Genomic DNA, 57,091 nt, shown 5'->3' on the forward strand with positions numbered 1-57,091 from the left:
CGGCCCTGGCACAGGATCCCCTCGCGGCGGCAGAATTCCGTGATCTCGTGAACGATCAGGAAGTAGCCGGGAAAGTTCAGCTGTTCGATGACGTCGAGCTCGTGCGCGATCTGGGCGTAGGCGCGTTGGGTCGACGGGCCGGGCGGGCCGTAGCGGGCGGCGGCGCCGGCGGCGACCTGGTGGCGCAGCCAGCTGGCGTCGGTGTGCCCGTCCGGGACCTCGCGGTCGGGCAGCTCGGGGCGGATCAGGCTCAGGTCGAACGCGCACGCCTGCCCGAGTTCGACGGTGGTCTCCAGCACGCCGGGGTAGCGGGCCAGCCGGGCCCGCATCTCCTCACCGGAGCGGAGGAACGCCCCGCCGGCGGCGGGGAGCCACCCGTCGAGCTCGGCCAGGCTGGTCGTGGCCCGGGCCGCGGCCAGCACCTGCGCCAGCCGCCGGCCGGCCGGGGTGGCGTAGTGGACGTTGTTCGACGCCACCACCCCCACCCCGACCTCACCCGCGAGCGTGTACAGGGTGTCGTTGCGGTCGTCGTCGAGGGGCTGGTCGTGGTCGATCAGCTCGACCACCACGTTCTCGGCGCCGAACAGCTCGACCAGGCGACGCAGCTCGGCCGCGGCCGCCGGCGGGCCGCCGGCGGCGAGTGCGGCCGGGACGAGGCCCTTGCGGCAGCCGGTCAGGATCACCCACCGGCCGTCGTGCGCGGCCGCGAGCTCGTCGAGATCGTAGACGGGTCGGCCCTTGCTCCCGCGCAGCTGCGCCGCCGAGATCGCCGCGGACAGCCGCCGGTACCCGTCGGGGTCGCGGGCCAGCACCAGCAGGTGCCGGCCCTCGGGATCCGGGATGCCGTTCTGCCGCCGGGTCAGCTCCAGGCTCAGCTCGGCGCCGAACACCGTCGCGATGCCGGCCTCGCGGGCGGCCTCGGCGAACTTCACCACCCCGTACATGCCGTCGTGGTCGGTGATCGCCACCGTCTCCACACCCTGGAAGGCCGCCTCGGCGACCAGCTCTTCGGGCTCCGACGCGCCGTCCAGGAACGAGTAGGCCGAGTGGCAGTGCAGCTCCGCCCACGGCACCGCCGGCGGCGTGCGCGGGGTCTCCGGCGCCGGCGGCTCGGGTCGCGGGCGGGGCGGCAGCTTCGCGCCGTCGCTGCGCCATCCGCTGCCCCACGTCAGCGCCCGCTCGAACTCGCTCCACGGGATGTCAGGCCGAGGGTCCCAGCCCACCACGGACCACCCCACCACGCATGACCAGACACCACAAGCGATCATCGAACATGTGTTCTATCGTATCGCTCATGGTCGACCGTGAGCAGCCGCCGCACGTGCGGCAATGGCGTGACGTGCTGAACCGACACGTGCCGGACGACCCCGCGAGCTACCCCGACCGGCCCTGTCCGCGTCGCGTCCGGGTCCGCGTCGTCTGGGCCGACCAGGACGGCGTCGTCGGCGAGGCCTGGCTCACCGGCACCCTGACCCGCTGGGGCGGCACCCACCGCTACGTCCAACTCGACGACACCGCCGGCCGCCTCCCCGGACGAGGCGTCTGGGTCAAACCCGACGACGTCTACCAGTCCGAACCGGTCGATTCGACGGATGTCTAGCTCGTCGCGACCTATCGCTGAGACCCACGAATTCGATTCCGACGCCGTCGCCCGGCCCTACATCGATCACACAGACTGTCTCGACGAACCGACGCTCAGATCGGCGACGATGCGGTGAGCCTGTGTGCCCATCCGATGACCTGACGGCTGGTAGTGGCCTTGGGCGGCCCCGTGTGAACGTCCCGGTGATCGTTGGTGTCCCACCGCCAGGTGGCCCACACCGCGGCACCGTGGCAGATGGCTCCGAACAGGACGGGGGACGGCTCTTCGGTTCACGCTTGCTGTTGGGTGCGAACGGTGTCACGGTCCGGGCTGGTCGCCATGGTCGCCGACGGTGCGGTGCGGGGCCAGGCCCGCCGGCTGCTGGCGACCTTCGCCGACCAGGCGCCGGTGGTACCGGTCCAGCCCATCGACCCGCTCACCGAGCGCGAGGAGGAGGTGCTCGCGCTGGTGGCACGGGGCCGGACCAACGCCGAGATCGCGATGTGGTCATACGACACCAGACGCGTGAGAGCCGATGAGTGGGTACAGGTCGCAGCCTGTGCTCGCGGGGTTCGGCAGCCCAGCGATGAGTGTGAGCCGCCGCGTTCGATGCCGACGTCGGCGCCATGGTGGTGACGACGAACGCCGCGGCACGGCCGTAATGGCCGGTCGGCTCGTCGGCGACGTCACCGTGACGACCTGCCCCGGACCTTTCGGCGTGTTCATCCAGGATCGACCACAGCATCAGGTGGTCGATCCTGGATGATCATCGAGACAGCACGGACGAGCCACCGCGGATGTCCCGATCGGCGCTCTCGTCCGCACGCCCGATGTCGCCCACGCCGTCATTCTCGATGGCGGCTGACAGATGAGTGCGCCCGGTCGTGGTCGTACTCCTCCTTCCAGTCGCCAATGGTGACCTTGGTGTGGGTCCGAGACCAGAACAGGTGGATGTTGAGGCATTCGTCGCGCAGGCGACCGTTGAAGGAGTTGGCCGGGCCGCTGCTGGCCTGTGCCGCGGCGATCCCGCGGACCTCGAGTCGGCCACTCTGCGCTGACGTGGACGTCGCATCGGGCGTGGGCACACGGTGCGTGCTACTTCTGGCGGGCGGCCACGGCGCGCAGGTGGTGTGGTCTGGGCCTGACGATGTGGTCGTTGTACTCGGGGTGCTTCGGGAGCCACGCGGCGACGTAGGGGCAGACCGGGACGATGGCGTAGTGGTGGGCGATGACGTCCTCGACCACGGTGCGGACCAGCAGGGAGGCGAGGCCCTGGCCGCTGTAGTCCTCAGAGACGCCGGTGTGATAGAGCACGCGCTGGATGCCGCCGGGGGTGTCGACGTCGACGTAGTCCTCCTCGCCGATGATCTGATCGGCAGGGCTGGTGGCGTCATGATCGATGAGGACGTACCGTGACTCCTCGGCCCGGTTCTGCACCTCGAAGCGCTGATCGGTCATGGTCGTCCTCCGTGGGGCTGCTCGCGCGGTCGAAGCCGGATGGTCGGCAGGTCCGGGGCGGGCAGTGCCGGTGGTTGGCCGGGCGGGAACTCCCCGAACAATGACGGTTTGCCGGCGTCGGCCGGGTCGGCCGGTTCGAATCCGAGCTCAGCTTGGTAGCGTCGCCGGAACTCGACGATCTCTTCGTGGCTGCGGCCGACAAAGTTCCACCACATGACGATCTGCTCGTCGAGTGGCAGGCCGCCGAGCAGGATGATCCGCGCGCCGTCGGGACCGGCGGCCAGGGTGAGGGTGTCGGCTCCCGGTGGTACGTACGCCAATGATCGGTGATCGGCCGCGGTGCTGTTGACGGTGATCGTCGCGGTCTCGGCGAGGGCTGCGTGTTCGAAGTCCGTCCGGACCTCGAGGGTCACCGTGGCGTCGGGCTCCAGCAGCAATTCGGCACCGAGAAGGTCGGGCGTGCGGGTCTGCACGGGGGAGGCCGAACCGAGGAGCTCACCGAGGAACACGCGCGCCGTCACGCCGGGGACGGTGACGGGCTCGGGCACGTAGTGGTCGAAGTGATGGGGACTGAAGCGTGTCGCGTCCGGGAGGGCGTACCAGAGTTGGACACCGTTGAGGGTGCCGGTGCCGGGAGTGCTGATCTCGGAGTGCGTGATGCCCTGCCCGGCGATCATGAGGTTCAGCTCACCCGGGCGTACGGCCGCCGCGTTGCCGGCGGAATCGAGGTGGTCGATCGTGCCGGTGAACAGGCAGGAAACGGTGGCCAGCCCGGTGTGGGGATGTCTCGGGACCTCCATGCCGCCGGTGGCCGCTATGTCGTCGGGGCCGTAGTGGTCCAGGAAGCACCACGCCCCGACCATGGACCGGTGGCGTTGCGGCAGAGTTCGGTACACGGTCATGGCTCGGGGCCCGCCCAGGGGCACAAGGCGCGGCTGGAGGACCTCGACCGCGGCGCAGGGCCGTCCGTGGGCCAGGACGGTCAGGTCGGGACGTAGCTCGAGGTCGCTCACCGGGTCACCTTCCCGTCGGCGCCTCGTGGGCGCACCGGATGCTGGCTGAGGATGGAGATCCGGTTGAACGCGTTGACCGTCGCCGCGACCCATTCGGCCGCGACGAATCCCTCGTCACCCAGGATGCCGTGTGCGGCCACCAGATCGGCCTGCGCTTCGTCGGTGACCGGCAGCCGGGTGGCGGCTTCTGCGACAGCGAGCACGGCGATTTCGCGATCGGTGTAGAGGCCGGCGTCGCGCCATGTCGGCAGCAGGTCCAGCTTCTGCTGGACGATGCCGGCCTGGCGGGCCTGCCGGGAGTGCAGGTCCAGGCAGAACGCGCAGCCGTTGAGCTGGGAGGAGCGCACCTTGATGAGCTCGATCTCTTGCGCCTTCAGTCCGCGCTCCAATGCGGCCACGCGGATTGCCGTTGCGTAGGTCTGCGCGGCCTGCCATGCCTCGGGCATGACCTTGTCCATGAACGGACGCATCTGTCTCCTCGCCAGTAGCAGCCACCGTACATGGGCCTCGGGATACCTTCGCCGATCCCGCTCCTTCGTCGGCAGCGGCAGGGTCCCGATCAGTCGCCGACGTAGTAGCGGCTCGTGATCGCGACCCGGTTCATGGCGTTCATCACCGTGGTCAACCACGCGACAGCCGAGACCTGATCCGGGGTCAGTACGTCGGCGGCAGCCGCGTAGTCCTCGTCGCTGACGTGCTCGGCCGCCACCAGGGTGATGGCCTCGGTCAGGCGGAGCGCGGCGCGCTCGCCCGCGGAGAAGTAGGCGGATTCCGCCCATGCGGGCAGCACAGCGATGCGATCGGGGTTCTCGCCCTTCTTGAGCGCGTCGCGGGTATGCATACGAAGACAGAACGCACATCCGTTGATCTGTGAGGTGCGGATCCGGACCAGCTCAACCAGGAGCGGGTCGAGTCCGGCCGCTGCCGCGTTCGTGCCGGCCTCGGTGGACAAGGCGATGAGGGCCTTGTAAGCGGTTGGATGCTGGTCACCCAGGTTGGTACGGGGAGGATTCGCCATGTTTTCTCCAATGCGGTCATCGTGCGGAGGCGTCGTCGCGGGTTCGTTGATGGTGTTCGGCCTTGTGGATTCCGCGGGCATCACCTGAGGGGCAGCTGCGATCGGTCAGTCACCCCGGCCATCCGGCGGTGACGTGGCGCTCACCTCGTCCGTTCCGGATGGCCCCGCCTCCGGCTGTGCTGACGCGGGTACCGTCGCGGCCGCTGGGCTGCCGGTCTCGCGCTGCTGGCGGGCGCCGAGGGTGGCGGCGATGAAGGCGGCCCGCGGGTGCTGCACGGAGAGAAGCGACACGATGTCGCGGCCGTAGAACAGCGCCGCCGCCCAGACCAGCGCCACCCGGACCTTGCGCTCCCAGGTGGGGATGGCCAGCACGTGGTAGCCGCGGTGGATGAGCCAGGCGAGCAGGCCCTTGATGACGATGCGGCGGTACTGGAAGATCCCCTTGCCCAGGCCGAGGGTGGCGACGGTGCCGAGGCTGTGGTGCTTGTACGGCTTCACCTTCTTGCCGCGCAGGTCGGCGACGACGTTCTTGGCCAGGCGCTTGCCCTGCCGAACCGCGTGCTGAGCGTTGGGGACGGTGAACGAGCCGCCGGGGATGTCCGAGGCGAGGTCGGGGACGGCGGCGTTGTCGCCGGCCGCCCAGGCGTCGGGGATGGCGGCGTAGGGGGTGCCGAGGCGCAGGTCGGCGCGGACCCGGAACAGGCCGGCCCGGTCGACGGGCAGGTCGGTGTGCCGGGCGACGACGGGGTTGCTCTGGTTGCCGGCGGACCAGACGAGGAGGTGGTTGTCGTACTCGGTGCCGTCGGAGAGCACGATGTGGTTGTCGACGGCGGAGACCAGGCTGGTGCCGAGGTGGATGCGGGCGCCGCGCTTCTCCAGGTGCCGGATGGCCCAGCGTGCGGGCTCGTCGGTGAGTTCGGGCAGGATCCGGTCGCGGATCTCGACCAAGTGGAAGGCGAGGTCGTCGAAGCTGAGTTCGGGGTAGTGCTTGAGCAGGGCGGTGGCCAGGGAGAGCAGCTCGGCGAAGCCCTCGACGCCGGTGTAGCCGCCGCCGACGAACGTCACCGTCAGCAGCGCGCGCCGCTCCGGGCCGGGCGGCAGCGTGGCGGCTCGCTCGAACGCCGTCAGCAGCGAGTCCCGGATGGCGACGGCCTCCTCCACGTGCTTGAGGCCGATGGCCTCGTCGGCGACGCCCGGGATCGGGAAGGTCCGGGTCACCGCTCCGGCGGTGATGACGATGGTGTCGTAGGGCACCTCATCCTCGGGGCCGTCGGCGGAGCGGATGGTGGCGGTGCGGTGCGCGTGGTCGATGTGGACGACGCTGCCCACGATCAGGTGGGTGTGCGGCAGGTGCCGCCGCAGCGAGACCGCGACGTGCCGGGCCTCGATGGAGCCGGCCGTCACCTCGGGCAGGAACGGCTGGTAGGTCATGTACGGGCGCGGGTCGACGAGCGTCACCGACGCCTCGTCGGTCCGCAGCCTCTTCTCCAGCTTCCACGCGGTGTAGAAGCCGGCATACCCGCCGCTCACGATCAGGATCCTGCGCATCGCTTGCCTCCTCGATTCCCACCCGACGACGGCTTGGCGCCCCCGGAACGTGACGGATTCCGACCGGACGTGACCCACGTGACAGCACACGCGGGGTCTGGAGCACGCCTTCCGTCACCACGTTCGTGACGTGACGCCCGGCCGGTAGGCCTCGTCGGCCAGGGTGGAAACCCGGCTCGCCCAGGATCGGCCAGGCAGCGGCCATCCGCGGATGAGGCCGATGGGTTGCCCCGGAACGGAAGTCGTCGAAGCAGGCGCGTGAGCACGCGCGCTACACCCTGGCGATCATCGTGATCTCGATCAGCTGCTCGGGAGAGGCGAGGCCGGTCGTACCCAGCATCGTGCTCGCCACCTGGGGATCGCCACGAGCTGCCCGGAGACGTCGATGGTGTCGGCGTGCTGGAGAGCCTGGACATCACCGTAGGCCACCTCCCACGGCACTCCGGAACTCTCCGTCTTCGACATGATCACTCCCTTGCGCCCGTTGCTGCTCAGGTCGCGATCAGCTGACCCTACGCGGGCCGGCAGGACGCCCGATAGCGGCGACCGGGCCGTTCCGCGCAAGGATCGTGCCACAATGGGCGGGTGGTGGTGTCTCGGACGATCGCGATCGTCACAATGCCGGGGACGATCGCCCTCGACTACAGCATCGCCGCCAACGTTCTCGGCGACCAGGCCGGATATCGCGTCCTGGTGTGCGGTGAGCCCGCAGCGTCCGCCGGAGTCCAGATCGTCCCTTCACACGACCTGGCGGCTATCGCCGAGGCCGACACCGTGGTCGTCCCCGGTTTCGAGGACCCGCACATCCCGCCGCCCGATCACTACCTCGACGCCATCGCCCGCAGCTTCGACCGGGGCGCGACGACGATCGGCATCTGCACCGGCACGTTCGCGTTGGCCGCAAGCGGGATCACGAACCGGCGCCAGGTCACGGCGCACTGGCAGTACACCGCACAGCTCCAGGAGCTCTACCCCGATACCAAGGTCCTCGAGAACGTCCTCTTCGTCGAGGACGGACACCTGCTCACCTCGGCGGGTGCCGGCGCGGGCATCGACCTGTGCCTCCACCTGATCCGCTCGGACTTCGGGGTCGACGCGGAACTCGCGGCAGGCAAGAGCTTCGTGGCCGCGCCGGCCCGGCCTGGCGCCCACCCCCAGTACGTCGACGCGTTGACGCCGCCCAGGTCGGACCTGGCCGAAACCCGCTACTGGGCGATGGAGAACCTGAGCCTGCCGATCACCGTCGACCAGCTGGCCCGGCGCAGCGCCATGGCGCGCCGTACCTTCATTCGGCGCTTCCGTGAAGAGACCGGTATGGCGCCGATGCGCTGGCTCACCCTGCAGCGGGTGCTGCTGGCGCGCCGGCTGCTGGAGAAGTCGGACTGGTCGATCGATCGGATCGCGGACCAGTCCGGCATGGGCACCGGTGCCAACTTCCGAGCCCTGTTCCGCAAGGAGACCGGGTCGTCCCCCAGCGAGTACCGCCGCCTGCACCGGAGCTAGCGCCGGGCTTCCGCTCATGCGGCGTCGGCCCGAGGTCGATAGCCTGCTGTTCGTCGATGGGGACGGCAGTGAACGAGACGACGGACATTCTCGGCCGGGGGCGGCAGGCTCACGGGGCACAGGACTGGACCACCGCCGCGGCGCACTTCGACGCCGTCGCGGTCGAGCGACTCAGCGCGGACGACCTCGCGGCCTACGCCGATGCCGTGTGGTGGCTCGGCCGCGCCGACGACGCCCTGCGGCTCGAGGCCGCCGCGTGCGAGGCCTTCGTCGCCGGCTCCCGGCCCGCCGAGGCCGCGTGGGCCGCCATGCGGGTGGGCATCTTCCGTCTGGGACGGGGCGACGAGCCGCAGGGCATGGGCTGGATCAGCCGGGCCGGGCGTCTGCTGAAGGGTGTCCCGGAGTGCCGCGCCCATGCGTTCCTGCTGCAGCTGACCGCACTGGAGCCGAGCCTTCAGGCAGGGCGTCCGGGCGAGGCGGTGGACGCCGCACGCCGCATCCAGGACGTCGGCCGCCGGCTCGGCCAGCCCGACGTGGTGGCCATGGGCCTCAACGGCGAAGGCCGGGCCCTGATCAGATCCGGCCAGGTGGTCGACGGGCTGAGGTTGCTCGACGAGGCGATGGTCACCGTGCTGGACGGCCGGATCGCGCCGTTCGCGGCGGGCAGCCTCTACTGCCACACCATCGCTTCGTGTCACGAGATCGCCGACATCGACCGGATGAGCCGGTGGGTCGACCTGACCGAGCGGTGGCTGGCCACCCTTCCGGCGGCGGTGCTGTTCGGTGGCCTGTGCGCGGTGCACCGGGCTCAGCTCGACCTGATCCGCGGCGCATGGCGGGAGGCCGAGCAGAAGGCGCTGCAGGTGGCCGCTGCACTCGACGTCAACCGCATCGACTATGCCGCGGAGGCCTGGTACGTCGTCGCCGAAGCGCGCCGGTTGCGCGGCGAACCGACCGCCGCGGATGCCTACGACGAGGCGCGCGCCCGTGGACGCGATCCGCAGCCGGGACGCGCGCTGCTGCAGCTCCGGACGGGTGACGCCGAGGGTGCCGCGGCGTCGGTGCGCGCCGCCGCGGCGGCGGCCGGCGCCGACCCGCTGCGCCGTGCTCAGCTGTGTGCCGCCGCGGTGGAGATCGCCATCGCCGCGGGGCGCCTCGGTGACGCCGCTGCCGGCGCAGCTGAGCTCGAGGCGACGGCGTCGAGGTACACCACCTCGGGACTCGTCGCGATGGCGGCCACGGCACGTGGCGCGGTGCTGCTGGCCGAGGGCCGCGCAGGGGAGGCCCTTCGCGCGCTCCGCGACGGCTCTCGGCGCTGGCACGAACTCGGCGCGGTGTACGACGCCGCCGGTACCTGCGCCCTGCTCGCCAAGGCCTACCGGGCACTCGGCGACGAGGTGTCGGCGGCAGCGGAGGCCACGCACGCGGAGGCGCTGTACGAACAGCTCGGCGCGCACCGGCCGGCGCCGAGGCCTCCCGCCGGACTGAGCCGGCGCGAGTGCGAGGTGCTGGCGCTGGTGGCCGACGGCCGCTCCAACCGGCAGATCGGCGAGACGCTGTTCATCAGCGACCGCACGGTCGCCCGGCATCTGACGAACATCTTCCACAAGATCGATGTCACCTCCCGGACCCAGGCCGCCCGCTACGCCGTCGACCACGGGCTGACGGTCACCCGGTGAGGCGGCTACGCACTACCGCGTAGGTCCGGCCGCGGGTTGGTCAATCATGCCGATGCCGGTCGCCCGCCGCGCGATCGAGCATCGCGGTAGACGCGCCGAACGGCGGCGCCCCGATCGGGAGCGATCACCATGGCCGGTACGAGAATCCATCGAGCGGTGTCCGCCGACGGCACCGAGATCGCCGGACGAGTACAGGGAGACGGGCCGGCGCTGGTGCTGGTCCACGGTGGTATCGGCGACGGCGAGGTCGCCTGGGAGGCCATGCTGCCCCACCTCACCGACCGGTTCTCGTGCTATCTGCCGAGCACCCGCGGCCGCGGACTGTCCGGCGACGACCCCGACCACTCGCCGCCGCGCCTGGAGGACGACGTGACGGCGTTCGTCGACAGCATCGGCGAGCCGGTCCACCTGGCGGGCTGGTCCGGCAGCGGCGCGTGGGTGCTCGGTGCGGCCGCGCGCAGCGACGCCGTCGCCGCCGTGGCCGTGTACGAGCCGACGCTGATCCCCGTCATGGGACGGGACGACCTCGCCCGGACGCTCGGCACGATGGAGCAGATCGGCGCGGCGGCCGCCGCTGGCCGGCTCGTCGATGCGTTGCGCGCCTTCGCGCCGTGGATCTGTACCGACGATGAGATCGCCGCTCTGGAGCGGACGGACTTCTTCCAGCGGTGGGCGGGCCGCGTACCGGCGATGCTCCGGTTCGTCCAGCACGACGCGTCGTACCACGGGCCGCGGTCGACGGACGCCGAGGCGCTCGGGCGGATCACCGCGCCGGTGCTGCTCCTGCGGGGTCGGCAGACCCGGCTCGGCACCTTCTTCACCGACTCCGCGCGGTTCATCGCCCAGCACGTCGCCGACCCGCAGGTCTGGGAGCTGCCGGGCGTCGGGCACTTCGCGCCGGTGCTCGCACCGGAGTCCGTCGCCGACGAGCTGATCACGTTCTTCGGCAGTCCGGCGGCCGTCACGCGCCCGCCGGGGACTGCACCCGTAAGTGCACCTTCTGGCCGTGCAGAGTGCACGACGGACTCGTGACAAGCGCGCCTATCGATCGATCGGCGGATCGCTCAGCCTTGAACCATGAGCATCGTCGACGGAACATCCCCCAGCCTGGCCGCTGCTGATGCCGTCCCGCGAGCGACCAACCCGTGGCGCCGGTTCGTGCCGTGGCAGGGTCGCGCCGGCCGCGTCGACCTGGCCCTGATGGGCGCGATCCTCGCCGTGGTGGCGCTCGGCGTGGCGTTGCGGCCGCTGAAGCCGTTCCTGCTCGCCTCGCATCCGGTCATGCTGGAGTTCCTCACCGGCGACCTCACGGCGATCGGTGCGGCGGCCGCGTTCGCCCGTATCGGCGAGGCACCGTTGTGGCTGGTCGTCGTCGCCGGAGCCGCGGGCATGGTCAAGCTCGACTGGCTCACCTGGTGGACCGGACGGCAGTGGGGCCTGGGCATCGTCAGGATGTTCACGGCCAGCGAGCGCGCCGTGCGGTTCGCCGGTCGCGCGACCGAGCTGCGGCCGTGGACCCTGCGCGCCGCGGTCGTCCTCGCCGTGCTGCCCGGTGTCCCCACCGCGGTGGTGTACGCGGTGGCGGGCATGGCGGGGATGCGCCTGGCGACCTTCCTGATCCTCGACTTCGCCGGCGCGCTGACGATGACCGGGGTGGTCGCCGGCCTGGGCTACGGGCTCGGTCAGCGGGCGGTCGACGTCGTCCTCCTCGTCGACCGGTACGCGTCGGTCGTGAGCCTCACGGCGATCGCCGTAGCGGTGCTGATCCCGGTGGTCAAGCGGCTGATCCGACGCCGGTGAGCCCGGGGTCAGCTCGTCCGGCCGGACAGGGCGTCGCTCTCCTCCTCGCCGATGTGGTGCCGGATCTCGGCGATCAACTGCTCCAGTTTCGGCCGGAAGTCCGAGGACGCGGGCGAAAACCGCCTGGTCCGCGGCGCGGTACCCGGCGCATCCACGCACCGGGTGGGATCCGGTCCCGCTGCGTGCGGCGTGTTCATAAGCTTCGGTCATGAGCGATGCCCAGATCGTCACGCCGAGCACCGCCTTCGACCTCCTGCTCGCCGGCAACCGGCGGTTCGTGGCCGGTAGCCCACAGCATCCGAACCAGGACGCGGCCCGGCGCACGGAGATCGCGCCGGCACAGCATCCCTTCGCGGTCGTGTTCGGCTGCTCCGACTCGCGGCTGGCCGCCGAGGTCATCTTCGACCGCGGCCTGGGGGACGTCTTCGTGGTCCGGACGGCGGGGCACGTGGCCGGTCCGGAGGTGCTGGGCAGCATCGAATACGGGATCGGCGTGCTGGAGTGCCCCCTGCTGGTGGTCCTGGGCCACGACGCCTGCGGTGCGGTCGCGGCGGCCCGCGCCACTGTGGACGAGGGCCTGGCGGCCACCGGCTACGTGCGGGATGTGGTCGAGCGGGTCACCCCGAGCGTGCTGGCCGCCCACGCCGCCGGACACCGTGACCCGGAGGAGATCCTCGACGAGCACGTCCGGCGCACGGTCGACCTGCTGCTGGACCGCTCACGCGTGCTGGCGGAGCGGGTGGCGGAGGGCCGGGCCGCCGTCGTCGGGCTGTGCTACCGGCTCGCCGACGGCGACGCCCGGCTCGTCGCCGCCCACGGGCTCGACCTGAGCGACGCCGCCTGAGTGAGAGGATGACGAGGGTGTCGGTGATGAGCAGTCGCATCGAGGAAGCGGCCGGTGTGCTGCGCGCGGGAGGCTTGGTGGCCTTCCCGACCGAGACCGTCTACGGCCTGGGCGCCAACGCCGAGGACGCGGCCGCGGTCGCTCGGATCTTCCAGGCCAAGGGGCGTCCCGCGTCCCACCCGCTGATCGTCCACCTCGCCGACGCGGCGCGGCTGGGCGACTGGGTCGCGGACGTGCCGACCACCGCGCGCCGGCTGGCCGAGAGCTTCTGGCCGGGCCCGTTGACGCTGGTCCTGCGGCGTGGTCGCCGGGTAGCGCTGGAAGCGACCGGTGGACTGGACACGGTCGCCGTGCGTGTGCCCGCCCATCCCGTCGCGCTCGAGCTGCTCTCGGTCTTCGGCGGCGGGGTGGCGGCACCGTCGGCCAACCGCTTCGGCTCGGTCAGCCCGACGACGGCGGAGGACGTGCGGGCCGAGCTCGGCGATGCCGTCGACGTCGTACTGGACGGCGGCCGATGCGACGTCGGCGTCGAATCGACCATCGTCGATGCCACTGGCGATGCCCCGAGCATCCTCCGGCCCGGCGGGGTGACGCGTGAGGATCTCGACCGGGTACTGGGACGCCCGGTCGCGGTCCACGCGACGAGCCGCATCCGGGTGCCGGGCCAGCATCCGTCGCACTACGCACCACGGGCGCGAGTCGTGCTCGTCGACGCCGAGGACGTCGTCGCCGAAGCGGAGCTCGCGCAGGAACGCGGGCGTCGGGTCGGTGTGCTCCTGCCGCCGCAGTTGGCCGGCACCCAGGTGAAGACGCAGGTCCAGGTGGCGGTTCCGGGCTCGATGGCCGCCTACGCGCGCGGGCTGTACGGGTTCCTGCGTGAGTTCGACCAGCACGGGTGCGACCTGATCGTCGCGTCCCTGCCGAGGGAGGAAGGACTGGGCCTGGCCATCGCCAACCGGCTGCGCCGCGCCGCGGGACCCCGATCCACCGAGTGACCTGTGCGGCAGCTGCCGGCGTTCAGCGATGCTGCTCGATCAGGCACCGTGCCACGTTCTGGCGAAGCCCTCGGGGTCGCGCATTTCCAGCAGGACGTTGATGAACGAGCATCCGTCGAAGTCATCGCTGCGGAACCAGGCGTCGAACACGTCGAAGATCGCCAGCAGCCGCTCCTCGGGGGTGGTGCCGAGGCGTTCGGACTCCGACTTGACCAGAACGTCGCCTTGGCCACGCCCGACTGCGCGATGACCTCGTCGACGCCGACATCGCGAACACCGCGGCGCGAGAACAACCCGTAGCTGGTGGTCAACAGCCGGTGACGGCGACGATCCGCCCTCAGGTGGGCTCGCGTCGGCTCATTCCCTGGTGCGCGCCTTGACGCAGCACCGGCCGGGCTCGGGCTCGAGGCACGCCGAGACGGTGTCGCAGCCGAGTCCCTCGGTGACTCCCTGGACGAAGTCGCGGTTCAGCCCGCAGACCAGGTCGGTGTGCTTCTGGGCGAGGGAGTCGAACGGGCAGTTGTTCAGCACGACCGCGTCCGCCTCGACGTGCGGCTCGTACCCCTGGCTGCCGAGTACCCGGGCCACCGCGACCAGCGGGTCGTCGACGGTGACACCGTGCGCGGCGCCTCCGACGCCGCGTCCCTCCTCGCGTGCGACGTCGTGCAGGGCCTCGCTCAGCGGCACGCCCTCGGCGGCGCGGGTGACGGCCGCGGCCAGGATGTCGCCGACCAGGTCGTAGCGCCTGGGCGGGAGCGAGACCGAGAACTCCCGTGTCGCGCGCCGGTACAGCTTGCTCGGGCGACCGGCGCCCGGCCCGGACCTGCCGCTCAGACGGCGGTACTCGACCTCCAGCAGCCCCTCAGAGGCCAGCCGGTCGAGGTGGAAGTTCACGTTGTGCTGGGCCATGCCGAGGGCTGCGGCGGCCTGCTCGCGCCCGACCGGCTCCGGCTGAGCCGCCACGTACTCGTAGAGGGCGCGCCGCGTCTCGTCGGCCAGCGCGCCGATGCCGGATGCCAGCGACCCCAGATCCATATCCGAAGTCTAAAACGGAACTCTCTTGACACAAGAGGTGGCGCCGCGATTCTATTTTTGAGATAACTCAATTTTAGAGACCGGAGGGACCAGCCATGGCCACGACGAGCCGGACCACCAGTACGGGTGCTGGCACACAGCTCGGCGCGGATCGCGCATTCTGGCTGCTGCGCGCCGCGTTCACGATCGCCCCGATCGCCTTCGGGCTGGACAAGTTCGCCGAGCTGCTCACCGGCTGGGAGCAGTACCTCGCGCCCTGGGTCGACGACCTGGTGCCCGGCACCGCCCACCAGGCGATGCTGGCGGTCGGCGTCATCGAGATCGTCGCCGGCGTCGTCGTGGCTCTCGCGCCGCGCTTCGGCGGTCCGCTGGTCGCCGCGTGGCTGGCCGGCATCATCGTCAACCTGCTCACCATGGGCGAGTTCTACGACGTTGCCCTGCGCGACGTCGGCCTGCTCGCCGGAGCGCTCGCCCTGACCCTGCTCGCCTGGGGCCGCCAGAAGGACAAGGCGTGAGCTCGCCCGCGGCGGCTCACCGATGAGAACCTGGCCGACGCCTCGGCCCGCGCGCCGGGGACGCGCACCGTCACCTCGGCCCTCTTCGGTCAGCTGCGGGACGACCCACGCAGCCGGGCCGAGTTCCTCGCACTCACCAGGAGCAAGGCATGAACTGCAGTGACAGGCTCAGAAATCCTCGGCGGGTCGTGGCGGCGGCGCGGCCTCGTGGTGACGCAGCCGGCCTTCGCTCGCCGTTCCCGGTTCGGCTCCGCGGGGGTGCGTGTCAGGCCGCTGGAGCTCTGCTGTCTGAATGGACAGCAGAGCTCCACTGGGGTGACGGACCCGGAAGTCCCGGGCGGCGGGGCGGCATCGTGGTGAGGCGGCAGGCTCGGCTCGGGGTGTGTGCCAGGCCGCTGGAGCTCTGTTGTCCATTCAGACAGCAGACCTCCCTGTCGGGCGTGACGGGAGCCGGCGGCGACTGCCTGGTCAGCGCGGCGCGGTGACGAGGATGCCGTTGCTCTGCGCGGCCTCGGCCAGGCGCTCGTCGTAGGTGACGATCGATTCCAGGTCGTCGCCGAGTTCCAGAGCGGCGGCGAGGTGGACGGCGTCGAGCGTGTGCGGGATTGTCGGGTCGGGGCGACCGGCTTCCTCGAACGCGGCCGTCGCGAGCTGAACCAGCGTGATCGAGTCGGGTACGGCGCGGGCTTGGACGACGCGATCGGGCGCGGCTCACCGGACCGCGCGGATGAGCTCGGTGCGGGCGAGATCGCACGACACCGGTGTGTGGCCGGTCTCCTGGAGCCAGATGCGCAGCCCGCGGTCTCGGCCTCGGCGACGACGAGTCTCACCAGCGCGGAGGTGTCGAGGTCGTGGGCCATGTCAGAGGCGCTCGGCGCGCATGGCGGGGAGCTCGTCGGACAGGCTCGGCCCGCTGAGCGGTGATCTGGATCGTCTCGCCGGCAGCGGCGCTGGCGACCACGGCGGAAGCGTTCTGCTTCAGCTCTCGGATACCGACCGCAGTCATGTTCTTCATTGTCACTCATGCGGGAACGGGGTTTTCGCCGCCGCGGTGGCGCGGAGCCGGCCCCGGTACGGTGTGGCGGATGAGCGTGCGAGGCAACGCGTCGGGCCGGCGGTGAGCAGCGACCTGGTGGTGGTCGGCGCCGGCATCGTCGGCGCCTCGGTGGCCTATCACGCCGCCCGCGCCGGTGCCGCCGTGACGCTCGTCGACGCCGGGCGGCCGGGCGCCGGGGTGACGGCGGCCTCGTTCGCCTGGATCGGGGCGTCCGGAGTACGCACCGGTCCGGCCGCCGCGCTGCGGGCGAGCGCGACGGACGAGTACCGCCGGCTCGAGGCCGAGCTGCCGGGACTCCCGGTGACCTGGTCCGGCTCGCTGTCCTGGGGCGCGATGGCCGGCCGCGCGGCGGACGGCGCGCCCCAGGCGGGGCCCGGGCAGGAGATCGTCGACGCGGCGACCGTGGCGACGCTCGAGCCCGCGCTGCGGCAGCCCCGGAATGGGCCGTCTGGGCACCCGGTGACGGCGCCGTCGACCCGGTGGGCGTGACCGAGCGACTGGTCGCGGGTGCCCGCGCGCACGGCGCCCGGGTCCGTCCGGACACCCCGGTCACCGCGATCCGCCGGGACGCCGCGGGCCGGGCCGTCGGCGTCGAGACGGCCGCGGGACCCCTGACCGGCGCGACCGTGGTGCTCGCGGCAGGGGTGGCGACGGCCGCACTGGGCGCGCCGCTCGGCGTACGCGTCCCGGGGCGGTGCTGCACTCCGCGGTCACGCTCGCCCCGGCCGTGGGTCGCCTGGTCGCGCGGGAGCTGGTCGACGGCGCCGACGAGCCGGTGCTGGCCGGCTGCCGCCTCGACCGCTTCTAGGAGACATCGGCGAGCCGTGCCGCGGCCAGTGCAGACCCCGTCACAGGCGCCGTCGTCTGCCTTCACCACGCCGCGATCGCCCCCGGCGAACGCCTAGCCGGCAACGGGGCCGAGAGGGGGACCGGCGAACCGCGGATCGGCACGCCCTGAATCGGCTCGCGGCGAGCCTCCAGCATGGAGACACGACCCGCAGCGCGAAGGAGACCACGTGGCTCGCAGCATCGACATCGACATCCCCGATCAGTCCGGGCGGCTCGCCGTCGTCACCGGTGCCAGCGACGGCATCGGGTTCGTCATCGCGACCCGCCTCGCCGGGGCGGGCGCGGACGTGGTCATGCCGGTCCGGAGCACGGCCAAGGGCGAGAAGGCCGCCGACCGCATCCGCGGGCAGGTCCCGGGTGCGAAGGTCACCACCCGGCCGCTCGACCTGTCCTCGCTCGACTCCGTCGCCGCCTTCGTGGACCAGCTCGTGGGCGAGGGACGGCCGATCGACATCCTCGTCAACAACGCCGGCGTGATGACACCGCCCAGCCGGCAGCTCACCGAGGACGGCTTCGAGCTGCAGTTCGGCACCAACCACCTCGGCCACTTCGCGCTCACGCTGGGACTGCTGCCGCTGCTGCGCGAGGGCCGGGCCCGGGTCACGCACCAGACGAGCGTCGCCGCCAGGCGCGGGGCGATCAACTGGGGCGACCTGAACTGGGAGCGCAGCTACGACGCGCGCAAGGCGTACAGCCAGTCGAAGATCGCCGTCGGACTGTTCGCCCGCGAGCTGGACCAGCGCAGCGCCCTGGCCGGCTGGGGCATCACGAGCAATCTGTCCCACCCGGGGGTGTCGCCGACGAACCTGCTCGCCGCGCAGCCCGGCATGGGGCGGCAGCGCGACACCGGCTCGGTCCGCCTGATCCGGGTGCTCTCGCGCCTGGGCCTCGCCGGAACCGTCGAGTCCGCCGCGCTGCCGGCGCTGCTGGCCGCGACCGGTGCCGGCTCGAGGGGGAGCGAGTTCTACGGACCCCGGCGCCGCGGCGACATCAGCGGCCCGCCCGGCCGGCGGGACCTGTGGCCGCCGCTGCGCGGCATGGACGACGCCCGCAGGCTCTGGGACGTGTCAGAGGGGCTGGTCGGCGCGCGATTCACCGCCTGACCGCCCGATCAGCAGACCTCGAGCCACGACGAACGTGACCGGTATCGCCACGGCGGCGGCGACGAGCGGGGCGGCCCGTTCGTCCATGCCGGCGTAGCCGATCAGCAGGACGACACCGGCCGTCGTCACGACGAAGTTGGCCACGGTGGACAGCGGGAAGAGGAGGAACCGCCGCAGCGTCGGCCTGACCCGGTAGGTGAAGAGCGTGTTGAGGAAGAACGACCCGATCGTCGAGAGCACGAAGGCGACGACGTGCGCCGGCAGGTACCCGATCCACTCCCGCATCAGCAGGTAGAGGCCGTAGTAGGTCGCCGTGTTGATACCGCCGACGACGCCGAACCGCAGCGCCTGGCCGATCATCGCGGCAGCCGTGAGCGGTCGACGTTGGATTCCATGACGATGAAGTGCGGCCGGCGCTTGGTCTCCAGGAAGATCCGGCCGACGTACTCCCCGATGATGCCGAGCAGGATCATCTGGGCTCCGCCCAGGCCGATGATCGCCGCGATGGAGGTCAGGTATCCGGGAGTGTCCACACCGACGGTGACGGCGTTGACGATCTGCCAGACGAGATAGGCGATCGACGCGACCACCAGCAGGACACCGGCATGGATCGCCGAGCGCAGCGGCTTGCTGTTGAACGAGAGGATGCCGTCGACGCCGTAGTTCACCAGGCTCTCCAGCGACCACGACGACCTGCCGTGCTCGCGTTCTCCGCTCCGGAACGGCACGACGGCGACCGGGAAGCCGATCCACGCGAACAGGCCCTTGGAGAACCGGTTGTATTCGGTCAGGCTGAGCAGGGCATCGAGCGCACGCCGGCTGAGCAGCCTGAAGTCCCCTTCGCCGTCGACCAGACGAACGTCGACGACGGAGTTGACCGCTCGGAAGTAGAGGCGGCTGAGCGTCCGCCGGAGCGGCGAGTCGTTGGACCGGTCGCGCCGCGCCACCACCTGGTCGGCGCCGGCCAGGTGCTCGTCCAGAAGCCTGGGCACCAGTTCGGGCGGGTGCTGCAGGTCGGCGTCCATGATGACGACGGCGTCGCCACGAGCCGCTCGCAGGCCGGCCAGCATGGCGGCCTCCTTGCCGAAGTTCCGGCTCAGGGCGAGGTACTTCACGCGGGGGTCGGACTCGGCGAGCTTGCGCAGGACCGTGGGCGTGTCGTCGGTGCTGCCGTCGTCGACGAAGACGAACTCCATGTCCGTGTCGACGGTCTCCGACATCGCGGCGAGCCGGGCGTAGAGGGCCGGCAGTCCGTCCGCCTCCCGGTAGCACGGCACGACGATCGAGGTGATCATGTGGGTCCCCCCAGGTGGTGCGGTCGCCGGGAACGCAGGTACGCGATCACTCCGATGCCGGCCAGGATCGACGACAGCGCGAGGGCCGCGGCGGCGAGGCCGAGGCGGAGCCCCGGCGGGCGGAAGGCACAGGTCACCGTCGTGTCGCCCGGAGCGACGGTGACCGCGATCAGGCCGGCGAGAGTCCGCGGTGTGCGAGGCGACCCGTCGCCGGACGCGCACCGCCATCCGGGCACCCGCACGACGCCGAGGACGACCGTCCGCGCCTCGCTGGACGCCTCGAACCCGACGTCGACGCTGTGCCCACCGACGTCGACCGACACCGGGGCGGCAGCGGCGAGACCGGCGACCGCGGCCGTCAGGGCGTCGAGGTCGAGGCACCCGAGCGCGGAGCCCGGAATTCGCGCCGCCCCGGCGATCCGCACCGGCACGTCGACGGTGCCGTCGGGCCCGGCGACGCCCACCCTCCGCATCGGGGCGGCCATGTAGAGGCCCGGGCGCCGCGCTTCCGGAGCGAGCACCGGCGCCCATCCGCCGTCGACCTCGACCTCGCCCACGAGCGACGGCGCATGGAGGTAGACCTCACTCCCTGGCTCGCAGGTGCCGCGGAGGTGCACCGTGAACGGCCCTTCGGCGGCCGCCGGCGGCACCAGCGCGATGTCGCCGTTCGGCCGGGCCGACCGGCTCACCTCGGGCGCTCCGGCGATGACGACCTCGGGCACCTCGTACACATCGGCGCCCAGGGCGGTCTCCTGCGGCCCGAAGGGCGCCGGATCGGCGGACTGCCACGGATCGGCCGCACGGACGGTGGCCAGCGGCGCCGCCGGCCGGCTCTCGACCACCAGACCGGCGCCGCCGTCCACCACCCGGCCGGCCACCGAGAACGCCGCGTCGACGGCCGGATTCTGCGGGTCGACCAGCGCACGGCCGTAGCCGCTGTAGCCGAAGCCGAAGCCGGCCAGCACGCTGGACACCGCGCTCGGCATCGTGCTCGAGTAGTACAGGCCGCTCTGCCCGCCCAGGAGCAGCGGATCGTTCACGGTGAGGAACCTGCCCGGGCTGGTCCGCGCGTCGGGCCACACGTCGGCCGATCGCACCAGGTCACGCACGTTCTGATGTCGCTCGTTCCAGGCCGGGTAGGCGTAGAGGTGCTCCGACCGGCGCGCGTCGACGGCGGCCGCGGCCGCCACCAGCTCGGCGACGACCACCGCGACGACGCCCGCGACCGCGACGCGCCGGCGAACCGGCCGCGGCCCGCCGGAGGACCGCAGGAGCAGCCCGGCCAGCAGCACCACGACGGCGACCAGCGGGACCACGACCCGGGTGGTCGGCGTGACGAAGCGACCGTCGTGGACCGCCGCGTAGAGCACGGCGACGGCGACCGGGGGCGCGACCACGGCCGCGGCGTTGCGCAGTCCCGACGCGGCGGACAGCCAACCCGCGACGACCAGCATCCCCGCCACGACGAACGCCTGGCGGTAGGCGCTTCCGTTGGGGGTGTCGAAGCCGTGCCAGATCGCGTGCGTCGGTGCGAGCTGCATGCTCAGCGTGGTCAGCACGATCGCCGCGGTCCAGGCGATGCGTTCCGCAGCCGGCACCCGGCGGTTGAACGGAAGGCTCAGCGCGAGCAGCAGCATGAGGGTGCCGACGGCCAGGCCCGGCGTGAACCCGACACCCTCGCTGCCGGGCAGGAGCCGTGACAGGAAGTCCAGCCACGACACCGGAACGAACTCGGCCTCGGGACTGGGCTGGGCGGTCTGGACCGCTCGGAAGGTCGGCACCAGCAGCGGCGCGGCGAGGCCGATGCCGGCGAGCAGCACGAACGCCGCACGAGCGGCGGACGCGCCCCGCGCCCTCCACGAGAGAGTCGAAGCCGACGACAGCCGAGCCAGCGTGACGATGACCGCACCGAGCGTGGCCATGTAGACCGTGTAGTAGTTCGACGTCCACAACAGGGCGACGACGAGGGGGCCCACCGCCAGCGACCCGATCGACGGCCTGGCCATCACCCACTCGGCCACCAGCAGCAGGGCCGGGAAGGCGATCAGCCCGGTCACCCACGTCGTCACGTAGGCCGCGTCGTCGATGGCCCAGCCGCACGTCGCATACGAGGCGCCGGCCAGGACCGCCAGCCACACCGGCCCGCCGGGGCGCAGACGCCGCAGATACACCGTCATCGCTCCGGCCGCCAGCCCGAGCCCGGCCACGGTGATGACGTAGACCGCGAGGTCGATGCGCTCGGCCGGAAAGACGACCGTGATCCACGAGAACGCGGTGCCCAGGTAGGTCATGAAGTCGCCGACGAACGGCACGCCGAAACCGCTCGCCCAGTTGAACCAGAGATCGCCCTCGGCTCCGCCCGTCAGAACGCCGCGGAAATGCGCGTGCATTGGGACGAACTGCTGGCCGAGGTCATTCGTGCTGCGCGGCACCTCGCCGAACGGATAGGTGCCCCGCACCACCCCGCCGGCCGCGAAGACCGCCGCCGCGAGGGCCGCGGCGAGAAGTCCGTGGAGGAAGGATCCATCCGTGAGAGAGCTGTGTCCGCGCGCCTGCGCGGGCCGACTCGTGGCGGGAGGCGACCCGAGGGTCGTGTCACGCACTGCGGTCATGGCTCTCCTGGGTCGTCGTCGTACCCGCCGGCGGACATGCGGGACGCGCGTCGGCGGCCACCGAGGCGAATGGCGGCGGCATCGTGGTGGCAGGGAATGGTCACTGCATGGTCGTTCGTATCGCCCCCAGGATTGTGCCGATGTACGACGGCAGGAGGCGTGGTGCCCGACCCGGAAGTCGCCTCTTGCCGGCGCGTTGCATTGGCAGTGCACTGTCTAGACGCCACGGGGCGTCCGGAAGGTTGCATGGGGGAGAAGGCCGCGGCTGCGTCAAGGTCTCGTCAGGAATGCCGGTCGGCCCGTCAAGAAGTCGTCAAGGCGGCCGGTTCGGGGTCCGGACGGTGGTGAGGTTCCTGTGGTGGCCCCGACCAGCGGGGCCGAGGAGCTACTTCAGGAGTGGTCGATGCTTGACGTCGCCTACGTGGGACTCACGGTGGTGTTCTTCATCGTCGCGGCTCTCATCGGCGTTGGTGCGGACCGGCTGAACCGGCGCGGCGGCGCCGACGTCGCGACGCAGGAGCCGGCCCGGGCGGACTTCGAGTCGCCGGCGGGAACGGGGCCGCGCGCATGAGTGCCGAGAACGTCGTGGGCCTGATCGTGGCCCCGCTGCTCGTGGGGTACCTCGTGGCGGCGCTACTGTTCCCGGAGCGGTTCTGATGAGCGCGACCGCGGCGGGCCTGCTGCAGCTCGTCATCCTCCTGGTCGCGCTCGCGGTGGTGTACCGGCCGCTGGGCGACTACATGGCGCGGGTCTTCACATCGACCAGGCACCTGGCCGTGGAGCGGGCGTTCTACCGGGTCGTCCGGGTCGATCCCGACGCCGACCAGCGGTGGACCACGTACCTGTTCTCGGTGCTCGGGTTCTCCGCCGCGTCGGTGCTCTTCCTGTACGCGTTCCTGCGGCTGCAGGACCGGCTGCCGCTGTCGCTGGGCATGGACGGGGTCGACCCGGCGCTGGCGTGGAACACCGCCGTGTCGTTCGTCGCCAACACCAACTGGCAGGCCTATGCGGGCGAGTCGACCATGGGCCACCTGGCCCAGATGGCCGGTCTGGCGGTGCAGAACTTCGTCTCGGCGGCGGCCGGGCTCGCGGTGGCCATCGCGGTCATCCGCGGCCTCGTCCGCACCCGGACCGACCGGCTGGGCAACTTCTGGGTCGACCTGACCCGGGGCGTCGTGCGGATCCTGCTGCCGCTGGCGTTCGTGTTCGCGCTGGTGCTCGTGGCCGGCGGCGTCATCCAGAACCTCTCCTCGCCCGAGGAGATCACCACGCTGACCGGCGGCACGCAGTCGATCGTCGGCGGCCCGGGGGCCTCGCAGGAGGTCATCAAGGAGCTGGGCACCAACGGCGGCGGCTTCTTCAACGCCAACTCCGCGCATCCGTTCGAGAACCCGAACGCGTTCACCAACCTGGTCGAGATCTTCCTCATCCTGGTGATCCCCGTCTCGCTGACCCGCACCTATGGCGTCCTGGTCAAGGACAGGCGGCAGGGCTACGCGATCCTCGCGGCGATGGCCGTGCTGTGGGGCGTGGCGCTGGCCGGCGTCACCGCCGCGGAGGTGAGCCACCCCGGCACGGTGCCGGAGGCGGTGGGCGCCACGACGGAGGGCAAGGAGGTCCGCTTCGACACCTGGGCGTCGGCGCTGTTCGCGACGTCCACGACGGGGACGTCGACCGGCGCGGTCAACTCGATGCACGCCAGCTACACCGGGGCCGGCGGCGGCATCGTCATGCTGAACATGATGCTGGGCGAGGTCTCGCCCGGCGGTGTTGGCAGCGGCCTCTACGGCATGCTGGTGCTGGCGATCCTGGCGGTGTTCCTGGCCGGCCTCATGGTCGGCCGCACACCGGAGTACCTGGGCAAGAAGATCGGCCGCCACGAGATCACCCTCGTCGCGCTCTATCTGCTGGCGATGCCGTTCGCCCTGCTCGTCGGCGCGGCGATCGCGGCCTCGTTCGACGACACCCGGGCGTCGCTGCTGAACGACGGGCCGCAGGGCCTGTCGGAGATCCTCTACGCGTTCGCGTCCGGCGCGAACAACAACGGCAGCGCGTTCGCCGGCCTGTCCGCGAACACCGACTACTACAACACCGCGCTCGGGCTGGCGATGCTGATCGGGCGGTTCGTGCTGATGGCCCTGGTGCTGGCGCTGGCCGGGTCGCTGGCCCGCCAGACACCGACCCCGGTGACCGCCGGGACGCTGCCGACCCACCGTCCGCTGTTCGTCGGGCTCCACTCGTTCACGGTGATCGTCGTCGCGGGCCTGACGTTCTTCCCCGCGCTGGCGCTGGGGCCGATCGCGGTGGCGCTGGCATGAGCAACCTCAGCAACGAAAGGACACACACAGTGACGACCGTCCAGGCCCCGCCGGCCGCGGCCGCGCCGCGGGTCGGTGCCGGCTTGTTCGATCCGAAGCAGCTGGTCGCGTCGCTGCCGGACGCGGTCCGCAAGCTCGACCCGCGGCGGATGATCACCTCGCCGGTGATGTTCGTGGTCGAGGTCGGCGCGGTGCTGACGACCGTGCTGGCGTTCGTCGACCCGAGCGCGTTCGCGTGGTGGATCACCGCCTGGCTGTGGATCACGGTGCTCTTCGCCAACCTGGCCGAGGCCGTCGCCGAGGGGCGCGGACGGGCCCAGGCGGCGACGCTGCGGGCGACGAAGAAGGAGACCCCGGCCCGCCGGCTCGCCGGCGGTTCGGAGGAGACCGTGAGCAGCTCCGACCTCCGCCCGGGCGATCTCGTCGTGGTCGAGGCGGGCGAGGTGATCCCCGGCGACGGCGACGTCGTCGAGGGCGTGGCCAGCGTCGACGAGTCCGCCATCACGGGCGAGTCGGCGCCGGTGATCCGCGAGTCCGGCGGCGACCGCAGCGCCGTCACCGGCGGCACCAAGGTGCTGTCCGACCGCATCGTCGTCCGGATCACCGCCAAGCCGGGGGAGAGCTTCGTCGACCGGATGATCGCGATGGTCGAGGGTGCGGCGCGGCAGAAGACGCCGAACGAGATCGCGCTGAACATCCTGCTGGCGAGCCTGACGATCGTGTTCCTGCTCGCCGTGGTGACGCTGCAGCCGTTCGCCGGGTACTCCGGCGAGCTGCAGACCGTCGTGGTCCTGGTGGCGTTGCTGGTCTGCCTGATCCCGACGACGATCGGCGCGCTGCTGTCGGCCATCGGCATCGCCGGCATGGACCGGCTCGTGCAGCGCAACGTGCTGGCGATGTCCGGCCGCGCGGTCGAGGCCGCCGGCGACGTCAACGTGCTGCTGCTGGACAAGACCGGCACCATCACGTTCGGCAACCGGCAGGCGGTCGAGTTCCTCCCCGTGTCCGGTGTGACGGCCGCCGAGCTGGCTGACGCCGCCCAGCTGGCCAGCCTGGCCGACGAGACGCCGGAGGGCCGCTCGGTGGTGGTGCTGGCCAAGCAGGAGTACGGCCTGCGGGAGCGGCACACCGGTGAGCTGCCGGGTGCGACGTTCGTCGAGTTCACCGCGCAGACCCGGATGTCCGGCGTCGACCTCGCCGACGGCCACCGGGTCCGCAAGGGCGCCGCGGGTGCGGTCCTGGCCTGGGTGCGTGAGCACGGCGGCCGCCCGGACCTCGCCGTCGACGAGGCCGTCGACGCGGTGGCCGCGTCGGGCGGGACGCCGTTGGTGGTGGCCGAGACCACCGCCGGGGGAGCCGCGCGGGTGCTGGGCGTCATCAACCTGGCCGACGTCGTCAAGCACGGCATGCGCGAGCGGTTCGACGAGCTGCGCGCGATGGGCATCCGCACGGTCATGGTCACCGGTGACAACCCCGTCACTGCCAGGGCGATCGCCGAGCAGGCGGGCGTCGACGACTTCCTGGCCGAGGCGAAGCCCGAGGACAAGATGGCGCTGATCAAGCGGGAGCAGGCCGGCGGACGCCTGGTCGCGATGACCGGCGACGGCACCAACGACGCGCCCGCGCTGGCCCAGGCCGACGTCGGCGTCGCGATGAACACCGGCACGTCGGCGGCCAAAGAGGCCGGCAACATGGTCGACCTCGACTCCGACCCGACGAAGCTCATCGAGATCGTCGAGATCGGCAAGCAGCTGCTGATCACCCGGGGCGCGCTGACCACGTTCTCGATCGCCAACGACGTCGCGAAGTACTTCGCGATCATCCCGGCGATGTTCGCCGTGGTCTACCCGCAGCTGGACACGCTGAACATCATGCGGCTGTCGACGCCGCAGTCGGCCATCCTGTCGGCGGTCATCTTCAACGCCCTGATCATCGTGGCGCTGATCCCGCTGGCGCTGCGCGGCGTCCGGTACAAGCCGGTCTCGGCCGGCGCGATGCTGCAACGCAACGCGCTGATCTACGGGCTGGGCGGCATCGTCGTCCCGTTCATCGGCATCAAACTCGTCGACCTCATCATCTCCACGATTCCAGGGATTGGATAGCAGCATGTCCATCGGCGCACTGGCCCGGCAGACCTGGGCCGGCCTGCGGGTCCTGATCGCCTTCACGGTCGTGCTCGGAGTCGCCTACCCGCTGGCCGTCACCGGCATCTCGCAGGTGGCCTTCGGCGACCAGGCCGACGGCTCGCTCGTCGAGCACGACGGCGAGGTCGTCGGGTCCTCGCTCATCGGGCAGACCTTCGAGGGCGAGGAGTGGTTCCACTCCCGCCCGTCGGCGGCCGGCGACGGCTACGACCCGCTCGCCAGCAGCGGCTCCAACCTCGGCCCGGAGAGCGAGGAACTGCTCGCGCTCGTCGAGGAGCGGCGCACGGCGGTCGCGGCGGAGGAGGGCGTCGACCCCGCCGACGTGCCTCCGGACGCGCTGACGGCGTCGGCCAGCGGCCTCGACCCGCACATCTCACCCGAGTACGCCCGACTCCAGGTGGAACGCGTGGCCGACGCCCGCGGGCTCGACCCCTCCGACGTCGGCCGGCTGGTCGAGGACCACACGCAGGGACGGATCCTCGGCGTCCTCGGCGGCGAGCGCGTCAACGTCCTGGAACTCAACCTGGCCCTGGAGGAACTGGGCTGACCGGCCCGTCGTGCCGTCACGGCGCGGTCGCGTGGAGGATGCTGAAGACATGGGACGCGGACAGCTGCGCGTGTACCTCGGGGCCGCACCGGGCGTCGGCAAGACGTTCGACATGCTCTCCGAGGGACATCGCCGCGTCGAGCGGGGCACCGACGTCGTCGTCGGCTTCGTCGAGACGCACGGACGGCCGCACACCGCCGAGCTCCTCGAGGGCCTGGAGGTGATCCCCCGCCGGGAGGTCACCTACCGGGGCGCCACGTTCACCGAGATGGACCTCGACGCCGTCCTGGCCCGCCGGCCGCAGGTGGCGCTCGTCGACGAGCTGGCGCACACCAACGTGCCGGGGTCGCGGCACGCGAAGCGCTGGCAGGACGTCGACGAGCTGCTGGCCGCCGGCATCGACGTCATCTCCACCGTCAACATCCAGCACCTGGAGTCGCTCAACGACGTCGTCGCGTCCATCACCGGCGTCACCCAGCGCGAGACCATCCCCGACCACGTCGTGCGCCGCGCCGACCAGATCGAGCTGGTCGACATGACCCCGGAGGCGCTGCGGCGCCGGCTCGCGCACGGCAACGTCTACGCCGCGGAGAAGGTCGACGCCGCGCTGGCGAACTACTTCCGCATCGGCAACCTCACCGCGCTGCGCGAGCTGGCGCTGCTGTGGATGGCCGACCGCGTCGACGACGCGCTGGAGAAGTACCGCGCCGACGAAGGCATCGACGCCATCTGGCCGGCGCGGGAACGCATCGTGGTCGCGCTCACCGGCGGGCCGGAGGGCGAGACACTGCTGCGGCGCGGGGCGCGCATCGCCGGCCGCGGCGCCGGTGGCGAGCTGCTCGCCGTCCACGTCTCCCGCGCCGACGGCCTGTCCAGCACCCCGCCGGGCGCCCTGGACCGGCAACGGGCGCTCACCGAGTCGCTCGGCGGCACGTTCCACACCGTCGTCGGCGAGGACGTGGCGGGGGCCATCCTCGACTTCGCCCGCGGCGTCAACGCGGCGATGATCGTCGTCGGCGTCAGCCGCCGGCCCCGGTGGATGCTGTCGTTCCAGGAGGGCGTCGGTGACCGGGTGGTCCGGCAGTCCGGCGCCATCGACGTCCATGTCGTCACCCACGAACGGGCCGGCCAGGGCACCCTGCTCCGGCGCGCCGACGCGCTCAGCCGGAACCGCCGGACGGCCGGCTGGCTACTGGCCGTCCTGGGGTCCATCGCTCTGACGGCGCTCCTGGTGTCCTTCCGCGACATGCACGAGCTGCCCAGCGATCTGCTGCTGTTCCTCGCCCTCACCGTCGGCGTCGCGCTCGTCGGCGGGCTGTGGCCGGCGGTGACCGCCGCGGTGTTCGGCAGCCTGCTGCTCAACTGGTACCTCACCCCGCCGTACAACACGCTCACCATCGGCGACCCGGCGAACGCGCTGGCCCTGGCGATCTTCATCCTGGTGGCCGTGGGTGTCGCGTCGGTGGTCGACCTCGCCGCCCGGCGCACCCTGCAGGCCGCGCGCAGCAGCTCCGAGGCCGACACGCTGAGTGCCCTGGCCGGGAGCGTCCTGCGCGGCGAGAACACCGTCACCGCCATCCTGGAGCAGCTGCGCGAGCGCTTCGCCATGGACGCGGTCACGCTGCTGGAGCGCGACGGCGACGGCGCCGAGTGGCGCGTGGTCACGTGCGCGGGCGGCCCGCCGTGCCGCAGACCCGACGAGGGCACCGCCGAGGTCACCGTGTCCGACACCGTCGCCCTCAGCCTGCGCGGACCGGCGCTCGAGGCCGGCGACCGCCGGGTCCTTGAGGCGTTCGCGCACCAGGCCGCGGTGGTCCTCGACCGCCAGCGGCTGCGTCAGCGCGCCGAGGAGGCACGGCGGCTGGAAGCGGGGGAGGCCATCCGCACGTCCCTGCTCGCCGCCGTGTCCCACGACCTGCGCACCCCGCTGGCCGCCATCAAGGCCGGCGTCACCAGCCTGCGCCAGGACGACATCGACTGGAGCGACGACGACGAGACCGCCCTCCTCGCCACCATCGGCGACGCCACCGACGCACTGGAACGGCTGATCGACAACCTCCTCGACCTGTCGCGGCTGGAGACCAGGACGATCCGGCCCACCCTGCGCCCGGTCAGCCTCGACGAGGTCGTGCCGAGAGCCACGACCGGCGTCCCGCCGGGCAGCGTCGCCCTCGACATCCCGGAGTCCCTGCCGCTGCTGGTCACCGACGCCGGCCTGCTCGAGCGGGCGATCGCCAACGTCGTGGAGAACGCCGTCAAGTACTCACCGCCCGGCGCCGAGGTCACGGTGAGCGCCGCGCTCGTCCCCGGCACGTCCGGCGAGGTGGAGCTCCGCGTCGTCGACCGCGGTCCCGGCGTGCGCGAGGCGGACAAGGCGACGATGTTCCAGCCGTTCCAGCGCCTCGGTGACTCCCGCGCGCCCCGCGACGGGAGCACGGCCGGCAGCGGCGTCGGACTCGGCCTCGCCGTCGCCCGCGGGTTCGTCGACGCCCTCGGCGGCACCATCGCCGCGGACGACACCCCCGGCGGCGGACTGACCATGGTGGTGCGCCTGCCCATCGCGCCGGTGCCCGTCACCACCCCGGATCGGGTCGAGGAGACCGCATGACCACAGCGCAGGAACCCGCGAACGGCAACCGCGTCCTCGTCGTCGACGACGAGCAGGCCCTCACCCGCGCCCTGGCCATCAACCTGCGAGCCCGCGGCTGGCAGGTCGTCACCGCCGCCGACGGACGCGGCGCCCTCGACGCCGCCGCCCGCGAGCACCCCGACGTCGTCCTGCTCGACCTCGGGCTGCCCGACATGGACGGCGTCGAGGTCATCGAGGGCCTGCGCGGCTGGACCACCGTCCCGATCATCGTGCTCTCCGCCCGGGTCGGCTCCGACGACAAGGTCGAGGCCCTCGACGCCGGCGCCGACGACTACGTCACCAAGCCCTTCGGCATGGACGAGCTGCTCGCCCGGCTGCGCGCCGCCCGCCGGCGGGCCGCGCCGCTCGACGGGGAACCGGCCATCGTGACCGCGGGCGAGCTCACCATCGACCTCGCCCGCAAGAAGGTGTCCCGGTCCGGCGCGGACGTCCGCCTCACCCCGACCGAGTGGCACCTGCTCGAGGTGCTCGTCCGCAACGCCGGGCGCCTCGTCTCCCGCCAGCAGCTGCTGCGCGAGGTCTGGGGACCGCAGTACGAGTCGGAGACCGGCTACCTGCGCGTCTACTCCGCCCAGCTGCGCCGCAAGCTCGAGCCCGACCCGTCGCGGCCCCGGCACATCATCACCGAGCCCGGCATGGGCTACCGCTTCGAACCCTGACCGTCGCCGCGGCAGATGGTGGGGCGGCTCGTGGGGGTGATCGTGGTCGCCCTGACGACAGCAGCGTCACCCGACAGCGCTGTCACCCGGCAGCGGTGAGCCCCGCGGCGCGCGAGCTCGCGACGTCGCTGCCCGGCACCTCCCGCGGCGCGAAGCGCGGCCCGTTGGGAACCCGCAGCGCCATGCGGTCGGCCCGGTGGATGCGCCAGTCCTCGCGCTCCGGGTCCCATCCGACGAGGTACCAGCGTCCGTTCCCGGCGACGAGGTGGTGCGGCTGCACCCGGCGGGGCGGCCGCGGAGCGGCGCCGTCGGGCCCGGCCGGCGTCGCATAGTCGAACCGCACCTCCTCTCCCGACCGGATGGCGGCGCTCAGCGCGAGCAGCACCTCGGTGCCGGCCTGGGGCCCGCCCTCGCGCCCGGCTGACGCGACGGCGACGGCGTCGAGGGCGTCGACGCGCTGCCGCAAGCGGGACGGCAGCACCTGGCGCACCGTCGCCAGGGCTCGTGCCGCGGCCTCCTCGATGCCCGCTCCGGTCCCGGCCGCGATGCGCAACGCCACGGCGAGCGCGACGGCCTGCTCGTCGTCGAACCGCAGGGGCGGCAGTTCGCTGCCGGCCTCGAGCCGGTACCCGCCCGCGGGTCCCTTGGCGGCATGGACGGGATAGCCGAGCTCGCGCAGGCGATCGATGTCGCGGCGCACCGTGCGCTCGCTGACGTCCAGCCGCCGGGCGAGCAGGTCCGCCGGCCATTGGCGACGGACCTGCAGGAGGGACAGCAGCGCGAGCAGGCGCCCGGAGGTCACGGTCGAGGCGGCGGTCGGCATGCCGTCCAGACTGCCACGAATAGCGGACGTTCCCTGACCGGTACTGCTGCCAGAGTGGCGTCTCGTCGCCGGAAGCCTCCGGCGACGAGACCCGTCGAGAAGGATCGGATCACCATGTCGGTACACGCTGTCGCCCACCTGAACTTCCACGGCCGGGCCCGTGCGGCCCTGGAGTTCTACCGGTCGGTGTTCGGCGGGCAGCTCACCGTCGCCACCTACGGCGACTTCGGGATGCCCGCCGAGCTGCCCGATGCCCCGAAGGTGGTGTTCGGACAGGTCGTCGCCGAGAACGGCTTCCGGGTGATGGCCTACGACGTGCCCGGCGACGACGCGCCGGTCGCCCAGGGTGCGCCGGCCACGCGCCGTGAGAACGGCACCACCGTCACCACGGAGCCGTTCTTCCTGTCCGTGCGCGGCGAGACCGTCGAGGAGGTCGGCGCGTTGTGGGAGCGCCTGGCCGACGGCGCGACCGTCATCGAGGCGTTCGGCCCGGCCCAGTGGGCGCCCGCCTTCGGAATGCTGACCGATCGCTTCGGCGTCACCTGGATCCTCGACGTGACGGCCGAGCACGCCCAGGCCTGAGGCCCATCGTTCGCCCCGGGGTGTCCGGTGTTAACCGTGACGGCCGGTCGGCTCGTCGGCGACGTCACCGTGACGACCTGACCCGGCCCTTTCGGTGTGTTCATCCAGGATCGACCACAGCATCAGGTGGTCGATCCTGGATGATCATCGAGACAGCACGGACGAGCCACCGCGGATGTCCCGATCGGCGGCGCGCGTGAGCTTGGCTCGCCGAGAGTGACCATCCGTGCCGGATAGGCCGGATTCGTGGAGCGCTTCGGCGTGCCAAGGCAGCGGCCACCGACATCGTGACGACCACGCACCGGCGCGATCGTCGCGCTCTGCGCCAGCGGCACGCTGGCCACCACCACAGCGGCGGCGGCGTGCCGGCCGAATGGAAGCCGCGGACGAGTCGGNCGCATCGGGCGCGCTGCCGACGGTCAGCCTTGCCAAGGTGCGCGCCGCACCACGCACGGTGGCACGTAGCATACGAATCCAAGCAATCCGGTCGCCTTGTTCCGCTAGCTCTCTTCCCTGAGATGTCCATTGCATGTAACATGCCACTCATGCCGGCGAGCTCGTCAGGCCGGCGAGGCACACATGCGAGGAGAGAGCGACGTGGCCTTCGTTCGAGTGGACATCGCCAAGCGCACGCAGGAGCAGAAGGAGGCGATCATCGCGGGCATCACCGACGTCATGGTGAACAACGGCGCCCGCCTCGAGAACGTCCAGGTGCTGCTGGTCGAGCACAGCCCGAAGTCGTGGGGCACCCACGGCACGACGTTCCACAAGCACCTGAACCTGCCCGACGAGGACTGACCGTCCGCGCGAGGCCCGGACGACGCGAGAGGATGACATGTCGAACCTGACCGCCGAGGAAATTCTCAAGAAGCTGCGGGTGTACCTCTTCCCCTGGGGTGCGAACGAGCCGGACGTCGACTCGATGGTCGAGTTCGCGAAGGCCGCCGAGGAGCTCGGGTACGAGGCGATCCACGTGCCCTGGCACTTCACCATGCCGAAGACGAAGAGCTTCGGCGCCTTCGGGACCCGGTACCTGTTCGACCCGATGGTGCTGATGCCGATCCTCGCCCGCGAGACGTCGCGCATCAAGATCGCCTTCGAGTTCGTCGTCCCCGCGCTGCACCCGTTCGTCTGGGCTCAGTACTTCGCCTCCCTCGACAACGCCAGCAACGGGCGCGCCGTCGCCGTCCCGGTCCTCGGCTGGTGGGAAGAGGACTTCAAGGTCGGCATGGTGAAGAAGACCGAGCGCGGGCGTCGCATGGACGAGGCGCTGGAGACCATCACCAAGCTGATGGCCGGCGAGCCGATCGAGGAGGCCGGCGCCATCTGGGACTCGCAGGGCCTGGAGCTGAACCCGAAGCCGGTGCAGCAGCCGTTCCCGCTGTGGATCGGCGGCGGCGAGAAGTCGCTGAACCGCTCGGCGAAGTTCGCCGAGGCGTTCTACCCGCTGTTCCCGACGGTGGAGGAGATCCGCGACGACCTCGTGCCGACGCTGAAGCGGCTGTCGGAGGAGTACGGACGGGCCAAGGCGCTCGAGCTCGCCGTCGTGAACTACGGCATGATCAGCGAGGACGCGCAGTGGATCGACGAGTGGGCGATTCCGCGGCTGCTCGCCCGCATCAACGGCATCACCATGGAGGAGGCGCTCGAGCGTCGCGACGACCAGACGCTCAACCGGCCGGAGGAGCGGCTGATGATCGGCACGCCGGAAGCGGCCGCCGACCGCCTCGCCGCCATGATCGGCGCCGGTGCCGACCATCTGGTCATGGACTTCTATCTGCACGGCTGGGTCGACGCCAAGTTCGGCCTCGAGCACATGACCCGGTTCGCCCACGAGGTCGTCCCGCTGGCCGCGGCGAAGTGACGTGACTCCACCGGTCAAGCCGCGGGTGCTCGTGGCGCTGCGGCCCACGGGCGTCGAACCGCCGAGCCTGCTGAAGAAGGCGGGCGACCTCGCCGATTTCGTCTTCGCCGTCACGGCGGACGACATCGGCGAGGAGGCGGCGACGATCGACTCGGCCTTCGTCTGGAACTTCCGCAGCACGCTGGTGCCGGACGCGATCGACCGGCTGCCGCGGCTGCGGTGGGTGCACGTGGCGGCGTCGGGCGTCGACGCGTCGCTGTCGGACGAGGTCAGGGCGCGCGGGATCACGTTCACGAACTCCCGCGGCGTGACCGCGCCGGCGATGGCCGAGTACGCGCTCATGCTCATGCTCGCGCACGCCAAGGACCTGACGGGCACGCTCGCCGATCAGGCGGAGAAGGCCTGGCGGCCGCGGGAGAGCCGGATGCTCTCGGGCGCGACGCTCGTCGCCATCGGCGTCGGCCCGGTGAACCGGGAGCTGGCCCGCCGCGCCACGGCGCTGGGCATGACGGTGATCGGCGTGGGCCGGCGGGCTCGCGACGGCGTCGACGGCTTCGACAGAGTCGTGGGCCGCGACCGGCTCCTCGACGTCCTGCCGCTCGCCGACCACGTCGTCATCGCCACGCCGCTGACGGCCGAGACCCGCGGCCTGATCGGGGCGGCCGAGCTGGCCGCGCTGCCCGACGGCGCCCACCTGGTCAACCTCGGCCGGGGAGCCGTCGTCGACGAGGCCGCGCTGATGGCGGCGCTGCGCTCCGGCCGGCTCGGCGGCGCCGGGCTCGACGTGCTGTGGCGCGAGCCGCTGGAGCCCGAGCACGACCTGTGGGAGACACCAGGCGTCATCGTCTCGCCGCACACGTCCTCGGACTTCGTGGGCTGGGAGGACGCCATGGTCGACCTGTTCGTCCGCAACCTCCGGCACACGCTGCGCGGAGAGCCGCTCCTCAACGTCGTCGATCTGGATCTGGGGTACGCGCCGATCGACTGACCGGTCGACCCGCGACCCCGCACGTTCCGACAAGGCCAGGAAGGTCATCGCGATGAGTTCCACGGTGGGAAGGGTGATCGTCGATGCGATCGCCGCTGAGGGGATCACCCATGTCTTCGGCGTGCCCGGCGAGAGCTACCTACCGGTCCTCGACGCGTTCAACGACGTGCCCGAGGTCCGCATCGTGCCCACCCACCACGAGGAGGGCGCCGGCTTCATGGCCGACGCCTGGGCCAGGACCACGGGACGCACCGGCGTCTTCATGGTGACCCGCGGCCCGGGCCTCGCCCACGCGGCCATCGCCCTGCATGCCGCCCGCCAGGACTCCACGCCGCTGGTGCTGCTGGTCGGCCAGGTGTCGCGGGACGACGCGGGACGGGAGAGCTTCCAGGAGCTCGACCACCTCGCCGCCGGCCGCCTGCTCGGCAAAGACGGCATCGAGATCACCGAGCCCGACCGCGCGGCCGAGCAGATCCAGCGCGCGTTCTACCTGGCCAGGAGCGGCCGGCCGGGACCGGTGGTGGTCAGCCTGCCCGAGGACGTCGGCTACGCGACGACGGAGGTCACCGCCGTCGCCCGCCAGAACGTCCCGGTGCCGGCCGCCCGCGAGGAGGACCTCGTCCGCGCCGTCGCGCTGCTGGCCGGCGCCGGCAGCGTCGCCCTGATCGTCGGCACCGGCGGGCTCGCCGGTCCCGAGGGCCGCGCGGCGGTCGTGACGCTGGCCGAGCGGCTCGGCGCCACGGTCTACAGCGCGTGGCGGCGGTTCGACGCGTTCCCGAACACGCACCCGCAGTTCGCCGGCAACCTGCCCTGGCTGTCCGCCGAGCTGGCCCGGCCGCTGCGCGACGCCGACGTCGTGCTGGCCATCGGCACGCGGCTCGGCGACTTCACCTCGATGGCCTACACCGTGCCGGCGCCGCGGCAGAAGCTGATCCAGATCGACGTCGACGCCGCGTCGATGAGCGTGGTCCGCAACCCGGACGTGCCGATCGTCGCCGACGCGGGCGCCACCGTCCGGCGGCTCGTCGAGCTGCTCGACGGCCGGACGGCCGAGCCGCCCCCGCCGGCGCTGGCCGCGGCCCGGGAGGCGCACGAGCGCTACCTCGCCTCGACGGCCGTGCCCGACGACGCCCCCGGAGACGCCGACCTCGCCGTCGCCGTCGGGCAGCTGCGGCGGATGCTGCCGGCCGACGCGATCGTCACCTCCGACGCCGGGGCGTTCGCCGGCTACCTCAACCGCTACTACCAGTGGACCGAGCCCGCCACGTTCATCGGCAGCACGTCCGGCCCGATGGGCTACGCGGTGCCGACGGCGATCGGCGCCAAGATCGCCGCGCCGGACCGGGTCGTGGCGGGCATCGCCGGCGACGGCGGCTTCGCGATGACGATGAGCGAGATCCACACGGCGGTCCGCCTCGGCCTGGACCGGCTGGTGTTCGTCGTCTTCGACAACGGCGTCTACGGGTCGATTCGCAACCACCAGACCCGCACCTACCCGGGCCGCGAGATCGGCGTCGACCTCGGCAGCGCCGACCTCGCCACCGTCGCGACCGGCCTCGGCGCCCTCGGCCTGAGCTGCCGGACCAACCGGGAGTTCGCCGCGGCGCTGGAGAAGGCGATGGCCGCCGACCGGCCGGCCGTCGTCCAGCTCGCGGTCTCGCCCGAGCAGATCAACGCGTGGGCGTCATGACCGCCACGCTTCCGGGACGGCAGCCGCGGCCACGGTCGGGCGACCGGGTCGTGCTGGTGACCTGGCCGGACTATCCGGGCGACGCCTCGCCCCAGGCGGCGCGGCTCACGGCACTCGGCCTGACGCTGCGGCGGGCGCCGCGGACGCACGACCGCAGCGAGGACGAGCTCGTCGAGCTGCTCGACGGCTGCGTGGCGGGCATCGTGAGCACCGACCCGTTCACGCGGGCCGTGTTCGAGGCGACGCCCGGCCTGCGGCTGCTCAGCCGGGTCGGCGTCGGCACCGACAGCATCGATCTCGAGGCCGCCGCCGAGCACGGCGTGGGCGTGACGGTCGCCCGCGGCGCCAACGAGGAGGCGGTGGCCGACCACACGATCGGCCTCATCCTCGCGCTGCTGCGCAGGATCCCCGAGCTCGACCGCGCGGTCCGCGACGGCCGGTGGCTGCGGACCGGGGAGTGGGCCGGCCGCGACCTGCACGGCAAGACCGTCGGCCTGCTCGGCATGGGCGCGATCTCGCAGCTCGTCGCCCGGCGGCTGCACGGGTTCGGCGTCGACATCGTCGGCTACGACCCGGTCGCCCCGCCGCCGCCCGGGGTCAGGCCGGCGCGCATGGTCGACGTGGTCACGTCGGCGGACGTGCTGTCGCTTCACCTGCCGCTCACGCAGCAGACGCGCAACCTCGTCGACGCCGCTCTGCTCGCCCGGATGAAGCCGGGTGCGGTCCTGGTCAACACCTCCCGCGGCGGTATCGTCGACGAGCAGGCGCTCGCCGACGCGATCCGTGCCGGGCGGCTGCGCGGTGCGGCCATCGACGTGTTCTCCGAGGAGCCGCCCCGGACCAGCCCGCTGCTGCCACTGTGGGGATCCACGGTGCTCACACCGCACATCGGCGGGCTGTCCAAGGAGGCCATCGACCAGATGGTCGAGCACGCGACCGGCGCGGTCGTCGCCGCGCTGACCGGCCACGAGCCGCCGGACCTGGTGAACCGTCCGGTCCGTGCCGTGTGGGAAGAGTCCCCGAACGGTCCCGTCGGGGCCGCGGTCTACAGAGAGGAACTGTCATGAGCGACGAGCTGCGGGGAGTCCGCGTGGCCATCCTGGCCGAGGACCTCTACGAGGACGTGGAGCTGTGGTACCCGCTGTACCGGCTGCGCGAGGCCGGCGCCGAGGTGACGATCATCGGCAGCGGCCGCACCGACGTGTTCAAGGGCAAGCACGGCCTCCCCGTGACGGCCGACACCTCGATCGACGCGGTGAACGCCGCCGACTTCGACGGCGTCGTCGTGCCGGGCGGGTTCTCGCCGGACTACATGCGGCGCAAGCCGGAGATGATCGACTTCATCCGCGAGGTGGGCGCGGCCGGCAAGCCGGTCGGCGCCATCTGTCACGGAGCGTGGGCGCTCGCCTCGGCCGGGCTGTGCAAGGGCCGGAAGGTGACGTCGTACTTCTCCATCAAGGACGACATCGTCGGCGCCGGCGGCGAGTACGTCGACGCCGAGGTCGTGGTCGACGGCAACGTCATCACCTCGCGCATCCCCGACGACCTGCCCGCGTTCATGCCGCCGATCATCGAGGCGCTGGCCGCCGCGAAGAAGGCCTGAGCCGTTCGTGGCCGAGCAGGTGAGCGGGACCGACGTCATCGTCGTCGGCGCCGGCATCGTCGGCGTCACGGCCGCCTACGAGCTCGCGTCCGCCGGGCACTCGGTGCGGCTCATCGACAAGGGCCGGGTCGCCGGCCTGCAGTCGAGCCGCAACTGGGGGTTCGTCCGGCGGCAGGGCTGCGACCCGGTCGAGGCGGAGCTGGTGCAGCACGCGTCGCTCACCTGGGACCGGCTCGGCGAGGAGATCGGACCGGCTCTGACGCTGGTCAAGAAGGGCCTGATCAACCTCGCTCCCGACGAGGCCGGCCTGAGCAAGTACCGCGACTGGCTGCGCGCGAGTGGCGGCGACACGCTCTTCGGCAGCCGGATGGTCGGCCCCGACGAGATCCGTGACCTGCTGCCGCACGTGACGGGGGAGTGGGCCGGTGGACTGCTGACGCCGTCCGACGGGCACGCCGACCCCACAGCCGCCGGGCCGGCCGTCGCGGCGGCCGCGCGGGCGCGCGGCGTGGTCGTCGAGGAGGGCGTCACGGCGCTGGAGGTCACCACGTCCGGCGGCCGGGTGACCGGCGTGCGCACGTCCGCCGGCCGCCGGGCCGCCGGACGGGTCGTGGTCGCCGCCGGCGCCTGGTCCGGCAAGCTGCTGGCGCCGCTCGGCCTGAAGGTGCCGGTCCGGTGGATCCGCGCGACGGCGGCCAGGACGACGGCGGTGGAACACCTGACGGAGCTCGCCGTCCACGTCCCGGCCGTCGGCTTCAGCCAGCTCGCCGACGGGTCGGTGATCTTCGGCAGCGCCGCCTGGAGCGACTACGACATCGGCATCGACACCCTGGGCAACCTGCGGCTGTTCCTGCCGAACTTCGTCCGCAACCGCACGATGATCCGGCTGCACCTCAACGAGGTGGTGGTTCAGGACGTCCTGCGGCGGCTGCCGCGCCGCGACCGCGACGCCATCCGCTTCGACTGGCCGCGGATGGACGATCCGCCGCCGAACCGCACGAAGATCGAGCGCGCGCACCGCAGCCTCACCGCGCTGGTGCCGCGCTGGGGCTCGTCGCGGATCGCCCGTGCGTGGGCCGGCACCGTCGACGTCACCCCCGACGCGCTGCCGGTCGTGGCCGCGCCGCCGCAGTACGGCGGGCTCGTGGTCGCCACCGGGATGAGCAGCCACGGCTTCGGCATCGGACCCGGCGTCGGCGTGGTGGCCGCCGAGCTCGCGCAGGGCAAGCAGCCGTCGATCGACCTCGAGCCGTTCCGGATCGAGCGGTTCGCCGAGGGGCCGGTGCGGGCGCACCACCACCTCTGAGCGGAGCGGTCAGCCCTCGTCGCCGTCGCGCTCCTGCTGCAGCAGGGAGTCGGCGGTGCGCTGCAGGTGGGCCCGCATGGCCTCGGCCGCCGCGGCGGGCCGCCGGCTCAGCACGGCGGTGAGGATCTCTTCGTGATCGGTGGTGATGTCCTGCAGCGTCCGCGTGCGTCCGGCGCTCGTGGTGCCGCGCACCAGGATGGAGTCGCGGAGGTTGTCGACGATCGAGCTCAGCAGTTCGTTGCCGCAGGCGTCGAGCAGCACGCGGTGGAACGTGCGGTCGCTGGACCAGTACGTGAGGTCGTCCTGCATCGTCGTGGCCCGCTGCAGCTGGTCGAACGCCGTGGTGAGTGCGCGCTCGGTGGTGGCGTCGAGACGCGACGCCACCACACTGGCCGCATGGGTCTCGAGGATGAGGCGCAGCTCGAAGATGTTCTTGAGGTCCTGCGCCGTCGACTGGGTGATCCGGACGCCGCGGTTGCGTTCGAACTGGATGATGCCGCGAGCGGCGAGGTCGATGAGCGCCTCGCGCACCGGCGTCCGTGACACTCCGAACGTCGCGGCGAGCTCGGCCACGGAGTACAGATTGCCGGGCACGAGCTCGCGGCGGGCGATGGCCAGCCGGAGCTGTTCGTAGATCTCTCTGGTCCGCGACGGCCGATCGCCGATCGGGCCGAGCTGGCCGGCACCGGACAGCACCGGCTCATCCTGCGGAGGGAGTGACTGCCTCGTCATTTCTACTTCCGTTCGACGGGAGGGGCCGGGACCTGACCGATTGACAGATTAGTGGGAATGCGCATGCCGGAGCCGTCGACACACAGGCGGTAGCACGTCACCCACAGCCGGGCGACGGCAGGATGAACGGCTCTTGACGGACGACACAGCATGCTACATGCTACATGCAGCCAGAGATTGGGTCCAGAGCCGCGTGCTTGACGACGAGCTGTGGCGGCCTGGACGTGCCCAGATCCGCGGGCCCACCCCCAGCCGACAGTAACGAATCGGGGCGTTGCGCGTGTTATTCGGTGTCATGCGACGTATTGGATACGTCATACCGCTGCTGATCGGCGTCATCACGTTCACGTTCGTCCTGGTGTCTCTCGCACCGGGCGACATCGTGACGGCGACGATCGGCGACTACCCGGCCTCGGAGGAGTACCTCGCCGAGCGACGCGCGGAGCTCGGGCTCGACCAGCCGCTGATCGTCCAGTACGTCAACTACGTCCTGAGCGCCCTGCAGGGCGACCTCGGCTACTCCTTCGCCAACCGCCAGGAGGTCCTGCCGCTGGTGGTCAACCACCTGGGCGCCACGATGATCCTGGTGGTCGCGGCCACGGTCCTGTCGATCACGATCGGCCTGCCGCTGGGCCTGTGGGCGGCCACGACGCGCCGCCGCGCGGTGGACAACGCCCTCAACCTCTCCACGCTCGTCGCCTTCAGCATCCCGGCGTTCTGGCTCGCGCTGATGGCGGTGCTGGTCTTCGCCATCAACCTCGCCCTGCTGCCGGCGCACGGCATGACGACGATCGGGTTCGTCGGCACCCCGATCCAGCGCTTCGGCGACCTGCTGTCGCACCTGATCCTGCCGGCGGCCGTGCTGGCGGTGCCCGAGACGGCGCTGATGATCCGGATGACCCGGGCCAGCGCCAACGAGGTCCTGAACTCCGGCTACGTCCTCACCGCGGTGTCGAAGGGCCTGGCCCGCGGGCGGATCATCCGCCGGCACGTCGTCCGGAACTCCCTGCTCCCGGTCGCCACCGTCATGGGCTACACGTTCGGCACCATGGTCGGCGGCTCGGTGCTGGTCGAGAAGATCTTCGGCTGGCCCGGCATGGGCAGCCTGCTCTACGACTCGGTGCAGCGTCGCGACACGTCGGTGGTGCTCGGCGTCGTCGTGGTCGTGGCCGTCGTGACGCTCGTGGTGAACGTGGTGACCGACGTCGTGTACGGGGTCATCGACCCGAAGGTGCGGGAGGCGACGGCCCTGTGAGCGACATCGTCATCGACCCCACGACGCCGAAGGCCTCGCGCCTGCAGCGCCTGCGGCTGGGCCGCGGACCGACGACCGTCGCCGCGATCGCGATCGTGGTGCTGTTCGCGCTGGTCGCCCTGCTGGCCCCGCTCATCGCGCCGTACGACCCGTTCGCGGTGTCGCCGCGGATCCTCGAGGGGCCGTCGGCTGACCACCTGCTCGGCACCGACGACACCGGCAAGGACATCCTGTCGCAGCTGATCTACGGCGCCCGGGTGTCCCTGCTGATCGGCCTCGCGGCCGGTCTCGGCTCGCTGGTCCTGGGCATCGTGGTCGGCGGCATCGCCGGCTACGTCGGCGGCGCCGTCGACAACGTCCTCATGCGCATCGCGGAGATCTTCCAGATCATGCCGGCGATGCTGATCGCCCTGGTGATCGTCGCCGTGATCGGCCGCAACACCACCCTGATCGCCGCCGCGGTCATCATCGCGCTGTGGCCGCAGTCGGCGCGCATCGTGCGCAGCCAGTTCCTCGCGCTGCGGCGCGCGGAGTTCGTCGACGCGGCCCGGATCTCCGGCACGCCGGCCTGGCGCATCATCGCGCTGGAGATCTTCCCGGTCGCCTTCGCGCCGGCCGCGGTGCAGGCGGCGCTCGACATCGGCCGCGGCATGCTGCTCGAGGCGGGCCTGAGCTTCCTCGGCCTCGGCGACCCGTCGACGTCGAGCTGGGGCGGCGTGCTGCGGCGGGCGCAGCCGTTCCTCACCGACGCCTGGTGGTTCAGCGTGCCGGCCGGCGTGTGCATCGCGCTGATGGTGCTGTCGTTCAACCTCATCGGAGACGCCATGGGACGCCGCGGAACCCAGGGGCGGAGGGCACTGTGACCACACCGGCGCAGCAGCGCGAACAGCGAGCGCTCGAGGTGAGCGACCTCGACGTCTCGATCCACCCGTTCGGCGGGACGCGCATCCACCCGGTCCGGCACGCCTTCATCGACGTCCGCCGTGGCGAGGTGGTCGGGCTCGTGGGCGAGTCGGGGTCGGGCAAGACGATGCTGTCGCGCGGCATCGCGGGCCTCCTCGCGCCCGGTCTGCAGCCGCGGGTCGGCGGGCGGATCGTCGTCAACGGGTCCGACCTCTCCGGGGCGGGCGAGACCCGCCGCCGCGAGGCACTGCGTACCGAGCTGTCCTACGTCTTCCAGGACCCCAACGCCCACCTCAACCCCACGATGCGCATCGGCCGGCAGGTCGCCGAGGCGATCCGTCCCGGCGGCCGCACGGTCGAGGAACTGCTCGACGCCGTCGGACTGCCCGCCACCGAGGAGTTCGCGCGGCTCTATCCGCACCAGCTCAGCGGCGGGATGAAGCAGCGGATCATCATCGCGTGCGCGCTGGCCAAGCGGCCGGCGCTGGTCATCGCCGACGAGCCGACGACGGCGCTGGACGTCACCATCCAGGACCAGGTGCTGCGGCTGCTGCGGTCGCTGGCCGACCAGGAGCACGTCGGCATCCTGCTGGTCTCGCACGACCTCGCCGCGATCGGCCAGTTCTGCGAGCGGGTCTTCGTGATGTTCGACGGCGAGATCGTCGAGAGCGGGCCGACCGAGGACGTCCTCTGGCGGCCGCGGCACGAGTACACGCGGTCGCTGATGGCGGCGATGCGCGAGATCTACGACGTCGCGGCCGCGGCGCCGGCAGGCACGTCCACCGTCCCCGAGCCGGTGAGGGAGTCATGAGCGTAGTGAGCCGGCAGGACGCCGCGGACGCCGCGACCGGAGCGCGCGACGCCGGCGGTGGTGACGCGCTGCGGCTGTCCGACATCCACATGACGTTCCGCTCGCGCGGCCGGCGCCGCCGCGAGGTGGTCGCCGTCGACGGCGTCAGCGTGTCCGTCGGCCGCGGCGAGATCGTCGGGCTGGTGGGCGAGAGCGGCAGCGGCAAGAGCACGCTCGGCCGCGTCATGGCCGGGCTCCAGGTGCCCGACAGCGGCACGGTGACCATCGACGGCACGGCGTATCAGGGCCGGCGGGGGATCACCCCGGGCTTCCACGGCGCGGTCCAGATGGTGTTCCAGAGCCCCGCGGCGTCGCTGAACCCCAAGATGACGATCCGCTCGATCCTCGGCTACGCCGCGCGGCGGGCCGGGGTGCCGCGCGACGGCGTCGGGTCGGCGGTCTCGGCCGCCCTCGAGGAGGTCGGCGTGACCCCGCCGGACCGGTTCCTGGGCCGCTTCCCGCACGAGCTCAGCGGCGGACAGCAGCAGCGGGTCGCGCTCGCCCGGGCGCTGCTGCACCGTCCGGCCTACCTGGTCGCCGACGAGCCGACGTCGGCCCTCGACGTCTCGGTCCGGGTCCAGATCATCAAGCTGATCCGCGAGATCCAGGCCCACCACCGCATGGGGATCCTCTTCATCACCCATGACCTGTCGGTGGTGCGGGCCCTCGCACAACGCGCGCTCGTGATGTACCGCGGCGACATCGTCGAAGAGGGAGACATCGACGACGTCTTCGCCCGGCCCCAGCACGAGTACACCCGCAGACTGCTCGGTTCCACTCCGCAGCTGGTGCCTCCGCAGGATGCGGCGTGAGGCACCGGAACCGCCGATACGAAGGAGCGATCGTGGTCAGAACTGTCAGGACATGGGTGGTGGCGCTGGTCGCCGGCGCCGCTCTGCTCATGGCCGGCTGCGGCGGCACCGCCGGCGGCGCCGGGGGTCAGGGCGGCAACACCGACGACACCTTCGTCGTCGGCATGAGCGCCGAGCCGCCGCACCTCATGCGGCTGTTCCTCGGCGACGTCCAGGTGGGCCTGGTCGGCCTGGCGATGGAGGAGTCGCTGGTCACCGTCGACCGCGAGCGCGAGGTCCAGCCGCAGCTCGCGGAGTCGTGGGAGCAGCTCGACGACGTCACCTACCGCTTCCACCTCCGGCAGGGCGTCACCTGGCACGACGGCGAGCCGTTCACCGCCGACGACGTCGTGTTCACCTTCCAGAACGGCCTGGGCGTCAACGCCGGCACGGCGGCGCTGAAGGAGATGGTGGCCTCGGCGGCCGCCGTCGACGAGCACACCGTCGACGTCGTGCTGAACTCGCCGACCGGCGCCTTCCTCGCGATGCTCAACCCGATGTCGTTCTCCATCCTGCCGCAGCACGTCTACGAGGGCACGGAGCTGGAGACCAACCCGGCCAACCGCGCGCCCGTCGGCACCGGCCCGTTCAAGTTCGAGTCGTGGGAGAACGGGCGGATCACGCTGGCCCGCAACGACGACTACTGGGGCGACACACCCGGCTTCGCCAAGGTGGTCTTCACGGTCATCGGCGACGCGACGGCCCGCGCGCTCGCGTTGAAGAGCGGCGACATCGACTACATCAACTCCTACGACGTGCCGTACGAGGCGATCCTCCAGCTCGAGAACGACGACAACGTCGTGCTCGACACCGGCCGGGCGTCGTACTCGATGAAGATGTTCCCGTTCAACACCCGCAACGAGATCCTGGCCGACCCCGCGGTGCGCAAGGCGCTGTTCCAGGCGATCGACCGCGACTTCATCTCCGAGAGCGCGTTCGGCGGCTACTTCCCGCCCGGCCGCTCGCCGCTGCCCGAGGGGCACTGGGCCAACACCGGCGACATCGACTACGACGCCGAGTACCCGTTCGACCCGGAGGCCGCCGAGGCGGCGCTGGACGCGGCCGGCTACCCCCGTGGCGCCGACGGCACCCGGTTCAGCCTGGTCCACCGGTACGAGGCGAGCGAGCCGGGCGGTGAGAAGGTCGCGGAGGTCATCGCCGACAACTGGCGCGCGATCGGCGTCGAGACCACGGTGCTGCAGGACGACGCGGAGGTGTTCCGGGAGGAGGTCTTCGCCAACCACAACTTCGACACCTACACGATCAACATCGCCTCCGGTGCCGACCCGGCGATCGGCCTCTACCGCCGCTACACCTGCGACAACGACCAGAACGCGGTGTTCGGCAACGCGACCGGGTACTGCAACAAGGAGCTGGACGACCTCTTCATCGCGGCCAACTCGGCCAACGAGCGCGAGGAGCGCGTCCCGCTCTACACCCAGGCACAGCGCATCGTCGCCGACGACCTGCCGACGGCGATCCTCGTCCAGGTCTCCTACACCGAGGCGATCCGTGCCGAGCTCTCCGGCATCGAGGACTTCTTCGCCCTCGGCGAGGTCGTGCTGCTGGACTGGAGCAAGATCGGGCCAGCGCAGAGCTGATGACACCGACGTATCCGCACGGTGTCGTCGGCCGCAAGGCTCCGGCGAGTGCTGCGTCGGCGATGGTGTCGACGCAGCACCCGCTGGTGACCGACGCGGCGCTGGCGGTGCTGCGCGACGGCGGGCACGCCGCCGACGCGCTGGTCGCCGCGTGCATGGTGCAGGCGACGGTGTCGCAGGAGCTCACGAACCACGCCGGCACCGTGACCGCGCTGCTGTACGACAGCCGCACCGGCCGGGTCCGGCAGCTCAACAGCCCGGGCTGGGTGATTCCCGGGCTGGCGCCGTTCCGGCCGGTGCCGGTGGAGCCGGGGACGTACTCCGCCGTGCCGCCGGGCGCCAATGCCGTCGTGCCCGGGTTCATGCCGGCCATGAAGCTGCTGCACGAGACCTACGGCGTCCTGCCGTGGGCCCGGCTGGTCGAGCCGGCCCGGCAGCTGGCCGACGAGGGCCACGTCGTGACGTCGTTCGAGCACTACGTCATGGCCACCACGCTCGCCTACTTCCAGCACTCGCCGTCCGGCCGCGAGCACTTCACGCCCGCCGGCCGGCTTCCGCAGGTCGGCGAGCGGTGGCGGCAGCCGGAGCTGGCCCGGACGCTCGCGGGGCTGGCCGAGCACGGCCCGGGCTACTTCGTCGACGGCCCGTGGGCGCGGGCGTTCGTCGAACGCGGCAACGCCATGGGCTGGCCGGTGACGCTCGCGCACCTGGCCGCGAAGCCGCCGGTGTGGGGCGAGCCGCGCCGGTTCACCCACCGCGGGCACGAGATCGTCTCGCTGGCCGCGCCGCAGATCCAGGGTGCGTCGGCGGCGATGGTCCTCGGCGTCCTCGACCGGCTGGGCATCACGGGGGAGGGCCACTACAACGCCAGTCCCGTCGCGAGCTACCTGCTCGCACACACACTGCGCCGGGCCCGGCTCGACGTCGGCCACCTCAACGACCCCGAGGTGTTCGACGACCCCAGCGACGTCCTCACCGATCCCGCATACCACGGGCACGTCGCGCGGCTGATCCGCTCGTCCATGCCGCGGACCGACCTCGGCGAGCACGTGCGGCTCACCACCCGCTCGCCGCACGCGGCGCCGCTGCCGGCCCTGGAGCACGGGACCGACAGCTGCGAGATCAGCATCGTCGACGCGGCCGGCAACTGGGTGCAGGCGATGACGACGCTCTCCGGCAGCGGCATCCCGGGGGAGGTGGTCGGCGGCGTGCCGATGACCGGGTCGCTCACCGACACCAGCCTCAACGCCCGGCAGAACATCAGCGGCTGGTACGCGGGCGGCGGGCACGTCCGCACCGTCATGGGCAACACGCTCGTGCTCCGCGACGGGCGGCCGTGGCTGGCGCTCGGCACGCCGGGCAAGGTCGAGGCCACGGTGCCGCAGGTGCTGTCGAACGTCCTCGACTTCGGCATGACGCCCGACGGCGCCGAAGCGGCGGCCCTGATGACGCCGCTCGGCGACGACTACACGCTGCCGATGGAGATGGCGGTGGCGCCCGAGGTGCCGGCGGGCCTGGCCGCGCTGGGCATCCGGGTGCGGCCGCTGGGCCTGACCAACTGGCACCTGGGGTCGTTCCAGATGTGCTGGCGGGCCGCCGACGGTTCGCTGCGCGGCGGCGCCGGGGCACGGCGCGAGGGCAAGGCCGCCGGCTACTGAGCACCGATCACGGACCAGACGAGAGAGAGGTCGCACGTCGATGTCGACGACGAAGGAAGAGCGGTACCGGGAGTACCTGGCGTATCCGGACCGTGTCGTGGGTGGCGCGGTGGAGCCGCGCTGGGTCGACGGCGGCGTGGCCTTCACGGACAAGGGCGTCCACCATCTCGTCGACACCGTGTCAGGTGGGCGCACCGAGGTCGCGGCGCTGCCGGAGAGCATCGAGGTGACCGGACGCCGGCTGCGGTCGGCGTTCAAGATCGGCCGGCCCGCGGTGCACGAGGCGCCGTCGCCGGACGGCGCGTTCTTCGCCACCGAGTCCGGCGACGACATCGCCCTGCGCTGGGCGATCGACGACCGCCTCAGCCCGCTGACGTCCGACGGCGAGCCGGACTTCCGCTGGGACGTCAAGGGCGCGGCGTGGTCGCCGGACGGGCTCCGGCTGGCGGCGCGCCGGGTCGACACCCGCCGGATGGACCGGTTCCCCGTCGTGCACTGGTTGAAGCCGCGCGAAGAGGTCGAGTTCTTCCCGGCCGGGCGGGTCGGCGGCGCCGTCGAGGACGTCAGCCTGTACGTCGTCCACCGGCTCAGCCGCGACGTCGTCCGCATCGACAGCGGCCCGGAGCCGGAGCAGGACCTGCGTCCTCTGGGCTGGAGCACGGACGCGGGGGAGCTCTACTACCTCAAGACCAACCGGTACAAGAAGCCGTTCGTGCTGATGGCGGCCGACCCGAGAACCGGGGCGTCGCGCGTCGTCCACGAGGAGCGGGCGGCCACGTGGGTCTCGTTCTGGGAGAAGGGCCTGGCCTGCGTCCTGCTGCCGAGCCGCACCGCTCACCTGTGGCTCACCGAGCGCGACGGATGGGCGCACCTGTACCTGCACGACATGAACGGTCAGCTGATCAACCGGGTCACCGGTGGCGAGTGGGCGGTGACGAGGGTCGTCGCCGTCGACGAGCGGGCCGGCTGGGTGTACGTCGAGGCCCACTCGGACCCGAAGCGTCCCTATGACACCCACATCGGCCGGGCCCGCCTGGACGGCACCCGGTTCGAGCAGCTCACCGAGGAGCCGGGCACCCACCACGCGATCATGTCGCCCGACCTGCGGGTGTTCGTCGACAACCACTCCAGCATGAGCCGGCCGCCGGCGTCGGACCTGCGGTCGGCCGACGGCACGCCGATCTGCCGGCTGGCCGAGGCCGAGGTCGACACGACGCCCGGGATGGACTGGACGCCGCCGGAGGAGTTCACCGTGCTGGCCGCCGACGGCGAGACGACGCTGCACGGCCACCTGTACTTCCCGTCGGACTTCGACCCGGAGCGGACCTATCCGCTGATCGAGTCGATCTACGCCGGGCCGAACAGCGCGTTCGTCCCGACCCACATGCTCGACGCCAACGCGGTGCAGTCGCGGGCGCTGGCCGAGCTGGGCTTCGTCGTCATGATGGTCGACGGCCGCGGCACGCCGGAGCGGTCGAAGGCCTTCCACGACGTCGCGTACGGCAACTTCGCCGACAACGTGATCGCCGACCACGTCGCGGCGATCCGCCAGCTCGGCGCGGAGCGGCCGTACCTCGACCTCACCCGGGTCGGCGTGTACGGACGCTCGTACGGCGGCTACTTCACCGCCCGCGCGCTGCTCGAGGCGCCCGACGTCTATCACGTGGGCGTCGCGGTGAACGGGGTGTACGAGATGCGCGAGGGCAACGGGCCCGGGCCCATCGAGTGCGTGATGGGCCCGCTGGAGGAGAACGTCGCCGGGTACGACGCGCTGTCGCTGTACCCGATGGTCCCGCGGCTGCGGGGCAAGCTGCTGATCGTCCACGGCACGTCGGACGTCAACGTCCCGTTCGCCGCGTCGCTGATGTTCGCCGAGCAGCTGACCCTGGCCGGCAAGCCGTTCGACTTCCTCCCGGTGAACGAGCAGCCGCACCACTTCACCGGCGTGAAGGGCACCTACCTGGCGATGGCGAAGGGCCGCTACTTCTGCGAGCACCTCGGCGTGGACGCCCTGTGACCGGCGCCGGCTCGCGTGCGCTGCTGCTCGACCCGCCGCCCCTCGAGCCGTCGCCGGCGACCCGCCTCCCGCTGGAGTGGCACCGGGCCCGGGCGGACGAGCTGCGCGCGGCGGCCGCGGAGCGCGGCGCGCGGGCGGTCCTGCTGACCGACCCGTGGAACATCGTCCACTTCACCGGGCTGTGGGCGGCGACGACCGAGCGGCCGCTGTACGCGCTGCTCGAGGCCGACGGCGCGCCGTTCTGGTTCTACCCGCGGCTGGACCGCGACCTGGTGCGGAGCTGGTGGTACGGCGGCGGCGCGGAGTACTTCGACTATCCCCATGTCGACGGTCAGCACCCGAACGAGGGCACCGCCGCGCGCGGGCCGGCCGTCGACCTGTGGGAGAAGGCGCTGCGGCTGTGCGTGTCGCGTGGCTACGGCGCGGGTTCGCTGCTCGTCGACCGTCCGGCCGGCGGGTCGCTCGGGCCGCTCGGGCCGCTCGGGTCGATCGGCGACGTGTGCCTGCGGTCGCGGATGGTGAAGACGCCGGAGGAGCTGGCGCTCGCCCGGCGCGCCTACGCCTACTTCGACGACGTGCACGTCTTCTGCCGAGACACTCTGCTCGACGGGTTCCACGACGGGATGACCGACTTCGAGCTGCGCAGCGCGATGATCGACATGGCGACACGGCGGATCGTGCCCGACCTCGGCCTGGACGGCGGCCCGCACCGCGGCGTCGGCGTCAGCATCGACCTCGGCTGGGTACGGGCCGGCCGGGTCACCGGCTACCCGCACCCGAACCAGTTCCGCTACTCCGAGATCACCCGCGGGGGCACGCTGCAGGCATCGGGCGTCATCCGCGTCGGCGGCTACGGCGGCGAGTGCTACCGGCCGTTCATGCTCGCGCCGCGGACCGCGCACATGGAGCGGCTCTGGACGGTGGCGCGCGACAGCTGCCTGCTGCAGCAGGACGCGATGCGGGCCGGCGTCACCTGCGGCGAGGTGGCCGAGAAGATCCACCGCTTCCAGATCGACGCCGGAGTTCGCGAGTACGTGTACCACCGGCCGGCGCACGGCCAGGGACCGGAGGGCCACCAGCCGCCGTGGCTCGCGCTCGGCGACGACACCGTCCTCGAACCCGGCATGTGCCTGTCGGTCGAGCCCGGCCTGTACGACCCGCGGGCCGGCTTCAGCGTGAACTTCTCGGACATGTTCGTCGTGCAGGAGTCCGGGCCGGCGCTGCAGCTGTCGCGCGTCCCGTGGACGACCGAGTGGTGCTGGCTGGACTTCTGAGGCCGGCGTTGGCCTGCGCGTTCGCGTTGGGCCCCGTCCCCCTGCTCCCGATTGTCTTGGCCGCGGGCGCGCGCCTCAAGCGGACTATGGAGGCGCTTCGCGCCGACGTGACCGCTTGACCCGCGCGCCCGCGGCTCAGAACGGGCAGCTATCAGGGGACGGGGGGAGTGTGGCGACGGTCGTCTGGGGCGTCGGCCCGGTTTCTGTGTGAGTTTGGTGTCGTGGAGCGTCCACGTGGTGAGATTTCGCCGCGATTCGCGGGCCATCACGAGGATTACCCCAGCGTCAACACCCTTACAGGCATGTTGATGCTCGCGAAATCCTCGTGATGTAGGGGCTAAGAAAATGGGCAGCAGGGGGACGGCCAACGTACGGAACGACGGCGAACGGCACCGCCGTATCGGCCCGGGGAAGGTGAGGGACCCGCGTCGCGGCGGCGGCACGGGCCCCTCACCCTGTTATCGCGGGGCTCAGTCCGGCAGCGCGGAGCTGAGCTGGCGTAGGGGAGCGGCCAGGTCGGCCTCGAACTGCTCGAAGAACCGCCGCTGGTCCGCGCCGGGCGCGTGGAAGACCAGGTGGTTGAAGCCGGCTTCGACGTACGGGCGGACGGCGTCGACGACGGCCTGCGGGTCGGACGCCACGATCCAGCGCTTGGCGACCTGCTCCAGCGGCAGCTCGTCGGCGAGGCGCTCCATCTCGATGGGGTCGTCGACGCTGTGCTTCTGTTCCGGCGTGAGCGACAGCGGGGCCCAGAAGCGGGTGTTCTCCAGCGCCGCCTGGGGGTCGCGGTCGTAGGACAGCTTGATCTCGATGAGGTGGTCGACGTCGCGGTCGGGCTGGCCGGACTGCTCCTTGCCCTCCTTGACGGCCGGCACCAGCTTCTCGGTGTAGAGGTCCATGCCCTTGCCGGAGGTGCAGATGAAGCCGTCGGCGGCGCGGCCGGCGTAGCGGGCGACGACGGGGCCGCCGGCGGCGACGTAGATGGGGATGCCGTCCTTCGGCACGTCGTAGATGGACGCGCCGGCGGCGGCGTAGTACTCGCCGTCGAAGTCGACCCGCTCGCCGCTCCACAGCCGGCGGATCAGGTCGACGGACTCGCGCAGCCGGGCGAAGCGCTCCTTGAACTCCGGCCAGGTGCCGCGGAAGCCGGTCGCGATCTCGTTCAGCGCCTCGCCGGTGCCGACGCCGAGGATGATGCGGCCCGGGTACAGGCAGCCCATGGTCGCGAACGACTGCGCGATGACGGCCGGGTTGTAGCGGAACGTCGGCGTGAGCACGGACGTGCCCAGTGTGATCGTCGACGTGCGCTCGCCGACCGCGGTCATCCAGGCCAGCGAGAACGGCGCGTGGCCTCCGTTGTGCCGCCACGGCTGGAAGTGGTCGCTGACCACGGCGGAGTCCATGCCGGCCTGCTCGGCCAGCACTCCGTACTCGACCAGGTCGCGTGCGCCGAACTGCTCCGCGGACGCCTTGTATCCGAGCTTCAGTGTTCTACCCACCGGGCCTCCTCAATCGGTATGCTACATGTTACCAGCAACTGTCCAACGTGAGAAGGAGCCGTGCCCGTGACCACCTTCTACACCGTGGACGACGTGACGACCGCGCAGCTGACGCCGTCGCCCGCGCCGCCCATCGTCCTCAAGGGCGACCCGAAGGCGACGAAGACCGTGCTCCACCGCGACGGCGCCACCGAGATCGGCATCTGGGAGTGCACGCCGGGCGTGTTCCGGTCGGAGAAGAAGAACATCTCCGAGTTCATGCACTTCGTCGCCGGCAAGGGCCGCATCGAGCACTCCGACGGCACCGTCACCGACATCCGGCCGGGCACCGTGCTGCACGTGCACCACGGCTACATCGGCACGTGGTACGTCGAGGAGCCGGTCCGCAAGGTCTACACGGCGATCGAGAAGCCGGACGCGCAGTAGTTCACCCCTCCGCCGGCCGCCGCCCGGGCGCCAGCAGCTCTGCCAGGTGCAGGCCGCGGCGGCCGGCCAGCTGGCCGGCCTGCAGCCGGCACGAGAAGCCGTCGGCCAGCAGGACGGCGTCGTCGGGCGCCGCCTCCAGTGCCGGGAGCATGCCGTTGCGGGCCACTGCGACGGAAACGTCGTAGTGGCCGCGCTCCATCCCGAAGTTCCCCGCCAGCCCGCAGCAGCCGGCGATCGGGGTGACGGTGGCGCCGGTGCGCCGCAGCAGCTCCAGGTCCGCGTCGAACCCCATGACCGCGTGGTGGTGGCAGTGCGGCTGGACGACGACGGTGAGGCCGGCGAGGTCCGGCGGCGTCCACGACGCACCGGGCCCGACCGGCTCGGGCGCCCGCAGCAGCTCCGCCAGCGTGTGGGTCGCAGCGGCCACGGCCTTGGACCGGTCGTCGCCGGGGAGCAGCTCCAGCAGGTCCGAGCGGAGCACCGCCGTGCACGACGGCTCCAGTCCGACGATCGGCACGCCCGCGGCGGCGTACGGGTGCAGGGCGTCGAGCGTCCGGGTCAGCCGCCGCCGGGCGCCGTCGAGCTGTCCGGTGCTGATCCACGGCAGCCCGCAGCATGCCGCCGCGTCCGGCACCAGCACGTCGTACCCGGCCGACTCCAGCAGCTCCACGGTGGCGGTGGCGGCCGACGGCGACATGGTGTCGGTGAACGTGTCGGCCCACAGCAGCACCTGCCGCCGCGACCGTGCCGGGCTCACGGGCGCCGACGGCCGGTCGGCGCGGCGCTCCCACCAGCGCCGGAACGTCGTCGTCGCGAACCGCGGAGCGGACCGGCGCGAGTCGACGCCGGCCAGGCCGAGCGCGAGCCGCGACAGCCGCGGCCGTCCGAGCACCCAGTTCACCGGCCGCGGCAGCCGCGCGGCCAGCCGGGCCCAGCGCGGCAGCCAGCCGAGCGTGTAGTGCGAGACCGGCCGCAGCCGGCGCCGGTACTTCCGGTACAGCACCTCGGACTTCAGCGCGGCGACGTCGACCCCGGCAGGGCAGTCGCGCGAGCACGCCTTGCAGGACAGGCACAGGTCCAGCGACTCCGCGATCTCGGGGGAGCGCCAGCCGTCCGTGACCAGCGAACCGTTGACCATCTCCTGCAGGACCCGCGCGCGGCCGCGGGTGGAGTCCTTCTCATCGCGCGTCGCCAGGTAGGACGGGCACATGAACCCGCCGGTGGCGGCGTTGTCGGCGCGGCACTTCCCGACGCCGACGCAGCGGTGGACGGCGCGGGTGAGGTCGCCGTCGTCGGCGTGCAGCGCCAGGCCGACGGAGCGGACGGGGCGGGCGGCCGGACGGCGCAGCGCGGCGTCGAGGGGAGCGGGGCGGACGAGAACGCCCGGGTTGAGCCGGTCGCCGGGGTCGAACAGTCCCTTGAACGCGGCGAACAGGTCGAGCATCTCGGGGGAGTAGACGTGGCGCAGCAGCTCGCCGCGGGCGCGGCCGTCGCCGTGCTCACCGGACAGCGAGCCGCCGTGGCGCGCCAGCAGCCGGGCGGCGTCCTCCATGAACCGCCGCAGCGCGCCGGCGTCGTGGTCGAGCGGCAGGTCGAGGCGGACGTGGATGCAGCCGTCGCCGAAGTGGCCGTAGGCCAGGCCCTGGAGGTCGTGCTCGCCGAGCAGCGCATCGAAGTCGCGCATGTACGCGCCGAGCCGTTCCGGCGGGACGGCGGCGTCCTCGAGCCCCGGCCAGGCCTGGCGCCCGCGCGGCGTGCGGCCGGCCAGCCCGGCGCCGTCCTCGCGGATCCGCCAGACGGCGACCGCCTCCGGGCCGGCGGGGAGTACGCGCCAGTCGAGCGCGTGGGCGGCGCGGGCCAGCTCCTCGGCCGCGGCGACGGCCTCCGGCGACGTCGCGCCGGGGACCTCCACGAGCAGCCAGCCGGCGCCCTTCGGCAGGTCGGGCACCCCGCCGTAGTGGCGGCGGACGACGTCGACCAGCCGCGCGTCCAGGCCCTCGATGGCCAGCGCGCCGCGTCCGAGCAGCGCCGGGACGTCGTCGCCGGCCGCCGGCATGTCCGGGTAGCCCAGGACGAGGAGCGCCGGGCTCGAGGCGATCTCGACCAGGTCGATCGTCGCGCCCAGCACCGTCACGCACGTGCCCTCGGTGCCGACCAGGGCGCGGGCGAGGTCCTGCCCGTTCTCCGGGAGCAGGTGGTCCAGCGAGTAGCCGGAGAGCTGCCGGCTGAACCGGCCGAGCTCCGTGCGGATCAGCGCCAGGTGGGAGTCGACGAGCTCCGCGAGGCCGGGCACCGCGGCGAGGCCGCCACGCGCGGCGGTGAACCGCCGCCCCGTGCCGTCGACCACGTCGAGCTCGCGGACGTTGTCCGCGGTGCGGCCGTACGCGAGCGCCCGCGGGCCGCACGCGTTGTTGCCGATCATGCCGCCGATGGTGCACCGCGCCCACGTCGACGGATCCGGGCCGAAGCGCAGGCCGTGAACCGCCGCCTCCCTCTGGACCGTGCCGAGCAGACAGCCGGGCTCGACCCGGGCCACCCGCTCGCGCGGATCGATCTCGAGGACGCGGCCCAGGTGGCGGGAGAGGTCGAGCACCATGCCGGGGCCGACGGCGTTGCCGGCCACCGACGTGCCGCCGCCGCGCGCGGTGACCGGGCTGCCGTGCTCACGCGCGACGTCCAGCGCCCCGAGCACCTCGTCGACGGTGCGCGGGAACACGACGACCTCCGGGACGACCCGGTAGTTCGACGCGTCGGAGGAGTACTCGGCACGGCGCCGCGAGCCGGCGTCGGCGTCGAGGCCGGCCCGGCGGAGGTCGTGGACGAGATCGGCGGTCGGTCGGTGCACCCTGTCCATCCTCGCTCATTGGCGCCTGGTGAGGTGGTATGTAACATGCTAGCTTAGCGTCTGTGGAGCGCTACGGAAGCTACATCGGCGGGCGCTGGGTGGTGGCCCGCGATCATCGCGAGAACGTCAACCCGTCCGACACCAGCGACATCGTGGGCCTGTTCGCGGCGGGCGGCCGCGACGACGTCGACGCCGCCGTCACGGCCGCGCGCGAGGCCCAGCCAGGGTGGGCGGCCACGTCGCCTCAGACGCGGGCCGACCTGCTGGAGGCCGTGGCGGCCCGCATCCTCGCCGACGTCGACCGCCTGGCCGAGCTGCTCGCCCGCGAGGAGGGCAAGACGCGCGGCGAGTCGGAGGCCGAGGTGCGGCGGGCCGCCCAGATCTTCCGGTTCTTCGCCGGCGAGGCGGTCCGGCTGACCGGCGAGACCCAGGACTCCATCCGCCCGGGTGTCACCGTGACGCACCGGCGCGAGCCCGTCGGCGTGGTGGGCGTGATCACGCCGTGGAACTTCCCGATCGCGATCCCGTCGTGGAAGACGGCGCCGGCGCTCGCCTACGGCAACACCGTCGTGCTGAAGCCGGCCGAGCTGGTGCCCGCATCGGTGATCGAGCTCGCCCGCATCATCGACCACGCCGGGTTCCCGCCTGGCGTGTTCAACGTCGTCACCGGGTCCGGCGGAGTCGTCGGCGACGCCATCGTCACCCACCCGGGGGTGGACGCGGTGACGTTCACCGGCTCCGAGGCGGTCGGACGCGGCATCGCGGTGGCGGCGGCCGGCCGCTTCGCCAAGGTGCAGCTGGAACTGGGCGGCAAGAACCCGCTGGTCATCGCCGCCGACGCCGACCTCGACGTCGCGGTCGACTGCGCCGTGAACGGGGCGTTCTTCTCCACCGGCCAGCGCTGCACGGCGTCGAGCCGGCTGATCGTCGACCACGCGGTGTACGAGCCGTTCACCGAACGGCTCCGGGCCCGCATGGCGGCGCTGCGCGTCGGCCACGCGCTCGCGCCTGACACCGAGATCGGCCCGGTCGTCGACGACCGCCAGCTCGACACCGACCTGCGTTACCTCGAGCTGGCCCGCGCGACCCCGGGGGCGTCGGTGCACGGAGGCGACCTCGTCGAGCGCGACACGAAGGGGCACTACCTCGCCCCGGCGATCATCGAAGGACTGGACAACCAGGCGGTCGTCAACCGAGAGGAGATCTTCGGGCCGGTTGCGGGGGTGATCCGAGTGTCCGGGCACGACGAGGCGGTGGCGGTCGCCAACGACACCGAGTTCGGCCTGGTCGCCGGCATCTGCACGACGTCGCTCGCGCTGGCCGACGACTTCCAGCGCCGCTCGCAGACCGGCATGGTGATGGTGAACCTGCCGACGGCCGGCGTCGACCCGCACGTGGCTTTCGGCGGGCGGAAGCGGTCGAGCTACGGGCCGAAGGAGCAAGGGGCTCACGCCCGCGACTTCTTCACCGAGTACAAGATCGCCTACGTGCGTCCCTGACCGGCCGGGTCGGCCGGCGCGGGGTCGTAGGCGGGCGCCGGCTCCGGGCCCTCGATGTCCGGCACCGCGTCGACCAGCCGCTTCGTGTAGGGGTCCGATGGTGTGTCGAGCACGGCCTCCGGCGTGCCGACCTCGACCAGCCGGCCGTGGTGCATCACCCCCACGCGGTCGGCGAACGACCGCGCCAGCGACACATCGTGGGTGATGAACAGGTAGGCGAGGTCGCGCTCGGCCTGGAGATCGGCGAGCAGGTTCATCACCTGGCCGCGGACCGACACGTCCGCGCCGGACAGCGGTTCGTCGGCGACCACGAGGACCGGGTCGGCGGCCAGCGCGCGGGCGATCGCCAGCCGCTGCCGCTGGCCGCCGCTGAGCTCGTGCGGCAGCCGGTCGAGGAACGACGCGGCCGGACGCAGCCCCACCCGCTCCAACAGGTCCGCGGCGTGCGCCCGTCGCTCGGCCGTGGTCCGCAGCCGGCCCAGCGCCTGGAACAGGGCGGACTGCACCGAACGGCGCGGGTTGAACGACGCCGACGCGTCCTGGAAGATCGGCTGCATCGCGGTGCGCACGCCACGCAGCTTCGACACCCGCAGGCCGGTGA

At 72.0% G+C, this 57,091-nt stretch carries 50 protein-coding genes and 5 pseudogenes (1 of these 55 cut by a window edge); 37 read left to right on the forward strand and 18 right to left on the reverse strand.

Features of this window, described 5'->3' with window-relative positions:
• Positions 1 to 1,241 (reverse strand): PHP domain-containing protein (locus tag DY240_RS04180; protein WP_199700806.1); only part of this gene is annotated, 1,241 nt, incomplete at its 3' end.
• A 53-nt stretch (positions 1,242 to 1,294) separates the two neighbouring features.
• On the opposite strand from DY240_RS04180, the gene DY240_RS04185 reads away from it, so the two are divergent.
• Both DY240_RS04185 and DY240_RS32715 read left to right on the forward strand, forming a co-directional pair.
• Positions 1,295 to 1,600 carry a YlxR family protein gene (locus DY240_RS04185; protein ID WP_119658705.1) on the forward strand — a complete coding sequence of 102 codons (306 nt, stop codon included), beginning with the start codon at positions 1,295 to 1,297 and terminating at the stop codon, positions 1,598 to 1,600.
• A 354-nt stretch (positions 1,601 to 1,954) separates the two neighbouring features.
• Positions 1,955 to 2,218 (forward strand): annotated as a pseudogene (locus DY240_RS32715) (LuxR C-terminal-related transcriptional regulator); the annotation flags it as partial.
• Between the two features lie 227 nt (positions 2,219 to 2,445).
• On the opposite strand, the pseudogene DY240_RS33165 reads toward DY240_RS32715, so the two are convergent.
• The 6 genes and pseudogenes from DY240_RS33165 to DY240_RS04220 form a co-directional block, all read right to left on the reverse strand.
• Positions 2,446 to 2,577 (reverse strand): annotated as a pseudogene (locus DY240_RS33165) (integrase core domain-containing protein); the annotation flags it as partial.
• Positions 2,578 to 2,677: 100 nt separating this feature from the next.
• Positions 2,678 to 3,040, reverse strand: a complete 363-nt coding sequence (locus tag DY240_RS04200) for a GNAT family N-acetyltransferase (RefSeq protein WP_119658707.1) — start codon at positions 3,038 to 3,040, stop codon at positions 2,678 to 2,680.
• Positions 3,037 to 4,053, reverse strand: coding sequence for a pirin family protein (locus DY240_RS04205; protein WP_119658708.1), 1,017 nt, complete (start codon positions 4,051 to 4,053; stop codon positions 3,037 to 3,039). Before DY240_RS04205 ends, DY240_RS04200 begins: the two co-directional genes overlap by 4 nt.
• Positions 4,050 to 4,523, reverse strand: a complete 474-nt coding sequence (locus DY240_RS04210; protein ID WP_119658709.1) for a carboxymuconolactone decarboxylase family protein — start codon at positions 4,521 to 4,523, stop codon at positions 4,050 to 4,052. The genes DY240_RS04205 and DY240_RS04210 overlap by 4 nt, the downstream gene beginning before the upstream one ends.
• An 89-nt stretch (positions 4,524 to 4,612) precedes the next feature.
• A complete protein-coding gene (locus DY240_RS04215) occupies positions 4,613 to 5,071 on the reverse strand; it encodes a carboxymuconolactone decarboxylase family protein (protein WP_119658710.1) in 459 nt (152 codons plus the stop codon).
• Positions 5,072 to 5,176: 105 nt separating this feature from the next.
• Positions 5,177 to 6,619: an NAD(P)/FAD-dependent oxidoreductase gene (locus DY240_RS04220; RefSeq protein ID WP_119658711.1), complete on the reverse strand. Its 1,443-nt coding sequence runs from the start codon at positions 6,617 to 6,619 to the stop codon at positions 5,177 to 5,179.
• A 585-nt stretch (positions 6,620 to 7,204) separates the two neighbouring features.
• Here DY240_RS04220 and DY240_RS04230 point away from each other — a divergent pair.
• The 6 genes from DY240_RS04230 to DY240_RS04260 all read left to right on the forward strand — a co-directional run bounded on the left by DY240_RS04230 (position 7,205) and on the right by DY240_RS04260 (position 13,440).
• On the forward strand, positions 7,205 to 8,122 hold the full coding sequence (locus DY240_RS04230) for a GlxA family transcriptional regulator (RefSeq protein ID WP_199700808.1): 918 nt from the start codon (positions 7,205 to 7,207) through the stop codon (positions 8,120 to 8,122).
• Positions 8,123 to 8,190: 68 nt separating this feature from the next.
• A complete protein-coding gene (locus DY240_RS04235; protein WP_119658712.1) occupies positions 8,191 to 9,801 on the forward strand; it encodes a response regulator transcription factor in 1,611 nt (536 codons plus the stop codon).
• A 129-nt stretch (positions 9,802 to 9,930) separates the two neighbouring features.
• The gene (locus DY240_RS04240; RefSeq protein WP_119658713.1) at positions 9,931 to 10,833 is read left to right on the forward strand and encodes an alpha/beta fold hydrolase; all 903 of its coding nucleotides are present in this window, start codon (positions 9,931 to 9,933) and stop codon (positions 10,831 to 10,833) included.
• Positions 10,834 to 10,878: 45 nt separating this feature from the next.
• Positions 10,879 to 11,601 (forward strand): DedA family protein, encoded by a 723-nt coding sequence (locus DY240_RS04245; RefSeq protein ID WP_119658714.1) that lies wholly within the window; start codon positions 10,879 to 10,881, stop codon positions 11,599 to 11,601.
• 208 nt (positions 11,602 to 11,809) lie between these two features.
• Positions 11,810 to 12,445, forward strand: coding sequence for a carbonic anhydrase (locus DY240_RS04255; protein ID WP_119658716.1), 636 nt, complete (start codon positions 11,810 to 11,812; stop codon positions 12,443 to 12,445).
• Between the two features lie 26 nt (positions 12,446 to 12,471).
• Positions 12,472 to 13,440, forward strand: a complete 969-nt coding sequence (locus DY240_RS04260) for an L-threonylcarbamoyladenylate synthase (RefSeq protein ID WP_199700809.1) — start codon at positions 12,472 to 12,474, stop codon at positions 13,438 to 13,440.
• Between the two features lie 81 nt (positions 13,441 to 13,521).
• Here DY240_RS04260 and DY240_RS33980 read toward each other — a convergent pair.
• Both DY240_RS33980 and DY240_RS04270 read right to left on the reverse strand, forming a co-directional pair.
• Positions 13,522 to 13,781: pseudogene (locus DY240_RS33980) on the reverse strand (TetR/AcrR family transcriptional regulator); the annotation flags it as partial.
• A 16-nt stretch (positions 13,782 to 13,797) separates the two neighbouring features.
• Positions 13,798 to 14,475, reverse strand: coding sequence for a helix-turn-helix transcriptional regulator (locus tag DY240_RS04270; protein WP_119658718.1), 678 nt, complete (start codon positions 14,473 to 14,475; stop codon positions 13,798 to 13,800).
• A gap of 95 nt (positions 14,476 to 14,570) precedes the next feature.
• Here DY240_RS04270 and DY240_RS04275 point away from each other — a divergent pair, with 95 nt between their 5' ends.
• The 4 genes and pseudogenes from DY240_RS04275 to DY240_RS04300 all read left to right on the forward strand — a co-directional run bounded on the left by DY240_RS04275 (position 14,571) and on the right by DY240_RS04300 (position 17,999).
• The gene (locus tag DY240_RS04275; RefSeq protein ID WP_119658719.1) at positions 14,571 to 14,990 is read left to right on the forward strand and encodes a hypothetical protein; all 420 of its coding nucleotides are present in this window, start codon (positions 14,571 to 14,573) and stop codon (positions 14,988 to 14,990) included.
• Between the two features lie 880 nt (positions 14,991 to 15,870).
• Complete coding sequence (locus DY240_RS33985; protein ID WP_119658720.1) at positions 15,871 to 16,536, forward strand: FAD-dependent oxidoreductase; 666 nt, start codon at positions 15,871 to 15,873, stop codon at positions 16,534 to 16,536.
• Positions 16,491 to 16,667: pseudogene (locus DY240_RS33990) on the forward strand (FAD-dependent oxidoreductase); the annotation flags it as partial. The gene DY240_RS33985 and the pseudogene DY240_RS33990, both read left to right, overlap by 46 nt.
• Positions 16,668 to 17,063: 396 nt before the next feature.
• Positions 17,064 to 17,999: an SDR family oxidoreductase gene (locus tag DY240_RS04300; protein WP_119658722.1), complete on the forward strand. Its 936-nt coding sequence runs from the start codon at positions 17,064 to 17,066 to the stop codon at positions 17,997 to 17,999.
• Here the strand turns inward: DY240_RS04300 and DY240_RS04305 are convergent.
• From DY240_RS04305 to DY240_RS04315, 3 genes are read right to left on the reverse strand one after another with little or no spacing between them, the layout of a single operon-like run.
• A complete protein-coding gene (locus DY240_RS04305; RefSeq protein ID WP_119658723.1) occupies positions 17,964 to 18,359 on the reverse strand; it encodes a GtrA family protein in 396 nt (131 codons plus the stop codon). The genes DY240_RS04300 and DY240_RS04305 overlap by 36 nt on opposite strands.
• Positions 18,356 to 19,294, reverse strand: coding sequence for a glycosyltransferase family 2 protein (locus DY240_RS04310; RefSeq protein WP_119658724.1), 939 nt, complete (start codon positions 19,292 to 19,294; stop codon positions 18,356 to 18,358). Before DY240_RS04310 ends, DY240_RS04305 begins: the two co-directional genes overlap by 4 nt.
• On the reverse strand, positions 19,291 to 21,906 hold the full coding sequence (locus tag DY240_RS04315) for a YfhO family protein (protein ID WP_119658725.1): 2,616 nt from the start codon (positions 21,904 to 21,906) through the stop codon (positions 19,291 to 19,293). Before DY240_RS04315 ends, DY240_RS04310 begins: the two co-directional genes overlap by 4 nt.
• A gap of 403 nt (positions 21,907 to 22,309) precedes the next feature.
• On the opposite strand from DY240_RS04315, the gene DY240_RS31655 reads away from it, so the two are divergent.
• Genes DY240_RS31655 through DY240_RS04350 form a run of 7 tightly spaced genes read left to right on the forward strand, consistent with a single transcriptional unit; the run spans position 22,310 to position 30,224 of the window.
• Positions 22,310 to 22,477, forward strand: coding sequence for a hypothetical protein (locus tag DY240_RS31655; RefSeq protein ID WP_158602730.1), 168 nt, complete (start codon positions 22,310 to 22,312; stop codon positions 22,475 to 22,477).
• On the forward strand, positions 22,474 to 22,563 hold the full coding sequence (gene kdpF / locus DY240_RS04325) for a K(+)-transporting ATPase subunit F (protein WP_119658727.1): 90 nt from the start codon (positions 22,474 to 22,476) through the stop codon (positions 22,561 to 22,563). The genes DY240_RS31655 and kdpF overlap by 4 nt, the downstream gene beginning before the upstream one ends.
• A complete protein-coding gene (kdpA, locus tag DY240_RS04330; protein WP_119658728.1) occupies positions 22,563 to 24,224 on the forward strand; it encodes a potassium-transporting ATPase subunit KdpA in 1,662 nt (553 codons plus the stop codon). Before kdpF ends, kdpA begins: the two co-directional genes overlap by 1 nt.
• Complete coding sequence (gene kdpB, locus DY240_RS04335) at positions 24,221 to 26,326, forward strand: potassium-transporting ATPase subunit KdpB (protein ID WP_119658729.1); 2,106 nt, start codon at positions 24,221 to 24,223, stop codon at positions 26,324 to 26,326. Before kdpA ends, kdpB begins: the two co-directional genes overlap by 4 nt.
• Before the next feature lie 4 nt (positions 26,327 to 26,330).
• On the forward strand, positions 26,331 to 26,915 hold the full coding sequence (kdpC, locus tag DY240_RS04340; protein WP_119658730.1) for a K(+)-transporting ATPase subunit C: 585 nt from the start codon (positions 26,331 to 26,333) through the stop codon (positions 26,913 to 26,915).
• 49 nt (positions 26,916 to 26,964) lie between these two features.
• The gene (locus DY240_RS04345) at positions 26,965 to 29,523 is read left to right on the forward strand and encodes a sensor histidine kinase (RefSeq protein WP_119658731.1); all 2,559 of its coding nucleotides are present in this window, start codon (positions 26,965 to 26,967) and stop codon (positions 29,521 to 29,523) included.
• Positions 29,520 to 30,224 (forward strand): response regulator, encoded by a 705-nt coding sequence (locus DY240_RS04350; RefSeq protein WP_119658732.1) that lies wholly within the window; start codon positions 29,520 to 29,522, stop codon positions 30,222 to 30,224. Before DY240_RS04345 ends, DY240_RS04350 begins: the two co-directional genes overlap by 4 nt.
• A 103-nt stretch (positions 30,225 to 30,327) precedes the next feature.
• On the opposite strand, the pseudogene DY240_RS04355 reads toward DY240_RS04350, so the two are convergent.
• Positions 30,328 to 31,047, reverse strand: a pseudogene (locus tag DY240_RS04355) (helix-turn-helix transcriptional regulator); the annotation flags it as partial.
• A 114-nt stretch (positions 31,048 to 31,161) separates the two neighbouring features.
• Between DY240_RS04355 and DY240_RS04360 the strand changes: the two are divergent.
• The gene (locus DY240_RS04360) at positions 31,162 to 31,629 is read left to right on the forward strand and encodes a VOC family protein (RefSeq protein ID WP_119658734.1); all 468 of its coding nucleotides are present in this window, start codon (positions 31,162 to 31,164) and stop codon (positions 31,627 to 31,629) included.
• A gap of 122 nt (positions 31,630 to 31,751) precedes the next feature.
• Here DY240_RS04360 and DY240_RS33175 read toward each other — a convergent pair.
• Positions 31,752 to 32,024, reverse strand: a 273-nt coding sequence (locus tag DY240_RS33175) for a hypothetical protein (RefSeq protein WP_233552607.1), incomplete at its 5' end; no start/stop codon positions are given.
• Positions 32,025 to 32,226: 202 nt separating this feature from the next.
• Between DY240_RS33175 and DY240_RS04365 the strand changes: the two genes are divergently transcribed.
• The 7 genes from DY240_RS04365 (at position 32,227) to DY240_RS04395 (ending at position 39,080) form a co-directional block, all read left to right on the forward strand.
• Positions 32,227 to 32,427 (forward strand): tautomerase family protein, encoded by a 201-nt coding sequence (locus DY240_RS04365; protein ID WP_157740975.1) that lies wholly within the window; start codon positions 32,227 to 32,229, stop codon positions 32,425 to 32,427.
• Positions 32,428 to 32,464: 37 nt separating this feature from the next.
• Positions 32,465 to 33,493: an LLM class flavin-dependent oxidoreductase gene (locus DY240_RS04370; RefSeq protein WP_119658736.1), complete on the forward strand. Its 1,029-nt coding sequence runs from the start codon at positions 32,465 to 32,467 to the stop codon at positions 33,491 to 33,493.
• Position 33,494: 1 nt separating this feature from the next.
• Positions 33,495 to 34,481, forward strand: a complete 987-nt coding sequence (locus DY240_RS04375; RefSeq protein WP_119658737.1) for a D-2-hydroxyacid dehydrogenase — start codon at positions 33,495 to 33,497, stop codon at positions 34,479 to 34,481.
• A 73-nt stretch (positions 34,482 to 34,554) separates the two neighbouring features.
• The gene (locus DY240_RS04380; protein WP_158602731.1) at positions 34,555 to 36,171 is read left to right on the forward strand and encodes a thiamine pyrophosphate-dependent enzyme; all 1,617 of its coding nucleotides are present in this window, start codon (positions 34,555 to 34,557) and stop codon (positions 36,169 to 36,171) included.
• Entirely contained in the window at positions 36,168 to 37,238 is a 1,071-nt protein-coding gene (locus DY240_RS04385) for a phosphoglycerate dehydrogenase (RefSeq protein ID WP_147375193.1), read from the forward strand. Before DY240_RS04380 ends, DY240_RS04385 begins: the two co-directional genes overlap by 4 nt.
• Positions 37,235 to 37,774 carry a type 1 glutamine amidotransferase domain-containing protein gene (locus DY240_RS04390; RefSeq protein ID WP_119658740.1) on the forward strand — a complete coding sequence of 180 codons (540 nt, stop codon included), beginning with the start codon at positions 37,235 to 37,237 and terminating at the stop codon, positions 37,772 to 37,774. Before DY240_RS04385 ends, DY240_RS04390 begins: the two co-directional genes overlap by 4 nt.
• Positions 37,775 to 37,781: 7 nt before the next feature.
• Positions 37,782 to 39,080, forward strand: coding sequence for an NAD(P)/FAD-dependent oxidoreductase (locus DY240_RS04395; protein ID WP_119658741.1), 1,299 nt, complete (start codon positions 37,782 to 37,784; stop codon positions 39,078 to 39,080).
• A 9-nt stretch (positions 39,081 to 39,089) separates the two neighbouring features.
• Here DY240_RS04395 and DY240_RS04400 read toward each other — a convergent pair whose 3' ends face one another.
• Positions 39,090 to 39,776, reverse strand: a complete 687-nt coding sequence (locus DY240_RS04400) for a GntR family transcriptional regulator (protein WP_158602732.1) — start codon at positions 39,774 to 39,776, stop codon at positions 39,090 to 39,092.
• Positions 39,777 to 40,107: 331 nt separating this feature from the next.
• Here DY240_RS04400 and DY240_RS04405 point away from each other — a divergent pair, with 331 nt between their 5' ends.
• From DY240_RS04405 to DY240_RS04440, 8 genes are read left to right on the forward strand one after another with little or no spacing between them, the layout of a single operon-like run.
• Positions 40,108 to 41,067 carry an ABC transporter permease gene (locus DY240_RS04405; protein ID WP_119658743.1) on the forward strand — a complete coding sequence of 320 codons (960 nt, stop codon included), beginning with the start codon at positions 40,108 to 40,110 and terminating at the stop codon, positions 41,065 to 41,067.
• Positions 41,064 to 41,930, forward strand: coding sequence for an ABC transporter permease (locus DY240_RS04410; protein WP_119658744.1), 867 nt, complete (start codon positions 41,064 to 41,066; stop codon positions 41,928 to 41,930). The genes DY240_RS04405 and DY240_RS04410 overlap by 4 nt, the downstream gene beginning before the upstream one ends.
• Entirely contained in the window at positions 41,927 to 42,781 is an 855-nt protein-coding gene (locus DY240_RS04415) for an ABC transporter ATP-binding protein (RefSeq protein ID WP_158602733.1), read from the forward strand. The genes DY240_RS04410 and DY240_RS04415 overlap by 4 nt, the downstream gene beginning before the upstream one ends.
• Positions 42,778 to 43,632, forward strand: a complete 855-nt coding sequence (locus DY240_RS04420; protein ID WP_119658746.1) for an ABC transporter ATP-binding protein — start codon at positions 42,778 to 42,780, stop codon at positions 43,630 to 43,632. Before DY240_RS04415 ends, DY240_RS04420 begins: the two co-directional genes overlap by 4 nt.
• Positions 43,633 to 43,664: 32 nt before the next feature.
• A complete protein-coding gene (locus DY240_RS04425) occupies positions 43,665 to 45,272 on the forward strand; it encodes an ABC transporter substrate-binding protein (RefSeq protein ID WP_147375194.1) in 1,608 nt (535 codons plus the stop codon).
• Entirely contained in the window at positions 45,272 to 46,930 is a 1,659-nt protein-coding gene (locus tag DY240_RS04430; protein ID WP_119658748.1) for a gamma-glutamyltransferase, read from the forward strand. Before DY240_RS04425 ends, DY240_RS04430 begins: the two co-directional genes overlap by 1 nt.
• 40 nt (positions 46,931 to 46,970) lie before the next feature.
• The gene (locus DY240_RS04435; protein ID WP_119658749.1) at positions 46,971 to 48,947 is read left to right on the forward strand and encodes a S9 family peptidase; all 1,977 of its coding nucleotides are present in this window, start codon (positions 46,971 to 46,973) and stop codon (positions 48,945 to 48,947) included.
• On the forward strand, positions 48,944 to 50,221 hold the full coding sequence (locus DY240_RS04440; protein WP_158602734.1) for a M24 family metallopeptidase: 1,278 nt from the start codon (positions 48,944 to 48,946) through the stop codon (positions 50,219 to 50,221). The genes DY240_RS04435 and DY240_RS04440 overlap by 4 nt, the downstream gene beginning before the upstream one ends.
• A gap of 470 nt (positions 50,222 to 50,691) precedes the next feature.
• Here the strand turns inward: DY240_RS04440 and fgd are convergent, their stop codons facing one another.
• Complete coding sequence (gene fgd, locus DY240_RS04445) at positions 50,692 to 51,720, reverse strand: glucose-6-phosphate dehydrogenase (coenzyme-F420) (RefSeq protein ID WP_119658751.1); 1,029 nt, start codon at positions 51,718 to 51,720, stop codon at positions 50,692 to 50,694.
• A gap of 60 nt (positions 51,721 to 51,780) precedes the next feature.
• On the opposite strand from fgd, the gene DY240_RS04450 reads away from it, so the two are divergent.
• Entirely contained in the window at positions 51,781 to 52,146 is a 366-nt protein-coding gene (locus DY240_RS04450) for a cupin domain-containing protein (RefSeq protein WP_119658752.1), read from the forward strand.
• A 1-nt stretch (position 52,147) separates the two neighbouring features.
• Here the strand turns inward: DY240_RS04450 and DY240_RS04455 are convergent, their stop codons facing one another.
• Positions 52,148 to 55,000, reverse strand: a complete 2,853-nt coding sequence (locus tag DY240_RS04455) for an FAD-binding and (Fe-S)-binding domain-containing protein (RefSeq protein ID WP_119658753.1) — start codon at positions 54,998 to 55,000, stop codon at positions 52,148 to 52,150.
• 53 nt (positions 55,001 to 55,053) lie between these two features.
• On the opposite strand from DY240_RS04455, the gene DY240_RS04460 reads away from it, so the two are divergent.
• The gene (locus DY240_RS04460) at positions 55,054 to 56,490 is read left to right on the forward strand and encodes an aldehyde dehydrogenase family protein (protein ID WP_119658754.1); all 1,437 of its coding nucleotides are present in this window, start codon (positions 55,054 to 55,056) and stop codon (positions 56,488 to 56,490) included.
• Here the strand turns inward: DY240_RS04460 and DY240_RS04465 are convergent.
• On the reverse strand, positions 56,475 to 57,091 hold the 3' portion of the coding sequence (locus tag DY240_RS04465; protein WP_119658755.1) for an ABC transporter ATP-binding protein. The gene runs 238 nt beyond the window's last position; the window shows 617 of its 855 coding nt (coding positions 239-855); its start codon lies beyond the right edge, outside the window — the gene reads right to left on this strand; the stop codon is at positions 56,475 to 56,477. The two genes, DY240_RS04460 and DY240_RS04465, sit on opposite strands and share 16 nt — an antisense overlap.

The organism is Jiangella rhizosphaerae, assembly GCF_003579925.1.
Taxonomy (GTDB): Bacteria; Actinomycetota; Actinomycetes; order Jiangellales; family Jiangellaceae; genus Jiangella; species Jiangella rhizosphaerae.

Bases quoted from the DNA above. Each gene is read 5' to 3' on its own strand.
- DY240_RS04185 (WP_119658705.1), top strand. From the start codon at position 1,295: ATGGTCGACCGTGAGCAGCCGCCGCACGTGCGGCAATGGCGTGACGTG.
- DY240_RS04200 (WP_119658707.1), bottom strand. From the start codon at position 3,040: ATGACCGATCAGCGCTTCGAGGTGCAGAACCGGGCCGAGGAGTCACGG.
- DY240_RS04210 (WP_119658709.1), bottom strand. From the start codon at position 4,523: ATGCGTCCGTTCATGGACAAGGTCATGCCCGAGGCATGGCAGGCCGCG.
- DY240_RS04215 (WP_119658710.1), bottom strand. From the start codon at position 5,071: ATGGCGAATCCTCCCCGTACCAACCTGGGTGACCAGCATCCAACCGCT.
- DY240_RS04220 (WP_119658711.1), bottom strand. From the start codon at position 6,619: ATGCGCAGGATCCTGATCGTGAGCGGCGGGTATGCCGGCTTCTACACC.
- DY240_RS04240 (WP_119658713.1), top strand. From the start codon at position 9,931: ATGGCCGGTACGAGAATCCATCGAGCGGTGTCCGCCGACGGCACCGAG.
- DY240_RS04245 (WP_119658714.1), top strand. From the start codon at position 10,879: ATGAGCATCGTCGACGGAACATCCCCCAGCCTGGCCGCTGCTGATGCC.
- DY240_RS04255 (WP_119658716.1), top strand. From the start codon at position 11,810: ATGAGCGATGCCCAGATCGTCACGCCGAGCACCGCCTTCGACCTCCTG.
- DY240_RS04260 (WP_199700809.1), top strand. From the start codon at position 12,472: ATGAGCAGTCGCATCGAGGAAGCGGCCGGTGTGCTGCGCGCGGGAGGC.
- DY240_RS04270 (WP_119658718.1), bottom strand. From the start codon at position 14,475: ATGGATCTGGGGTCGCTGGCATCCGGCATCGGCGCGCTGGCCGACGAG.
- DY240_RS04275 (WP_119658719.1), top strand. From the start codon at position 14,571: ATGGCCACGACGAGCCGGACCACCAGTACGGGTGCTGGCACACAGCTC.
- DY240_RS33985 (WP_119658720.1), top strand. From the start codon at position 15,871: ATGGCGGGGAGCTCGTCGGACAGGCTCGGCCCGCTGAGCGGTGATCTG.
- DY240_RS04305 (WP_119658723.1), bottom strand. From the start codon at position 18,359: ATGATCGGCCAGGCGCTGCGGTTCGGCGTCGTCGGCGGTATCAACACG.
- DY240_RS04310 (WP_119658724.1), bottom strand. From the start codon at position 19,294: ATGATCACCTCGATCGTCGTGCCGTGCTACCGGGAGGCGGACGGACTG.
- DY240_RS04315 (WP_119658725.1), bottom strand. From the start codon at position 21,906: ATGACCGCAGTGCGTGACACGACCCTCGGGTCGCCTCCCGCCACGAGT.
- DY240_RS31655 (WP_158602730.1), top strand. From the start codon at position 22,310: ATGCTTGACGTCGCCTACGTGGGACTCACGGTGGTGTTCTTCATCGTC.
- kdpF (WP_119658727.1), top strand. From the start codon at position 22,474: ATGAGTGCCGAGAACGTCGTGGGCCTGATCGTGGCCCCGCTGCTCGTG.
- kdpA (WP_119658728.1), top strand. From the start codon at position 22,563: ATGAGCGCGACCGCGGCGGGCCTGCTGCAGCTCGTCATCCTCCTGGTC.
- kdpB (WP_119658729.1), top strand. From the start codon at position 24,221: ATGAGCAACCTCAGCAACGAAAGGACACACACAGTGACGACCGTCCAG.
- kdpC (WP_119658730.1), top strand. From the start codon at position 26,331: ATGTCCATCGGCGCACTGGCCCGGCAGACCTGGGCCGGCCTGCGGGTC.
- DY240_RS04345 (WP_119658731.1), top strand. From the start codon at position 26,965: ATGGGACGCGGACAGCTGCGCGTGTACCTCGGGGCCGCACCGGGCGTC.
- DY240_RS04350 (WP_119658732.1), top strand. From the start codon at position 29,520: ATGACCACAGCGCAGGAACCCGCGAACGGCAACCGCGTCCTCGTCGTC.
- DY240_RS04360 (WP_119658734.1), top strand. From the start codon at position 31,162: ATGTCGGTACACGCTGTCGCCCACCTGAACTTCCACGGCCGGGCCCGT.
- DY240_RS04370 (WP_119658736.1), top strand. From the start codon at position 32,465: ATGTCGAACCTGACCGCCGAGGAAATTCTCAAGAAGCTGCGGGTGTAC.
- DY240_RS04385 (WP_147375193.1), top strand. From the start codon at position 36,168: ATGACCGCCACGCTTCCGGGACGGCAGCCGCGGCCACGGTCGGGCGAC.
- DY240_RS04390 (WP_119658740.1), top strand. From the start codon at position 37,235: ATGAGCGACGAGCTGCGGGGAGTCCGCGTGGCCATCCTGGCCGAGGAC.
- DY240_RS04405 (WP_119658743.1), top strand. From the start codon at position 40,108: ATGCGACGTATTGGATACGTCATACCGCTGCTGATCGGCGTCATCACG.
- DY240_RS04420 (WP_119658746.1), top strand. From the start codon at position 42,778: ATGAGCGTAGTGAGCCGGCAGGACGCCGCGGACGCCGCGACCGGAGCG.
- DY240_RS04430 (WP_119658748.1), top strand. From the start codon at position 45,272: ATGACACCGACGTATCCGCACGGTGTCGTCGGCCGCAAGGCTCCGGCG.
- DY240_RS04435 (WP_119658749.1), top strand. From the start codon at position 46,971: ATGTCGACGACGAAGGAAGAGCGGTACCGGGAGTACCTGGCGTATCCG.
- DY240_RS04455 (WP_119658753.1), bottom strand. From the start codon at position 55,000: ATGGACAGGGTGCACCGACCGACCGCCGATCTCGTCCACGACCTCCGC.